Source organism: Ureibacillus thermophilus (genome assembly GCF_004331915.1).
Lineage (GTDB): Bacteria > Bacillota > Bacilli > Bacillales_A > Planococcaceae > Ureibacillus > Ureibacillus thermophilus.
Genome location: NZ_CP036528.1, coordinates 696567 through 754237 on the forward strand (window position 1 = coordinate 696567; position 57671 = coordinate 754237).

The 57671-nt window shown below is 37.3% G+C and carries 50 protein-coding genes, 5 tRNA genes, 1 rRNA gene, 5 pseudogenes and 3 riboswitches (1 of these 64 only partly in view); of the genes and pseudogenes, 47 read left to right on the forward strand and 14 right to left on the reverse strand.

Features of this window, described 5'->3' with window-relative positions; genetic code table 11:
- Positions 1-127 precede the first annotated feature (127 nt).
- The gene (gene istA, locus DKZ56_RS03410; RefSeq protein ID WP_245989626.1) at positions 128-1657 is read left to right on the forward strand and encodes an IS21 family transposase; all 1530 of its coding nucleotides are present in this window, start codon (positions 128-130) and stop codon (positions 1655-1657) included.
- A complete protein-coding gene (istB, locus tag DKZ56_RS03415; protein WP_208651315.1) occupies positions 1650-2399 on the forward strand; it encodes an IS21-like element helper ATPase IstB in 750 nt (249 codons plus the stop codon). The genes istA and istB overlap by 8 nt, the downstream gene beginning before the upstream one ends.
- A gap of 299 nt (positions 2400-2698) precedes the next feature.
- Here istB and DKZ56_RS03420 read toward each other — a convergent pair whose 3' ends face one another.
- The 5 genes from DKZ56_RS03420 to DKZ56_RS03440 form a co-directional block, all read right to left on the reverse strand.
- On the reverse strand, positions 2699-3070 hold the full coding sequence (locus DKZ56_RS03420; protein ID WP_173732495.1) for a hypothetical protein: 372 nt from the start codon (positions 3068-3070) through the stop codon (positions 2699-2701).
- Between the two features lie 667 nt (positions 3071-3737).
- Positions 3738-4703: a tyrosine-type recombinase/integrase gene (locus DKZ56_RS03425; RefSeq protein WP_208651316.1), complete on the reverse strand. Its 966-nt coding sequence runs from the start codon at positions 4701-4703 to the stop codon at positions 3738-3740.
- A 1078-nt stretch (positions 4704-5781) separates the two neighbouring features.
- Positions 5782-6141, reverse strand: a complete 360-nt coding sequence (locus DKZ56_RS15325) for an IS66 family transposase (protein WP_222837135.1) — start codon at positions 6139-6141, stop codon at positions 5782-5784.
- 3 nt (positions 6142-6144) lie between these two features.
- Positions 6145-6498: an IS66 family insertion sequence element accessory protein TnpB gene (gene tnpB / locus DKZ56_RS03435; RefSeq protein ID WP_208649916.1), complete on the reverse strand. Its 354-nt coding sequence runs from the start codon at positions 6496-6498 to the stop codon at positions 6145-6147.
- Positions 6488-6685 carry a hypothetical protein gene (locus DKZ56_RS03440; protein WP_208651317.1) on the reverse strand — a complete coding sequence of 66 codons (198 nt, stop codon included), beginning with the start codon at positions 6683-6685 and terminating at the stop codon, positions 6488-6490. Before DKZ56_RS03440 ends, tnpB begins: the two co-directional genes overlap by 11 nt.
- Positions 6686-6771: 86 nt before the next feature.
- Here DKZ56_RS03440 and DKZ56_RS03445 point away from each other — a divergent pair.
- Positions 6772-7847: pseudogene (locus DKZ56_RS03445) on the forward strand (PQQ-dependent sugar dehydrogenase).
- A gap of 47 nt (positions 7848-7894) precedes the next feature.
- Here the strand turns inward: DKZ56_RS03445 and DKZ56_RS03450 are convergent.
- Both DKZ56_RS03450 and DKZ56_RS03455 read right to left on the reverse strand, forming a co-directional pair.
- Positions 7895-8560, reverse strand: coding sequence for a GNAT family N-acetyltransferase (locus DKZ56_RS03450; protein WP_208651318.1), 666 nt, complete (start codon positions 8558-8560; stop codon positions 7895-7897).
- Positions 8561-8573: 13 nt separating this feature from the next.
- Entirely contained in the window at positions 8574-9428 is an 855-nt protein-coding gene (locus DKZ56_RS03455; RefSeq protein ID WP_208651319.1) for a carbon-nitrogen hydrolase family protein, read from the reverse strand.
- Between the two features lie 135 nt (positions 9429-9563).
- Between DKZ56_RS03455 and DKZ56_RS03460 the strand changes: the two are divergent.
- Positions 9564-10237 (forward strand): annotated as a pseudogene (locus tag DKZ56_RS03460) (SOS response-associated peptidase).
- A gap of 391 nt (positions 10238-10628) precedes the next feature.
- Here DKZ56_RS03460 and cobT read toward each other — a convergent pair.
- Positions 10629-11699 carry a nicotinate-nucleotide--dimethylbenzimidazole phosphoribosyltransferase gene (gene cobT, locus DKZ56_RS03465; RefSeq protein ID WP_208651320.1) on the reverse strand — a complete coding sequence of 357 codons (1071 nt, stop codon included), beginning with the start codon at positions 11697-11699 and terminating at the stop codon, positions 10629-10631.
- Positions 11700-11787: 88 nt separating this feature from the next.
- Positions 11788-11961, reverse strand: a riboswitch (cobalamin riboswitch).
- 146 nt (positions 11962-12107) lie between these two features.
- Here cobT and DKZ56_RS03470 point away from each other — a divergent pair.
- The 4 genes from DKZ56_RS03470 to DKZ56_RS03485 all read left to right on the forward strand — a co-directional run bounded on the left by DKZ56_RS03470 (position 12108) and on the right by DKZ56_RS03485 (position 17645).
- Positions 12108-13844 (forward strand): ABC transporter ATP-binding protein, encoded by a 1737-nt coding sequence (locus DKZ56_RS03470; RefSeq protein WP_208651321.1) that lies wholly within the window; start codon positions 12108-12110, stop codon positions 13842-13844.
- Positions 13837-15654 (forward strand): ABC transporter ATP-binding protein, encoded by a 1818-nt coding sequence (locus DKZ56_RS03475; protein WP_208651322.1) that lies wholly within the window; start codon positions 13837-13839, stop codon positions 15652-15654. The genes DKZ56_RS03470 and DKZ56_RS03475 overlap by 8 nt, the downstream gene beginning before the upstream one ends.
- A 139-nt stretch (positions 15655-15793) precedes the next feature.
- Positions 15794-16507 carry an N-acetylmuramoyl-L-alanine amidase CwlD gene (gene cwlD / locus DKZ56_RS03480; protein ID WP_208651323.1) on the forward strand — a complete coding sequence of 238 codons (714 nt, stop codon included), beginning with the start codon at positions 15794-15796 and terminating at the stop codon, positions 16505-16507.
- Positions 16508-16589: 82 nt separating this feature from the next.
- Positions 16590-17645 (forward strand): Mrp/NBP35 family ATP-binding protein, encoded by a 1056-nt coding sequence (locus DKZ56_RS03485; RefSeq protein WP_208651324.1) that lies wholly within the window; start codon positions 16590-16592, stop codon positions 17643-17645.
- Positions 17646-17886: 241 nt separating this feature from the next.
- Here the strand turns inward: DKZ56_RS03485 and gerD are convergent, their stop codons facing one another.
- On the reverse strand, positions 17887-18501 hold the full coding sequence (gene gerD, locus DKZ56_RS03490; protein WP_208651325.1) for a spore germination lipoprotein GerD: 615 nt from the start codon (positions 18499-18501) through the stop codon (positions 17887-17889).
- Positions 18502-18654: 153 nt separating this feature from the next.
- Here gerD and DKZ56_RS03495 point away from each other — a divergent pair, with 153 nt between their 5' ends.
- On the forward strand, positions 18655-19344 hold the full coding sequence (locus DKZ56_RS03495) for a KinB-signaling pathway activation protein (RefSeq protein WP_208651326.1): 690 nt from the start codon (positions 18655-18657) through the stop codon (positions 19342-19344).
- A 123-nt stretch (positions 19345-19467) separates the two neighbouring features.
- Here DKZ56_RS03495 and DKZ56_RS03500 read toward each other — a convergent pair whose 3' ends face one another.
- Complete coding sequence (locus DKZ56_RS03500; RefSeq protein WP_208651327.1) at positions 19468-20115, reverse strand: hypothetical protein; 648 nt, start codon at positions 20113-20115, stop codon at positions 19468-19470.
- A 518-nt stretch (positions 20116-20633) separates the two neighbouring features.
- Here DKZ56_RS03500 and rrf point away from each other — a divergent pair.
- The 23 genes and pseudogenes from rrf (at position 20634) to DKZ56_RS03610 (ending at position 40527) form a co-directional block, all read left to right on the forward strand.
- Positions 20634-20749, forward strand: a 5S ribosomal RNA gene (gene rrf, locus DKZ56_RS03505).
- A 385-nt stretch (positions 20750-21134) separates the two neighbouring features.
- Entirely contained in the window at positions 21135-21425 is a 291-nt protein-coding gene (locus DKZ56_RS15930) for a transposase (protein ID WP_222837136.1), read from the forward strand.
- Positions 21394-21828, forward strand: a pseudogene (locus DKZ56_RS15700) (ISL3 family transposase); the annotation flags it as partial. The gene DKZ56_RS15930 and the pseudogene DKZ56_RS15700, both read left to right, overlap by 32 nt.
- 212 nt (positions 21829-22040) lie before the next feature.
- A tRNA-Asn gene (locus DKZ56_RS03515) sits at positions 22041-22115 on the forward strand.
- A gap of 382 nt (positions 22116-22497) precedes the next feature.
- Positions 22498-23286 carry an ABC transporter ATP-binding protein gene (locus DKZ56_RS03520; RefSeq protein WP_208651328.1) on the forward strand — a complete coding sequence of 263 codons (789 nt, stop codon included), beginning with the start codon at positions 22498-22500 and terminating at the stop codon, positions 23284-23286.
- On the forward strand, positions 23283-25202 hold the full coding sequence (locus DKZ56_RS03525; RefSeq protein ID WP_208651329.1) for an AMP-binding protein: 1920 nt from the start codon (positions 23283-23285) through the stop codon (positions 25200-25202). Before DKZ56_RS03520 ends, DKZ56_RS03525 begins: the two co-directional genes overlap by 4 nt.
- The gene (locus tag DKZ56_RS03530) at positions 25177-26058 is read left to right on the forward strand and encodes a branched-chain amino acid ABC transporter permease (RefSeq protein WP_208651330.1); all 882 of its coding nucleotides are present in this window, start codon (positions 25177-25179) and stop codon (positions 26056-26058) included. Before DKZ56_RS03525 ends, DKZ56_RS03530 begins: the two co-directional genes overlap by 26 nt.
- Before the next feature lie 3 nt (positions 26059-26061).
- Positions 26062-27123, forward strand: a complete 1062-nt coding sequence (locus DKZ56_RS03535; protein ID WP_208651331.1) for a branched-chain amino acid ABC transporter permease — start codon at positions 26062-26064, stop codon at positions 27121-27123.
- Positions 27124-27170: 47 nt separating this feature from the next.
- On the forward strand, positions 27171-28415 hold the full coding sequence (locus DKZ56_RS03540; RefSeq protein WP_208651332.1) for an ABC transporter substrate-binding protein: 1245 nt from the start codon (positions 27171-27173) through the stop codon (positions 28413-28415).
- A 70-nt stretch (positions 28416-28485) separates the two neighbouring features.
- Entirely contained in the window at positions 28486-29265 is a 780-nt protein-coding gene (locus DKZ56_RS03545) for an ABC transporter ATP-binding protein (protein ID WP_208651333.1), read from the forward strand.
- 392 nt (positions 29266-29657) lie between these two features.
- Positions 29658-29729: transfer RNA gene (locus DKZ56_RS03550), tRNA-Glu, on the forward strand.
- 12 nt (positions 29730-29741) lie between these two features.
- A tRNA-Val gene (locus DKZ56_RS03555) sits at positions 29742-29817 on the forward strand.
- A gap of 11 nt (positions 29818-29828) precedes the next feature.
- Positions 29829-29913 (forward strand) — tRNA-Tyr (locus DKZ56_RS03560).
- A 5-nt stretch (positions 29914-29918) separates the two neighbouring features.
- Positions 29919-29993 (forward strand) — tRNA-Gln (locus DKZ56_RS03565).
- A gap of 332 nt (positions 29994-30325) precedes the next feature.
- Entirely contained in the window at positions 30326-31231 is a 906-nt protein-coding gene (gene rocF, locus DKZ56_RS03570) for an arginase (protein ID WP_208651334.1), read from the forward strand.
- 132 nt (positions 31232-31363) lie between these two features.
- Positions 31364-31927 carry an RNA polymerase sigma factor SigW gene (gene sigW, locus DKZ56_RS03575; RefSeq protein ID WP_208651335.1) on the forward strand — a complete coding sequence of 188 codons (564 nt, stop codon included), beginning with the start codon at positions 31364-31366 and terminating at the stop codon, positions 31925-31927.
- A gap of 12 nt (positions 31928-31939) precedes the next feature.
- The gene (locus DKZ56_RS03580) at positions 31940-32560 is read left to right on the forward strand and encodes an anti-sigma factor family protein (protein WP_208651336.1); all 621 of its coding nucleotides are present in this window, start codon (positions 31940-31942) and stop codon (positions 32558-32560) included.
- A 430-nt stretch (positions 32561-32990) separates the two neighbouring features.
- Entirely contained in the window at positions 32991-33827 is an 837-nt protein-coding gene (cdaA, locus tag DKZ56_RS03585; RefSeq protein WP_208651337.1) for a diadenylate cyclase CdaA, read from the forward strand.
- Positions 33820-34821 carry a CdaR family protein gene (locus DKZ56_RS03590; protein WP_208651338.1) on the forward strand — a complete coding sequence of 334 codons (1002 nt, stop codon included), beginning with the start codon at positions 33820-33822 and terminating at the stop codon, positions 34819-34821. The genes cdaA and DKZ56_RS03590 overlap by 8 nt, the downstream gene beginning before the upstream one ends.
- Positions 34822-34953: 132 nt before the next feature.
- Positions 34954-36306, forward strand: a complete 1353-nt coding sequence (gene glmM, locus DKZ56_RS03595; RefSeq protein WP_208651339.1) for a phosphoglucosamine mutase — start codon at positions 34954-34956, stop codon at positions 36304-36306.
- Between the two features lie 179 nt (positions 36307-36485).
- Positions 36486-37013 carry a type 1 glutamine amidotransferase domain-containing protein gene (locus DKZ56_RS03600; protein ID WP_208651340.1) on the forward strand — a complete coding sequence of 176 codons (528 nt, stop codon included), beginning with the start codon at positions 36486-36488 and terminating at the stop codon, positions 37011-37013.
- An 800-nt stretch (positions 37014-37813) separates the two neighbouring features.
- Entirely contained in the window at positions 37814-39616 is a 1803-nt protein-coding gene (gene glmS, locus DKZ56_RS03605; RefSeq protein ID WP_208651341.1) for a glutamine--fructose-6-phosphate transaminase (isomerizing), read from the forward strand.
- Positions 39617-39972: 356 nt separating this feature from the next.
- Positions 39973-40527: a hypothetical protein gene (locus DKZ56_RS03610; protein WP_208651342.1), complete on the forward strand. Its 555-nt coding sequence runs from the start codon at positions 39973-39975 to the stop codon at positions 40525-40527.
- Between the two features lie 110 nt (positions 40528-40637).
- On the opposite strand, the gene DKZ56_RS03615 is transcribed toward DKZ56_RS03610, so the two are convergent.
- The 4 genes from DKZ56_RS03615 to DKZ56_RS03630 are packed head-to-tail and all read right to left on the reverse strand — an operon-like array spanning position 40638 to position 43989.
- Complete coding sequence (locus tag DKZ56_RS03615; RefSeq protein ID WP_208651343.1) at positions 40638-41162, reverse strand: ATP:cob(I)alamin adenosyltransferase; 525 nt, start codon at positions 41160-41162, stop codon at positions 40638-40640.
- Positions 41163-41179: 17 nt separating this feature from the next.
- On the reverse strand, positions 41180-41968 hold the full coding sequence (locus tag DKZ56_RS03620) for an ABC transporter ATP-binding protein (protein WP_208651344.1): 789 nt from the start codon (positions 41966-41968) through the stop codon (positions 41180-41182).
- A complete protein-coding gene (locus tag DKZ56_RS03625; protein WP_208651345.1) occupies positions 41965-42993 on the reverse strand; it encodes a FecCD family ABC transporter permease in 1029 nt (342 codons plus the stop codon). Before DKZ56_RS03625 ends, DKZ56_RS03620 begins: the two co-directional genes overlap by 4 nt.
- 6 nt (positions 42994-42999) lie before the next feature.
- A complete protein-coding gene (locus DKZ56_RS03630) occupies positions 43000-43989 on the reverse strand; it encodes an ABC transporter substrate-binding protein (RefSeq protein ID WP_208651346.1) in 990 nt (329 codons plus the stop codon).
- 162 nt (positions 43990-44151) lie between these two features.
- A riboswitch (cobalamin riboswitch) is annotated at positions 44152-44337 on the reverse strand.
- 120 nt (positions 44338-44457) lie between these two features.
- On the opposite strand from DKZ56_RS03630, the gene DKZ56_RS03635 reads away from it, so the two are divergent.
- The 15 genes and pseudogenes from DKZ56_RS03635 to DKZ56_RS03700 form a co-directional block, all read left to right on the forward strand.
- Positions 44458-44988 carry a hypothetical protein gene (locus DKZ56_RS03635; protein ID WP_208651347.1) on the forward strand — a complete coding sequence of 177 codons (531 nt, stop codon included), beginning with the start codon at positions 44458-44460 and terminating at the stop codon, positions 44986-44988.
- A 166-nt stretch (positions 44989-45154) separates the two neighbouring features.
- A riboswitch (cobalamin riboswitch) is annotated at positions 45155-45352 on the forward strand.
- Between the two features lie 177 nt (positions 45353-45529).
- A complete protein-coding gene (locus DKZ56_RS03640) occupies positions 45530-47725 on the forward strand; it encodes a ribonucleoside-diphosphate reductase subunit alpha (RefSeq protein WP_425471048.1) in 2196 nt (731 codons plus the stop codon).
- The gene (locus DKZ56_RS03645; protein WP_181733300.1) at positions 47704-48156 is read left to right on the forward strand and encodes a flavodoxin; all 453 of its coding nucleotides are present in this window, start codon (positions 47704-47706) and stop codon (positions 48154-48156) included. The genes DKZ56_RS03640 and DKZ56_RS03645 overlap by 22 nt, the downstream gene beginning before the upstream one ends.
- Positions 48137-49180, forward strand: coding sequence for a ribonucleotide-diphosphate reductase subunit beta (locus DKZ56_RS03650; RefSeq protein ID WP_141603256.1), 1044 nt, complete (start codon positions 48137-48139; stop codon positions 49178-49180). The genes DKZ56_RS03645 and DKZ56_RS03650 overlap by 20 nt, the downstream gene beginning before the upstream one ends.
- A gap of 252 nt (positions 49181-49432) precedes the next feature.
- Entirely contained in the window at positions 49433-49576 is a 144-nt protein-coding gene (locus DKZ56_RS03655) for a hypothetical protein (RefSeq protein WP_208651349.1), read from the forward strand.
- A 291-nt stretch (positions 49577-49867) separates the two neighbouring features.
- Positions 49868-50020 carry a hypothetical protein gene (locus tag DKZ56_RS15480; protein WP_245989590.1) on the forward strand — a complete coding sequence of 51 codons (153 nt, stop codon included), beginning with the start codon at positions 49868-49870 and terminating at the stop codon, positions 50018-50020.
- Positions 49992-50684: pseudogene (locus DKZ56_RS03660) on the forward strand (ABC transporter transmembrane domain-containing protein); the annotation flags it as partial. The gene DKZ56_RS15480 and the pseudogene DKZ56_RS03660, both read left to right, overlap by 29 nt.
- A gap of 119 nt (positions 50685-50803) precedes the next feature.
- Positions 50804-51712, forward strand: coding sequence for a peptidylprolyl isomerase (locus DKZ56_RS03665; RefSeq protein ID WP_245989591.1), 909 nt, complete (start codon positions 50804-50806; stop codon positions 51710-51712).
- Between the two features lie 354 nt (positions 51713-52066).
- Positions 52067-53407: a c-type cytochrome gene (locus tag DKZ56_RS03670; protein WP_208651351.1), complete on the forward strand. Its 1341-nt coding sequence runs from the start codon at positions 52067-52069 to the stop codon at positions 53405-53407.
- Positions 53400-54422: a cytochrome ubiquinol oxidase subunit I gene (locus tag DKZ56_RS03675; RefSeq protein WP_208651352.1), complete on the forward strand. Its 1023-nt coding sequence runs from the start codon at positions 53400-53402 to the stop codon at positions 54420-54422. The genes DKZ56_RS03670 and DKZ56_RS03675 overlap by 8 nt, the downstream gene beginning before the upstream one ends.
- Before the next feature lie 205 nt (positions 54423-54627).
- Positions 54628-54768 (forward strand): hypothetical protein, encoded by a 141-nt coding sequence (locus DKZ56_RS03680; protein WP_222837137.1) that lies wholly within the window; start codon positions 54628-54630, stop codon positions 54766-54768.
- A gap of 244 nt (positions 54769-55012) precedes the next feature.
- Positions 55013-55990, forward strand: a complete 978-nt coding sequence (locus DKZ56_RS03685; RefSeq protein ID WP_208651366.1) for an NAD(P)H-dependent flavin oxidoreductase — start codon at positions 55013-55015, stop codon at positions 55988-55990.
- A 166-nt stretch (positions 55991-56156) separates the two neighbouring features.
- A pseudogene (locus DKZ56_RS03690) lies at positions 56157-56360 on the forward strand (MarR family transcriptional regulator); the annotation flags it as partial.
- A 19-nt stretch (positions 56361-56379) separates the two neighbouring features.
- The gene (gene paiA / locus DKZ56_RS03695) at positions 56380-56901 is read left to right on the forward strand and encodes a spermidine/spermine N(1)-acetyltransferase (RefSeq protein WP_208651367.1); all 522 of its coding nucleotides are present in this window, start codon (positions 56380-56382) and stop codon (positions 56899-56901) included.
- A 130-nt stretch (positions 56902-57031) separates the two neighbouring features.
- Positions 57032-57671, forward strand: the 5' portion of a protein-coding gene (locus tag DKZ56_RS03700; RefSeq protein ID WP_208651368.1) for a response regulator transcription factor. Its footprint extends 44 nt past the window's final position; only the first 640 of its 684 coding nucleotides appear in the window; it begins with the start codon at positions 57032-57034; its stop codon lies off the right edge, out of view.

A 57671-nucleotide genomic window follows, 5' to 3' on the forward strand; every position in this document is an offset into this window, starting at 1 on the left:
TGTAAACGATAAAATAAAATCAACAGATTCCGCTCATTTGGATTGAACACTTTTTCACTATCAAATACACTTCTAATAAACTAGTTTATTAAGTTTATTGGAGGTTGTACTAGTGGAGGAGAAGCTTGTGTTATATATTGAAATCCATCAATTACGTACTAAAAGATTGCGAATTTCACAAATCGCAAGGAAATTGAAAATCTCACGTAATACAGTTTATAAGTATTTAAATATGACATTTGAAGAAGCGGTGGAGGAGTTTGGCACGATTGAGCGAAAGAAAAAGTTAGATCCCTATCGGGATTGGATTGTGACATGGTTACAAGAAAATCCAAGCATGAGTGGAGCACAAATTTTGGACTGGCTTCAAGAAAAGTTTCCTGACTTACAAGTTGGAGAAAGTACAGTTCGTCGGTATGTCAAAGAGATGAGAGAAATTTATCAAATTGAAAAAACGGATGAACCCCGAGAACATGAAGCTGTTGATGAATTACCACCAGGAAAACAAATGCAAGTAGACTGGGGACAAACCATTCAGAAAACAATAGATAATAAGGACATCAAACTTTATTTTATTGCCTTTGTATTATCTCACTCTCGACAAAAGTATATGGAATGGCAAGACCGCCCCTTTACAACCAAAGACACCATTCGTTGTCACGAAAATGCCTTTAGATATTTTGGGGGAATGACTGAAGAAATTGTTTATGATCAAGACAATCTTATTGCGGTAAGCGAAAATGCTGGAGATCTTATCTTAACAAAGAAATTTCAGGCATATGTGAACGAACGTAAATTTCAGATTTACCTATGTCGAAAAGCAGATCCCCAATCGAAAGGAAAAATTGAGAACGTTGTGAAATATATCAAGTATAATTTCGCAGCACATCGTATCTTCTCAACAATCGGAGATTGGAATGAAAAAGCCTGGAATTGGCTAGAACGTACTGGGAACTATAAAGTGCATCAAACAATAAAAAAGAGACCTTACGAAGTGTATCAACTGGAAAAGAAACACTTACGAAAGATCTCCTCACCGCTTTCTTTAACAGAAAGCAACCCTATTGAAATTATAACAAGGAATGTGAATAAGGACAACACGATTCGTTACAAATCGAATCGCTATTCAGTACCTATCGGCACATATACGAAATGCTCTACAGTGAATCTGCAAATCAATAATGAAAAATTAATCATCATAGAACCTACAACTGGTGAAATACTTGCCAAGCACACGATAAGTTTAGAAAAAGGAAAGCTAATTAAAAATACGAATCATGCACGAGATCATACAGAATCGCTTGATATGCTTAAACAAAGAGTGCTTCATTTATTTCCTACTGGAGAAGCATCGAGACAATATATTGATGAAATCTGCCAGAGATATAAGCGCTATCGCCGTGATCAATTACTCATTTTACAAAGGGTTGCCGAAAATGATCCTCATTGGATTCCAATGGCGTTAGAGAAATGTATCCGTGAAAAACTGTATAGTGCAAATGCTTTTCAAGATGTCGTAAATTACTTAAAGCTACAAGAATCTAATCCCATTCTTGAAATACAGGTCAATTCTACTAAACTTGTTTCTTCGATAGCTGTAGAAACAAGGGATTTCAATACATACATTCAAAGAATGGGAGGAAAAACAAATGAATAAAAGTGTTCCAGAAATTCAACAAGCCTTTAAACAATTGAGATTATCCGAAACAGCGGAGGAGCTCCCAGAGCTCCTTCGGAAAGCAGAGCAATCATCTTGGACATATTTAGAGTTCTTAGAACAGATAACTACGTATGAACTAAAAAGACGTGAGGAGAAAAGTATTGAAAGACGAATGAATTGGGCTCGTTTCCCGTTCTATAAACCTTTAAGTATGTTTAATATAGATGAGCAAACAGCCATTACAGAGCGGCAATTAAGGCAATTACGTGAATTTCAATGGTTAGAACAAGCATACAACTTAATATTACTTGGACCACCTGGAGCGGGAAAAACTTTATTATCCGTTGGCCTTGGAATTGAAGCGATTCAAAAAGGCTTTCAAGTGTATTTTGTGACCATGGGGGAATTAATTCAGCTATTAAAAACAGAAGAATATGTCAATAAGTCAAAAACTAAGTTAAAGAGACTGCGTGCATCAGATCTTGTGATAATTGATGATGTCATGTATATGGCAATGGATCAACGAGAAGGCACATTGTTCTTCCAGCTTATTCATCAATTATATGAACGAAGTTCGTTAATTTTAACATCCAATCGAAGCCCAGAACAATGGATAGAACTCGTAGATAATCCAGGGATGATGACTGCAATACTTGACCGTCTGTTACATCGAGTTGAAGTGATTCATATGAACAACGAAAGTTACCGATTAAAACATCAAGAAACAATTTTTTCTTAGCAAAAAGTGTTCATCCGAAATGAGCAAAAATTGTTCATTTGGGGTTGACGTTTACATGAGACTGTTAAAGCAAATTCCACTAATTCATTAATCGAATTAATGATTTGCGAATTTCTTAAATTACTTACAGAAGAAGAAAAAGAAAAATACAATGATTTCTATAAGCACTATATTGAAAAAGAAAAAGATTAACTAATTATCTATTTTTGTAAATTTGGTTAAAAGAAAAGTATTGTTTTCACAAAATCAATGACTATAAATTCTCTATTAACAATTTGAGCTTTGCTGCAACAAATTCTCTATGAATCTTCTTCCTCCAACAACTCAAAATTCTCTTCCAAATCCCCTGTAACACCTCCTCTCTCCATTGCTTCCTGTTTAATACGCTCCAAAGCCTTTGGAATTTCAGCCTTTATTTCAATAAATTTTTGTATCAATTCTTCACCTTCGTATCCTTGGGATACAAGATCTCTTAATATATCTACCGAAAAATCAACTTCTTCAATATCCTCCAAAAAATTCACTGTTTCATTTGGCAAAATCACAATTGCTTTACCTATAAATTCAATAATCACTTCATGTTGAAAATTTAAAGCATCATAAAATTCTTCAGGAATCGTGATTTGTCTTTGCTCGGAAATCTTTACTTTTTTTGCCCCATGTTTAACCATCCTCTTTCTTCCTTTCTAACGAAGAAATTCTTTGATACTTATCATAGCAAGTATTATTTTTCACCTTTCCTTGTGCCTTTTACTACAATTCATTTTTTAATACGGTGTTTAATTCCGTCAATTTTTTATTTACTTTATTGATAAGCAATTGGAAAAGAACTCGACAGTGTGAAGCATCATGCTATCCAGTTGGTGTTGTTATCCCATTATTTTTTATTCCTTGTGATATCTTATGTTATTTCTCATCCCAACATGGACGTATATAGAATTTCATATTTACTGTAAACAGCGACTTGACTTGTACTATTTTTGTTTTTCAAACTCCCTATTACTCTTATTTCAATTTTTATCCTAGTAATATTTTATGACATTCTTTCTTCTCGTAATCCCTTGTGTATCAAAGAATTAGCAAATTATGAGGCTAAAAACGTCTGACGTTCGATTCACCCATTATTGTCATTTTGCCATAACGTCTGACGTTTGACTCATTTGCATTCTTAAAAACGTAAATATTTTAAGGATTTTAAACCCCTAAAGAACGTCTGACGTTCTTTATCCCCAACGTCTGACGTTCAAAATTAAAAATCCTTTATTCTCAATACTTTGAAGGCTATTTTTACGTCATCAAATTATATATGGCCTTAATTATTTCATTTTAATTTGAATATTAATCCGTGATTAATAAAACATTTTTATTTCCTAAATACACCTTTATAACATCAATTCTTTCATGACCAACCTCTTTTGTTACGAATGAAGCAGCTTGCTCAAAACTATATCCCTTTTCCATTTCCTCTTTTATTCGATCTTGAACGTAATTATATCGTAATCCATGAAACGTTAAGGGACTTGATTTTCCTTTATACATTCTTTTTTGTTTTCCTTCTTCTGTAACAAATTTTTCTCTATGATTTTCTAAAAACTTTTCTACCCTATTGATTGCATGGTGTGTTTTTTCATTTGGTCCAACAAATACTTTCTCGCCTCTATTAACTATTTTTAAACGATTTAGTAACATTTGTCTTGCTTCATTGGATAATGGTACTTGTCTCCACTTTCCATTTTTTGCTTCACCACGTACCTGATAAATCCCTGTACGCAATGCTTCTTCTGCTTGAGAACGTTTCATTGCAACAGCCTCTGCCACTCTTAGCCCCATTGTTCTACATAAAATCATGACGTCCCTTGTATCTGCTGCTGTTTTGTTTTCCGAAGCTTTTTCATTTACAAAACTTAATATATTTCTATACTCCTCATCGGTCCAGCCCCGATCCCCTTTTACTGCTGGGGTTTTATCTAATTTAAGTTCATATAATTTTTTTAAATCATCATTATCACTTAATTGATACTTTGCATTCGGAATCATATCGTGTAAATATCGAATGGCAACTAAATCATTCTTAATTGTTTTGGGAGAAACCCCTTCTTCTTGTCTTTTTTTGATGTATGCGACCACATGCTTATCTTGTAAGTTTTTAATATTTTTAAGTTTAAATTCCTTATGAACAAAATCCAAAAAATTTCTGCAACTACTTTTATATCTTGCTCTCGTCTTAAAAGATCCTGTACGGGTATGACGAAATAATTTTTCCATTTGTTCAATTAAAGGAGTTATTTTTATATTATGTTTCATAATTTAAACCCCTTCCTAGAATTTTAGGCATAATACACCCATTGGCCAATTCTTCAATCCTCAACATTTCTTCAAAAAAGAATTGAAATTAAATACGTTGAAATCACGAAATACAAGGAATTGAAGAATTTTGGTCTGGGCTTTCTCTTTGCCGATACTACAACGTAAAAAAATAATTATTTGTAATACTCGGCAAAGAGAAAGCCCAATCTTCTAATCCAATTATTCATTTGTAAATATGAGTGCTATCCGGAACATACCCATTATTGGCTGGGCGAGCATTCGCTCTGTTCCATGCGTACCGCCAATGTAGTAGGCACAACTTTCTTGCAGGAACTTCCTCCTAGTACGCATTCAGCCATATCTTTAAACTGCCTGGCTCTAATGGCAATCGGCTCTTTAACACCTGCCTGCATTGTGGATACGTAATGTGTATCAATCAAAATACAAATAACCACGCCTCAAGTTCAAAGCGTGGTTTAATTCATTAATGTGATCCTTTCTTAACTTACACATTTGCAAAAAATAACCTGTCCTATTTAATATTGGTCTTTTTTAAAAAATCTTTTCATTAGTAAACTAAAATCCATTTTCATACTTATCCTATCCTCCTTCCATTTTTCCTTTTTAGCTATCCATCCTTTTTTACTAAAATTTAATATCAATCCTAAGTTTTTATTAAACAAAAAAGCGATAGTTCACTCTTTTAGGAGTTAAACTATCGCTCTTTTTATAAATATCCATAAAACAACTTTATACCTAGAAACTACATTTTACTAATTCTATTACAAATTATAAACTAAACAATCTAAGGACACAAATCATTATGCCGAATCTCCTTCTATAAAGAAGGTATGACGGCTTTCGCTAAAATAGCGACTAAAACAACAAATTCTCTACAATAAATTATATAATTTTTTTGATTTTTTTCAATTGAGCATTTTGCAAAATTAGATTTTTTGGATAAAAGTATAAAAAATAAAGCACTCGACAAATAGCTACCAGCATGTTATTTTACAAAATATTACAATAATCCTGTTTTTGGGCATACCTGCAGAATTTTTCACATTGAATTTTTTTAAGCGGCTTTCTTCCCTTTATTTTCCTTTGCCATCGCTAGCGCTGAAACAAGTAATACAATAGCGTTCAGGTACTCAGGTTCGTTAAAAAAAGAGTCATCATCAAATAAAGAACATTGTCCATCTGGAGCTTGGTACTTTGATTTTTCTGATTTTGAGCCATAAAGAAGCTTTATTAAATAGCGAACTTGTTGTGACAACGATTCAATTTGTTTCAACAGTTCTTCATTTCTCTTATTGGATTGCGCGAGTTGTTCTTCTAATAATTGAATTAATTTTTCATTCGAATCATTGCTCACATCATTCACCACATTTCCGTACAAATTCAATAATGTCTTGATTATATCACTAGTAATCATTGGTTAAAAGACACCTTTTTTAGATTTTTGTATGGCTTTCGGTTGATGAATTGCGAGTCCTTCAAGTAACCAACGAAGTTGTTGTTGTGTGAGCCGACGAACTTCATTTTCATTTCGTGGCCATTGGAGTTTGCCGTTATCCAATCGTTTATAAAGCATAGCGAAGCCATCTCCATCAAAGTATAAACATTTATAACGATCTTTCCTTCGACCGCAAAACAAGAAGATTGCCTCGCTGTATGGATCGAGTTCGAATGAATCCTGAATTAGCGTTGCTAGACCGTCGATTCCTTTTCGCATATCTGTATGACCGCAAATGATATAGATATTTTTGCATTTTGTAAAATCATGAATCATTTCGATTCAACTCCCTGATAACCGCTTGAAGTAATTGAGGTTTGACACCGGGGTAGAAGGAGATTTTGCAATGGTTGGCTTGAATGACGCATACTGGTCTGAGTGGGCCACGACTTGTTGGGGATGGAGTTGGATCGGATTCGGATTCCAATTTGACTGGCACGATATTAAGTTTTTCTGTTGTCAAAAAAGAACACCTCCTCTATAAATGTTACTTTCATCTTACAGGGATGTGTCATTGATTTGTAGGCGTTGTTTGATTTCGGGCTTACAATGAAAGCGATGAAGGGAATTAAAATGTTAGTCATATTCGTCGGGTTTGTGTTCATATTATCCGCTTGTTCGCCCAAACAACCTCCGAAAGCCGTAGAAACCTTTTCGGGCAATCATCTGGAAGTCATTGCGAGCAATCTTCAAATACCATGGTCCATTGACAAGTCAGGAAACACTTTTTATTTATCGGAGCGAGCCGGAAATGTGGTGAAAATTGAAAACGGGCGGGTGGAAAGGCAGTCCGTCAATTTGGAAAAGCCCTTTTCCAAAGCATCAGAAGCCGGTTTGTTAGGATTTGTCTTAGCCCCCGATTTCCAAGAGTCCAACAAGGCGTTTGCATACTACACTTATAATCATTCAGATGGACAATATAATCGCATCGTTCAGTTAAGGCTGGAAAATGATAAATGGATTGAGGAAGAGGTATTGCTTGACCAAATACCGAGTGGGGCAGTTCACCATGGCGGAAGGTTGAAAATCGGCCCTGATGGTAAACTTTATGCAACAACGGCGATGCATTACAGTCTGATAGTGCTCAAGATGTTAACTCATTAGGTGGAAAAATTCTCAGACTTCACTTTGATGGATCGATTCCATCCGATAATCCTTTTCCTAACTCTTACGTATATAGTTTTGGACATCGAAATCCTCAAGGTTTAACATGGGCACCAGATGGAACGATGTATGCAAGTGAACATGGCAATAGCGCCAATGATGAAATAAACCGTATTGAACCTGGTAAAAACTATGGTTGGCCAGAGATTGAAGGAACTAGAGAAAAAGAAAATATGGTTGCTCCTCTCTTTACATCAGGCTCAGACAATACGTGGGCTCCTTCCGGAATTGCCTATTTTGATAACAAGCTTTACGTTGCCGCTTTAAGGGGTAGTGCTGTATTGGAATTTAACTTAAATACTGGTGCATATAGAAAAATCGTTAATGGACTTGGTAGAATTCGTGATGTCTTAATTGAGGAGAATAACTTGTACTTTATCACCAATAATACAGACGGTCGTGGAAACCCAGAAAGAAATGATGATAAATTATATCGCATTTCGCTATCAGCTATCGATTAAACATGGGGCTGCTCACAGTCATGATTCCTTGAGAACCCCATTATTGTTCAGTTTTTAAATGGATTTTTCCACTCCATTAACACTCCATAATTACAGGATTCTTCATCTTCTAAATAGTTCTCAACAATCGCAATAGGGACACGCCCGCAACTTAACAGAAAAGTGATAACGGGATCTTGTAATGTTCCGTTGATGACCGCCTCTAAATACTCTTCCGCACTCATCTTATCCGCATATTTGCTATAGCCCGGTATTCTTCCACCACCTAAAAGGCGATCTAGTTTCTTTTCGATTACAATATGATACATTGTCTGCATCATGAGTTTACCAAGGCCTAATGAACGAAAGCTTGGACGAACAGAAATATCGACAATATATAAAGTATTTCCATTTGCATCATGATTTGTAATATAACCATTGTCGGTTATTTCTGCCCAAGAATGTTTTGGTTTGGCAGGGTCAAATTGTACACAGAGACTTGTTAAGGAACTAGCTATTTTTCCATCAATTTCAACACAAATAGCACCTTCGGGAAAAATATTAATATGATTTTTTAATTGTTTTTCATTCCACAACAGTTCTTGTGGAAATGGCGGAGGGAAAGATTCAACTTGAAGGTCGATTAGTTGTGTAAAATCTTCTTTTTTATAATTACGAATGACGATAGGAACGGCTTTTTGTCCGATAAAAATAAACTGTTCGCTTCTGTACATGGATTCTCCTCCTCTACCAATCCGTATATAAATCGGTTCTACGATCTTTCCAGGTTGTTACTGAACCATGGTTCCTTACTTCATAGAGAAGATTTAAATCTAAATCAGCGGTAATAATCATATCTTGATTGACTTCTCCTTCTGCTAAAACCCCTCTTGGAGGGAAAGGAATATCATTAGGAGTGATAATAGCTGCTTGACTAAAGTTCGATCTCATAAAGTCAACAGTTGGAAGTGAACCTACAGTTCCTGATAGAACGACATATACTTGATTTTCTATTGCCCGAGCATGACTTGTATATCGAACACGATAATACCCATGTTGGTTATCGGTACAGGAAGGACAAAAAATGATATCGGCTCCTCGCGCTTTCGCTATACGTACAATTTCAGGAAATTCAATATCGTAACAAGTTAAAATCGCAATCTTTCCATATTTGGTGTCAAAAATTTTTAATTCTTCTCCTTTTGCCATATTCCAAGCGCTGATTTCAACTGGCGTGATATGCAGCTTTTCTTGTCGCATAATGCGGCCTTCAGGGTCAAAGAAAAATGCGGTATTTCGTAGTTGATTGTTAACTTCTACTACATGTGTTCCGCCGATAATATGGATATTGTATTTTTTAGCAAATTTAATAAATAAATCTTCATATTGTTCTGTATAACTAGGTAAATCATGGATTGTTTGATTTGAACCATTTTGCTTTTTGAAAGAAAGTAATTGAGTTGTTAAAAATTCTGGAAACACGATAAAATCCGAATCAAATTCCAAAGCGGTTTTGATGTAGTGTTCACATTGCATGGCAAAATCTTCGAATGATTGAATCGTGTGTAAATGATATTGAACTGCAGATACTCTTAATTTCATATGCTTTGCTCCTTTATTACAGTAATTGAAAGTTCGGATATTGCTTCCATACTGTATTTTTATCATACTGTTTTTTTATGATGAAATGAAGTAGAAAATACTTATAATGAAAACTTTAATTTTTTGGGGATGGCTATGTGTGGTCGATTTACGTTGTTTTGCTCGTATCATCAGTTGATTGAAGAATTTGATGTAGCAGAGGCTTTTTCCGAGGAGTTATACAAGGAAAGTTATAATATTGCTCCAAGTCAACAAATTGTAGCAATCATTAATGATGGAGATAAAAATCGTATGGGGTTCTTAAAATAGGGATTCCTTCCTTCGTAGGCAAAAGACGGAAATATCGCATCAAAAATAATCAATGCCCGATCTGAAACTGTCGACGAGAAAGCAAGTTTTTAAAAATCATTTTATGAACGGAGATGTATTATCCCGATGACTCCTTTTACGAATGGAAAAGGGAAGGAAATTCGAAAGTCCCAATGCGAATAAAAAGGAAAGATGACGAAGTATTTGCAGTTGCGGGATTATGGAATACTTGGCGCAGTCAAGAGGGAGAAAAGATTCATACGTGTACGATCTTAACAACGAAGGAAAATGAATTAATGGCCCCAATCCATGACCGAATGCCGGTCATTTTAAATAAGGAACAGCAAAAAGAATGGTTAGACTCTCATTAGGGGTGAAAGAAATTAAAATCGCTGCTTAAACCTTGCCTTTCAGAGTGGTTAACTGCCTATCCAGTATTTAATCTAGTAAATTCTCCGAAAAACAATTCAAAGGAATTAATTGAAAGAGTTTCTTTATGATAATAAAGGAGGCGGGGACATAAACAAAAAATGAAAGGGGGAGTTGAAATAGTTTTGATAAAAAATTGAACTAACGAAAAATTGATTGAAGTGACGGGGCGACTCCTGCGACGAGCCGGGCCCGTGGAAAGCGTCCCCGGAACGGAAATCAATTTTAATAACATATCAAAAAAGAGGCTGGGACAAAACTAGCTTCTAGATAGGAAAAAGGAGAATTTGAGCCAACTCAAATTCTCCTTTTTTCCATTTATCCCCATTGTTTTTGGTATTTTTTATTGAAAAAATGAAAAACAGCCCATGAAATTTCATTCCAAAATTTCATGGGCTGTTTCCATTTTAGAGGGGGTTTTGTCCCAGCCTCTTTTTTTAGATTTGTCCCAACCTCTATCCTTTAAACTGTTTGACTCCCCATGATTTTTAGCATATATTGATGAGATTCTTCTAAAGTAGTCATGGTGTTCATCATAGAACATGCGGCATCAAGAATAGGAAAAGCAAGGGCTGCTCCTGAACCTTCGCCTAATCGCATATTCATATTCAACATAGGCTCTAACCCTAATAACTCGTTTACAATTTTTGCTCCAGGCTCTTCTGACAGATGGGATGGAATAATGTAATCCTTCACTTTCGGTTCTAATTTATAAGCAATAAGTGCAGAAACTGTGGAAATAAAACCGTCCACTACTACAGGAACACGATTTGCTGCAGCACCTAGGACTACGCCTGCCATTCCCCCTAATTCCAAACCGCCAACTTTCGCTAACACATCAATTGGGTCATTTGGATTTGGCGTATTTATGTCAAGAGATCTTCGAATGACGTCAATCTTATGTTGAAGACTATCTACCCCAGCTCCCATACCTGTTACAATAGCCGGGTCACAACCACAGAATGCGGATAGGACAGCACTACTTGGAGTGGTATTACAAATTCCCATTTCTCCAGTTGCTAAAACATGGATACCTTGTTTCACTTGTTCATCGGCAATTTCAATACCTACTTCAATCGCTTGAATCGCTTCTTGTCGTGACATTGCTGGTCCCTTAGCCATATTATCCGTTCCGTATTTCACTTTTTTGACGATGACTCCAGAATCTTTTGGTAAATCTTCTTTAATGCCAATATCTACTGGAACGACTTTTGCACCTGCTGCTTTTGCAATAGCACATACTCCTGTAAACCCTTTAGCAAAGCCAATTGCCTGCATTACCGTTACAAATTGGGGGTTATTTGAAACATTTTCTTCATATACTCCGTGATCCGCAGCTAATGAAATAACCGCTTTATTGGATACATCAAGCTCTAGTTTCTCAGATATTCCAGCAAGTTGTATCGCGATTTGTTCTAATTTTCCTAAACTGCCTGGCGGTTTACAAAGAGCATCTACTCTTTCTCTTGCTTTTTCCATCACTTCTTTATTAAGTTGTTTAATGTTTTGTAATGTCGATTGCAATAGTTCCAATTGAATCTCCTCCATCGATTATTGAAATAAGAAAAGTCTGCAGTTTATTGGCATGCCAAATAAACTACAGACTTTACCATCGTACTGTATGTTTTCAAGTAATTAGGCAGGTCTCCTGGCTTAGGTTCATCGCAAATATAGGCCTTCCCAGTTTCCCAGTGGCATTTTCTATATTGCTCCCCGATACAGTGGTGGGTCCGCTAAAGATTCTCACTTTATTCCCTATTCTCCCTAAATGGGCACCTAATTACGAGGATATTCTTTTTAAAATACTGTATGATGAAAATAAATTCTCGTCAAGATTTTTCGGTTGCCTATTGCATAAAAGGCTTGATGAATGTTGAAATATGGAGGAGCTTAATATCTTGACGATAAAGTATGGAAGCACAGTAGTGAAGGAGTTAAAACATGCATGCAGTGTTAAAGCTTTCAAAATATTTAAAGCCCTATAAGCATTTTGCTGTGTTGGCGCCGATTCTCATGATATTAGAAGTAGCGATGGATTTAGTACAGCCAACCATTATGCAAAAAATCATCGATGATGGAATTGTAATGAATAATACACTCTATATCGTTGGGATGTTTATTGTGATGATTGCATGCGCCATAATCGGTTGGCTTGGAGGGGCAGGCTGCAATTTTTTCAGTTCTAAAGCAGCGGTCAACTTTGCGGCCGATATTCGGGCAGACTTATATGAAACGATTACTTATTTTTCAAACAGCAATAAGGACAAGTTCACGTTAGGAAAGTTGATTACCAATTTAACAAACGATGTTGAAATGCTGCAAAGAGCATTGAATATGCTTTTAAAAGTGTTTGTCCGAGGTCCTTTCATGTTTATTGGGGCCGTCTTGGTCGTATTCTTCACGGCAAGGGATTTATTTCCTATATTATTTTTCGTTGTTCCTGTTTTAATCATCTGTTTATATGTGTTTATTAAATTATCCATTACATTATTCCGAAAAGTGCAAGAAGCGATTGACGGCGTGAATACACGTGTGCAGGAAAATTTGTCAGGCATCCGCGTCATTAAAGCATTTAACCGCATGCGCCACCAAGTGAAGCAATTTACAGGAGTCAATGAAGAATTAACGAAGCGCAATATGACAGCCGACCAAGTCATTGCCGCTTTAATGCCTATTACACAGTTTGTTGTGAATATTGGCATCGTGCTTGCGCTTATGCTTGGTGTGGTAAAGGTGGAGGCAGGTGCCAATGAGATCGGGGTGATTGTGGCGTTCATCAACTATTTAATGATGATTATGAATGGCCTTATGAGTTCCAGTAATGTATTAATTCAGATTGCGCGGGCGATTCCAAGTGCGGAACGGGTTGTGGTTGTATTAGAAGAACAGCCGGACATTACGAATGCAGAAAATCCAGTGAAAAAAGAAATCCTTGGTGATGTGAACTTTGAGCATGTAAGTTTTTCCTACAATAAACAAGTGGAACCGGTGTTGAAAGATATCTCCTTTGAAGCGAAAGCGGGTAGCACTGTCGGAATCATCGGGATGACCGGCAGCGGAAAATCCACATTAATAAAACTGCTAGCGCGCTTAATGGATGTGGATGAAGGAACGATTTATATTGACGGCTTTCCAATTCAGCAATATGACATCGAAACATTAAGAAACGCGATGGCTTTTGCGCCTCAAAAAGCGACATTGTTTTCAACAACCATTGAGGAAAACTTGAAGTATGGAAAAAGTGATGCAACGAAAGAAGAAATTAAAGAGGCACTTGTAGCATCCAATGCCATTGAATTTGTTGAAAAGCTGGATAAAAAAGAGCAGCATGAGTTAACCCAAGGGGCAACGAATTTATCCGGTGGTCAGAAGCAGCGGCTTGCCATGAGCCGGGCATTAATTCGAAAACCAAAAATTTTAGTATTGGATGATACCACTTCAGCAGTGGATAGCATCACAGAAAAGATGATTCAAAAGAATATGAAAGAATTGAAAGGCAGCACGAAGTTCATTGTGTCATCCAAAATTTCATCCATTCAACACGCAAATCTCATTCTTGTTTTAGAAGATGGCCGCATTGTTGCTAAAGGCACTCATGAAGAATTATTAAAAACAAGCGAACATTATAGAGAAATTGTAGCAACTCAAGTTGAAAAGGGAGGTATACTGCATGAATAGATTGCAGGAATCCCTTTCAGGCAAAGGCAGAGGTCCAGGGAGGGGTCCGGGCGCTCCGGCGGCAAAGATAAAAAACCAAAAGGCGACGATTAAACGGATTTGGAGTTATTTAAAGAAACAAAAAATTAGCATTATCAGCGTTATTTTTTTTGTTGTCATTACTTCCATTTTGAATATTCTAGGTCCATTCATGATTGGATATATAATCGACCATCATGTTTTGCCCCTTGATGTAAAAGGGACGGTTCGGATGGGAATATTGCTAGCAGCTATTTTTATTGCATCTTCCCTTTTGACTTGGCTGCAAACCTTTGTCATGATTCGGGCATCATTAAAAACCATCCAACATTTGCGTCTGGAATTGTTTGAAAAACTTCAATCATTGCCGATTTCCTTTTTCGATAAAAAACAGCAAGGTGATTTAATGAGCCGCATGACGAATGATATTGATAATTTGAATTTTGCCCTTTCCCAAAGCGTGATTCAAATTATCTCGTCCATCTTATCTCTTGTAGGAACGGCCGTTGCGATGCTATATTTAAACTGGATTTTAGCCCTTGTGACGCTGCTTATCATTCCGTTAATTGTAACGTCGACAAAACAAATCATCAAACGAAGCAGTGTGAACTATCAAAACCGGCAGCGGGATTTAGGAAATTTAAACGGGTATATTGAAGAAACGATTTCCAATTCGGAAATTGTAACGCTTTTTGGGAAAGAACAAAAAACGATTCAAGACTTTCATGAGGCCAACGAGCGATTGCGTGGTTCAGCTATGCAATCGGAAATGGTATCAGGGCTTTTAGGGCCAACGAATAATTTCATCAACAACCTCGGACAAGGATTGATTGTTGGCGTTGGTGCGATTTTGGCAGTTCATTCCCTTGTGACGGTAGGCGTCATCACGTCATTTGTAACCTATGCTAGACAGTTTTTCCGCCCAATTAACCAACTTTCGAACTTGCTAAATACCTTTCAATCAGCTATTGCTGGAGCTGAACGGGTGTTTGAAGTATTGGATGAACCAATCGAAATCACGGATGCGCCCCATTCTCTTCCTCGCCGCCCGTTGGAAGGAAATGTGGAGTTCCGCAATGTCTATTTCTATTATGAAAAAGATAAGCCGGTATTAAAAAATATTTCATTTAAAGCAAGTGCAGGTGAAATTGTAGCTCTTGTTGGCCCTACGGGTTCAGGAAAAACGACTATTATCCAATTGTTGAGCCGATTTTATAATGTATCAAGCGGTGAAATTTTAATAGATGGTGAAAATATTAAGTCCTATTCCATAGAACATTTACGGGATTCCATCGGCGTCGTTTTGCAAGATACGTATTTATTTTCAGGAACTGTAAGAGAGAATATTAGGTTTGGCAAACTGGATGCAACGGACGAGGAAGTCGAAAAGGCGGCGAAAATTGCCTATGCCCATTCCTTTATTAAATATTTGCCGCAGCAATATGAAACAATGATTGAATCCGGAGGCAAAAATTTAAGCCAGGGGCAAAGACAGCTCATTGCCATTGCGCGGGCAATTTTAAAAAATCCGGACATTTTAATTTTAGATGAAGCAACTTCCAGCGTGGATACGATGACGGAAGTGCATATTCAAAAAGGATTAAATAATTTAATGAAAGGCCGTACAAGCTTTGTTATCGCCCACCGTTTAAAAACGATTGAAAATGCAGACCGCATATTAGTAATTAATGACGGGGAAATCATAGAGCAAGGAAATCATGATTCATTAATGGCATTGAAAGGATTTTATGCTCAATTGCAAAAGCAATCTCTTCAAGGAGAAGAAATTTAGATTTTGCACTGCTCCAAGGATATGGGGCAGTTTTTTTGTTTAGAATTACGTTAAGTTTTTTCGACAGATATTGTACTCATACAAGCCCTTCTTCCAGCGTATAGTAGTGCAAAAGGTTGCAAAAGGCGGTGTAGTAGATTTGAAACGATGGATTGCACTAATTGTGATTTTGCTCTGCTGTTTTTTAGTGGTTATGTATGAGACAAGCGCATCCGACAATCGATTTTTCCTTCCGGAGCCGCTTGGTGGGGTGAAAATCGTTGTGGATGCAGGCCATGGTGGGATTGATGGGGGAGCATCGGCAGAAAATGTAGTAGAAAAAGATATTACACTAGCGATTGCGAAAAAAGTGGAAAGAAAATTAAAACGATTGGGTGCGGAAGTAGTTATGACAAGAACAACGGATGGAGACGTACTTTCAGAACATGCGCCAAGTGAAGAATTTTCCACTTTAAGAGAAAGAAAAAAACAAGACATCTTTTTGAGGGAACAAATTGTAAAAGAAAGCAATCCTGATATTTTCATCACCATCCACGCAAATGCTATTCCAGGAGAAAAATGGAGAGGCGCACAAGTGTTTTACCACAAAGAAGGTCATCCAAACAGCGAGCTGCTTGCAAAATCCATTCAATCTTCTATAAGAGATAACTTACAAAATACAGATCGGGAAGCTTTGGCCATTAAACAAATTTATCTATTGAAAAAAGCAGAGGTTCCAGCAGTACTTGTGGAAACAGGATTTTTGAGCAATCCTGAAGAAAGATCTCTATTATCAGATGAAAAATACCAAGAAAAAATGGCAGATGCAATTGTAAGCGGTATTGAAAAGTATGCAAATTTGGAGATTGAATAAGCAAAGTAAATATAGCTATTAATAGCAATCGGTGTGTTATACTTATACTAGTATTGGAAGCAAATATAGGGGAGTGTTTATCGTGATTAATGAACAACAAGTTCGCGAAATTGTAGGACAACTTGAAGATCCGTTTTTACATAGACCATTAAAAGATACAAACGGTATTGTTAATGTATCAATAAAAGAAGAAAAAAATCATGTAAGCGTTAAAGTAGCAATTGCCAAAACGAATACACCAGAACAATTACAATTGCAGATGAAAATCGTTGAAAAATTAAAAGAAGCCGGTGTTTCCACAGTAGGCATTCGATTTGAAGAATTGCCAGCTGATGTAATTGAAAGTTTCCGTGGAAAAGCGACAGAATCGGAAACTCATGATATTTTATCACCTTTATCCACAGTAAAAGTCATTGCCATTGCATCAGGGAAAGGTGGAGTAGGAAAATCTACCGTATCTGTCAATTTAGCGGTGTCTTTAGCCCGTTTAGGTAAAAAGGTGGGCTTAATTGATGCAGATATTTACGGTTTCAGTGTTCCTGATATGATGGGAATTGAAGAAATGCCGACTGTCAAAAATGAGCGAATTTATCCTGTGGAACGCAAAGGAGTAAAAGTCATTTCCATGGGATTTTTCGTGGAAAATAACGCACCGATTATTTGGCGCGGTCCAATGCTTGGAAAAGTACTAGATCAATTCTTCCGCGATGTCGAGTGGGGAGATATTGACTATTTGCTACTTGATTTGCCGCCTGGAACTGGTGATGTTGCGTTAGATGTTCACCAAGCATTGCCAACTTCAAAAGAAATTATTGTCACAACTCCACATCCAACAGCGGCATTTGTAGCAGCGCGGGCAGGAGCAATGGCTGTTCAAACAAACCATGAAGTGCTTGGCGTCATTGAAAATATGTCTTGGTATGAATCCAAAACTGGCGAGCGGGAATATGTCTTTGGCAAAGGCGGCGGCAAAAAACTTGCGGAAGAATTGCGCACGGATTTATTAGGTCAAATTCCTCTAGGACAACCGGATTGGAATAATGAGGATTTTGCTCCATCTATTTACGAACCAGACCATCCAACAGGCAAAATTTATATGGATATTGCTCAAAAAGTAATTGATAAATTGGAACAATAAAGAAAAGAGCGAAGGGGCTGTCCAGAAAGTGTAAATCTTTCTGGACAGCCCCATTTCGAATAGTAAAATCATATGAAAAATCTTTGCTCCTGCGGTTGTAACATTAAACGCGCTCCTCGTCGTAATTTATCTGCGGCTAAGCGTGTGCGACAGATGCAAAGGGGGCATCTTGAAATGACTTTTCAGACGCGCCCCGTCGCTTTTTTGCTAATGGATAAAACCGCATTTTTTGCGCCATTAGCTACATATCTCCACCATCTGATTGTCCTTGTCCTCCGCTAGAATCTTTTTCCTTTTCGTTTTCCTTTGAACCTCCAGATTCTCCACTCTTCTTAATCAACTCTTGCCATTTTGTTTGGAGTAATGGACTCTCAATTGTTTCCATGACCACTTTTTCAATTTCTTTTCTCAGCTCAGCACTCTTTAAGATGGATTCCAATTCTTTTTTCATATCCGGTTGTCCAAAAAATGTAATTAACTCTTGTTGAAAGGATGCATCTTTCATTAACTGCTTCATAATTTCGGTTTGCTGATCTTTCATGCTTTTTGCCATGGATTCTTTAAATTTTGGATCTTCGAAGGTTTTTCTCCAAAATTCTTGAGCATGTTCTGACATCAGTGAATTATTGATGGCTGTTTCTACTTCATTGTGCTCCAGTACCACCAGCTCCCTAAAACTAGGGTCTTCCAATAATTGTCGAATTGCTTTTTTCCCTTCTTCCGTTTGAATGGCATCAACAACAATCTTCTTCACTTCTTCATAAGAAGGTTGGGCAGTCGTAGCATCGGAACAACTAGCGAGCAACAACAATAGGAATGTTATGGTTAGCAATCGATTAAACAGGGGATTTTTCACCTTTTCTCAGTCCTTTCTATATAAAGGCTCTATTTTTCATTATTGTTCACAATTCCTTTTATAAATATGTACAGGTTTAGAACTTAGATAGCTTTTTTAAAAAACCATTGATAAAATAATGAATGAATTGAAAAAAATAAGGGGAGCATTATCGTGACAATACGAAATTGGTTTAAATTTTTCTTGATGTGTATGCTGATCGGCGGTGTCGTCACAGGAGTGGCAGGCATCATTATTCGTTGGAATTTTTTCAGTGAATACTTATCAAATGGAGAAATAGGAGAGTTTATCGCCGCCTTTCTTTGGATGATAATGTTGGGTTTCACAATGAGCGTCATTTCCCAAGCAGGATTCTTTGCTTACTTAACAATCCACCAAATCGGGGTGGGCGTTTTTAGAACGTTAACTTTATGGAACTGGGTACAAGTCCTATTGATGATTGTTGTGGTAGGAGATTTAATTATTTTCCGTTTTGCTCCAGCTGCTGAAAATGCAAAAGATTGGCTGTTTTATATAGGTTTACTCATATTATTAATTTTTGGGGCTATTGCCACGGCAATTAAGAAGGTACAGTTAACAGGGAAAAAGCATATTTTAATATCAGCCATGTTCTTTATGATTGTAATTACTAGCTTAGAGTGGATTATTCCTCTGATGGGACGCCAAGGCAATATTGATACATATGTCGCTTTGCTGTTGTTCCCGCTAGTAGCCGTAAACGCTTATCAACTGTTAGCTTTACCAAAATACAATAAAAAATCCGATGAAGACCGCAAAAAGTTAGAAGAACGCAAAATAGCCAGAAAACAGGAAAAAACCGCAATGAAAAATGCAGCAAAATAAATCAAAAAGCAATAGAGTTTGATTTAATAAATGCTCTCAAAAAAAAACGAAAAGCTGTCCAGAAGAATGATCTTTCTGGGCAGCTTTTTCTTATTTTACATATGCCGACAACGTATTATGTATTTACGGCATTTTTGTAGATTTAATATTATAGCCAAAAATGTTTTCCTCTAAAGAGATAAATTTATGGGATTGCATAAAAGCAGTAATATTTTTAAAATTCGGTTTGGATTCTTCATGAAGTTGTATGCTGATAATAGCACCTTTCACTTGATTCAATGACTGGCCATCCTGATAAATATGCGATGGTGATAATAAATTAATTTCTTCATTAAACATAGCTCGCTTCAACCCTTCAGAGTATTCATAATCTCTCGTCATAAACCACAGCGGCTTTTGATGAAAATATTTTTCATAAATTCCTACTTCCTTTTTTAAGGTTTCTATGTTATATTCTTCTTTGCCCATTCCACCTAGTAAACCAGTGGGAATGTTTTTCTTTTGAATTAATTCCACTAGTTGAGGTGAACGTTCAATCCAACTTGCATCAAGCATGAAGATAGGATAAGGGGCGTTCAGGGATTCCAACCATTCGGGAAGTCCCTCATGGGTAAAAGAAACTTCGATAATTAATGATTGTCCATAATTTCCTTTTGATATGATAAGTGGTTTGTCGGTCATTCGGAAGACGGAAACAATTGAACTTTTTTGTGGATAAATCAACAAGAAAATTACCATAATAGATAGTACAATGATTATTTTTCGAAACATCAGTCAAACTCCTTTTTAGGCTTTTTGAGAATAAAAAAGATTCCTAAAAAAACTTATGAAAAAGTGTTGACTTTAATGATTGAAAGATGATATTATATAAAAGTCGTCGAAAGACAAAGAAAAATGTCGAATGAACCTTGAAAACTGAACACCAAAACGTTAATGTTTAAATAATCTAATTCGTTAACCCTCGTTGACGGATTAGAGACGGACAAATTTTGAGCTTAATCAAATTTTCTTTTTTGGAGAGTTTGATCCTGGCTCAGGACGAACGCTGGCGGCGTGCCTAATACATGCAAGTCGAGCGGAGCCCTCAATCCGAAAAAACTTGGGATTGAAGGGCTATTCATCGTGCGTACCAGAGGGTGCGCATTTTTTTATTTATCTCACATATTTCGGGCTTACCCTCTAAAATGGAAACAGCCCATGAAATTTTGGAATGAAATTTCATGGGCTGTTTTTCATTTTTTCAATAAAAAATAAGGACCTCTTCTGTTAAAATAAGTTACATATGCGAGTCTGGTGATGATGGCGAAGAGGTCACACCCGTTCCCATACCGAACACGGAAGTTAAGCTCTTCAGCGCCGATGGTAGTTGGGGGCTTCCCCCTGCGAGAGTAGGACGTTGCCAGGCTCAAAAAGTTATTACTGGCAGAAAGTCGGTAGTGGCTTTTTTTAGACTCTATAATATTTGGTGTTGGTGGATACAACCAGCACCATTTTTTTACACAAAAAATGAGACATGTGACGCAACTCTGGTAAAATGTAATCGACCAAAACCACATTTACAAGGAGTGATGTCACAGTCTTACCATCATTCTATACGAAACCTACTCAATATAAAAGACAAAAATATCACATTTGATGAAAATTTTTGTTCTACCGAAACGATTAAAAAAGCTATTATCAACCAAATGTTCACTACCTTCCAAAGCATTTGTGTTTTGATGAGTTTAAATCAGTGAAATCCGCAGCTGGAGCGATGTCCTTTATTTTCTGCGACTCTGAAACGGGGGAGATTGTGGATATCGTGGAGGACAGGAATTACATGTCCTCAAAGAGTATTTCTTACGGTATTCCAAGAAGGCGAGAGATGCGGTAAAAACGATTGTCATCGATATGTACAGCCCTTATATTTCCAAGAAGTTTTCCCTAAAGCGGAAATCATACTCGACAAATTCCATATCCTCCAACTATTTAGCAGAGCTTTAAACAAAACGCGCATCAACGTCATAAATCGGGATAAAAAGAATTACAATAAATTGAAAAAAATACTGGAAGCTCCTTCTGAAAGATCAAACAAAACTTGATTATAAGAACTATACATATCATCGTTGCTTTAAAAAGCATATGTGTGAGGTGGAGATTCTCCACTATCTCATTGATTTAGATTCTGAATTAAAAGCGTCCTATGAGTTATATCAATACGTGCAACATTGCATCAAAATCAAAGACTTTGAGCTCCTAAAGAAAACATTAGAGAATAAACAAAATATCGTTTCCCGCTATATGAAACCCGCCATCAAGACAATCAACAAATACATCAATTACGTTGAGAATACGTTGAAATACGATTATAACAACGGCATTTTAGAGGGGATTCATAACAAAATCAAAGTGATTAAACGCATTTCTTTCGGTTATCTCTGCTTCCACCATTTTAAAAATCGGATTCTGATTACCCAAAATTTAATCACAATGAAAAAAGCTTAGAGGATTCGAAGTTGCTTTAAGCTGTGCGGTTACGTATACCAGGAAAGTCACAAAATTTTTTCACCAACACTATTTGACAAAGAACCTTTTTTTATGCCCCTAACTGATCAAGGAAGCGAGGAAAAAAACTTTCTAATTTTACTACTTGAAAAAAATGAAAATATGGTTATAATATAATTTGTACTCAATCAATATAACTTTATTAAGATCGTTCCGAAGTAGCTCAGTGGTAGAGCAATCGGCTGTTAACCGATTGGTCGTAGGTTCGAATCCTACCTTCGGAGCCATTTTTTTTGCCTTTTTTTATCTCCTATCTTTATACCATCCTCTATAAATGCAATTCTCATAATCCTACCTTATAAACTATCAACCTTTTTTATTCTTCCGTCATTAAACCAAGAATGTTAATAGGGATAGTGATTGTTTTATAATAAAATAATTTTCCCCATAGATATCATCTTTATCAAAAGTTATTTCAGTAAAAACATCATACTAAAATAATTTAGTATTTACCCCCATAATCCTTTTGAATTTGAGAGATATGTATAATAAAAAAACTTAAAAAAATTATAGAATTTTAATCATAAATAATAAAAACAAATAGTATATTATACAAAACATTACTGTCTATTAACTTCGAGTGAGATAAAGAAAGAAGGGGGAAGTTGTTTGGGGCCGATTTTAGAAATAGAAAACGTTTCATTGCATTTTGGAGGAGTGAAAGCTTTAGATCAAGTTTCATTTCACATTAATGAGGGAGAAATATTCTCGCTTATTGGTCCAAACGGGGCGGGAAAAACAAGTATGTTGAATTGTATCAGCGGACTGTATCGGCCGACAAGCGGCTCCATCCGCTATAAAGGAAAAGATATTACGAACATGAAGCCTTATGAACGAACGACATTAGGTATTGCGCGGGCATTCCAAAATATTGCTTTATTTGCGCATATGTCAGTGTTGGACAATATTAAATTGGGAAGACATACATTAATGAAATCCGGCGTGTTTAGCGGCGGAATTTATGTTGGAAAGGCATCAAAGGAAGAAATTGAACATCGCGAAAAAGTGGAAGAAGTGATTGAATTTTTGGAGCTGCAAGATATTCGCCACAAACCGGTGGGAACCCTTCCTTATGGGCTTCAAAAACGGGTTGAAGTAGGACGGGCATTAGCATTGAACCCGGAGCTTATATTATTGGATGAACCGATGGCAGGAATGAACGGCGCGGAAAAGGAAAGAATGTCGCAATTTATATTGGATATGCATGAAGTAATGAATACGACAGTAGTTCTGATTGAACATGATTTAGGGGTAGTTATGAGTCTATCTCATCACATTGCGGTGCTAGACTTCGGTAAACTGATAGGGTTTGGCACGCCAACTGAAGTTCGAGAAAATCCGGATGTGATTAAGGCTTATATCGGAGAGGAAACCGTCTTGGAAGGGGGAAAAGCATGATTAAAGAGGCGACGCTGCCATCTCTATTAATTGAACGCGCCAATCAAGATTTCTCTGGGGTGGCCTTTAGGCAAAAACAATTAGGGATATGGAAAGAAATCACTTGGAATGAATATTTAGAGAATGTGAAAAAACTATCTATTGTTTTACAAAAACATTATAACTTTAAAGCGGGGGAAATCCTTGCAATCATCGGAGAAAATAAGCCTGAGTGGATATATGCCCAACTTGCTGTCCATACCATAGGCGGCATAGCTGTTGGAATCTACCAGGAATCTTTGCCGGAGCAAATTCAATACTATTTGAATGATACAAAGCCGAGAATCGTCATTGTTGAAGATCAGGAGCAAGTCGATAAATTATTGTCGATAGAAAAGGAAATTCCTTTTGTTGAACATATCGTTTACTATGACGTTCGGGGCTTGAGGCATTATCAGCATTCAAAGTTAGCATCCATGAAGGAATTATTAAAAATGGGAGAGGAACTCTTAAAAGAGCATCCTTCTTTCTTTGAAGAAGCGATTCGCTTTTTAAGCGACCAACAAGAAGCGCTTATTGCATATAGTGCAGCCACAAGCGGAGATCCAAAAGCAGCTGTATATACCCATTATCAATTAATTGAAGCTGCCAAAAACTTAATTCAATTGGATGAAATGAAAAAAACGGATGACTATTTTTCCTTTCTCCCACTTTCATGGATTCATGAACAAATAATGAGTATCGTCATTCCAATGTTGACTGGACACACCGTAAATTTCCCGGAACGGCCAGATACGGTGATTGGCGATTTAAGGGAAATTGGGCCCCAAACGATAATAGCTTCTCCAAGAGTGTATCAATCAATTATGTCAAACGTGCAGGTGCGTATAGAGGGAGCAAGCTGGTTCAAAAGAAAAGTCTATTATTTTTTCAAAAAATATGGGGACAAACGGGCAAAGGCAAAATTGGAAAAAACCCGCTTATCTGCCATGGATCGATTCATGTACTTCCTAGGAGATGCCATAGTCTTTAGTGCAATTCGCGATCATTTAGGATTTGCAAGAACGAAAAGAGCCTATGTGGTCGGCGCAGCACTACATCCTGAAGCTCTCTATTTTTATCATAGCATAGGGGTGAATATAAAACAGACTTATGGCGGAACAGAAGTTGCAGGAATGGCCATTGTTCAACGGGATGATGACATTAAAGCAGGCAGTTCTGGTTTAGCACTTCCGAATACAGAAGTAAAAATTGAGGAAGATGGTCTTGTTTATTTAAAAAATAATGCCATCTTTTCTAGATACTTAAAAGAAGAACATCAGAAATTGATTGTGGATGGATGGATTTCTCTCGGGGATAAAGGTTTCCTTGATAAAGATGGTCATTTATTTATCTTAGACCGACAAGAAGATGTTATCTACATGCCAAAAGGAGAAATATATCCTCACAAGATTGAAAATATATTAAAAACTAGTCCATATATTCAAGAAGCGGTTGTGTTTGGAAAAAACCGTCCATTTTTAACGGCATTTATCAATATTGACATGATGACGGTTGGAAGATGGGCAGACAAACAGCGGGTGATATATACAGAATATTCTGATTTATCAGTTAATAATCAAGTGATTGAATTAATCCAGCAGGAAATAATCAGAGTAATGGACGAATTGCCGCCGCAAGAAAGGGTGAAAAAATTCATCTTATTACACAAACCATTATCAGCGGATGCTGGAGAACTTACAAGAACATTAAAAATTAGAAGAAACTATGTGGAAAACACTTATAAAGAATTGATTGATGCGATGTATTCCCGTCATGAAACTATTCAAGTGCGATTATCAGAAAAAGATTCTATGAAGGAAATCCAGCTGCGCATCATTCAATTGGAGCAGAATTTGGAGGTGCCTGAGGATGTTCTTCTTGCAAATGCTTATTAATGGAATAGTTGTTGGCAGCATCTACGGTCTAGTTGCATTAGGATTTGTTTTAATTTACCGGGCAAGTGGAGCGTTAAACTTAGCAAATGGCGAATTTGTATTATTTGGTCCATATATTTGTTTAGTACTGATGACAGCATTGAATGTGCCGTTTCTTGTTGCGTTTATTGGTACGTTAATCATAAGCGCAATCTTGGGATTAGTTGTGGAGCGACTAGTCATTCGGCAATTACAAAATGCACCAACCATCTCGGTTATTATGGCGACTCTTGGATTATCCAGTTTACTCGCAGGTGCTGTTCACATTATTTGGGGTCATACAACAAGAACATTCCCTCCTGTATTTCCTCAGACACCGTTAAATTTAGGAGGCATCATTGTAACGCCCGTCTACTTATGGTCTTTCATTATTGTCATGATTCTATTAATCATCTTTTCATTATTCTTCAAGTTTTCCAAAATCGGACTTGCAATGCGGGCAGTGGCTGATGACCGGCAAGCCGCTTTATCGATGGGGATGAGCGTGAAATTTGTATTGGCGGTAACTTGGATCATCGCCGCAATGGTAGCTGGAATTGGAGGAATATTGCTAGGAAATATTAATGGCGTTAATCCAACCATGTCAGCTATCGGTTTAACCGTTTTGCCTGTCGTAATTCTTGGAGGACTTGATAGTGTCATCGGTGCGATTGTTGGAGGATTTCTCATTGGCATCATTCAAAACTTAGCAGGAGGATATTTAGATCCTCTCGTAGGGGGAGGCTTAAAAGACGTAGTACCATTTATTGTCGTTCTTTTAATTTTAATGTTAAAACCGCATGGATTATTTGGCAGCCGCGGTATTGAGAGGGTGTAATGGATGAGGAATTTGTTTGTAAGAGAATGTGGAAATTACAAAACTTCCTATAAAGAAGATATGAAACTTTTTGGTACAAAGAGCGAATTCATAAAATGGCTCATTCTAATAGTGATCTTGCTGACACTGCCATTTTACGCATCCAACTATTGGGTGGGGATGCTGACTTTGTGCGCCATTTCTGCAATTGGTGCAATCGGATTGAACATTTTAACCGGATTTACCGGCCAGATTTCAATAGGAGTGGGAGCTTTTTTAGGAGTTGGAGGATATACAACAGCCATTCTTACAACCACTTATGGTTTAAGTTTCTGGATATCTCTTCCACTTGCAGGGATTGTTACAGCTGTCGTCGGCGGTTTGTTTGGAATTCCTTCCCTTCGTCTGAAAGGCCTGTATTTAGCTATCGCAACCCTTGCAGCTCAAGTGATTATTACATTTATCATCAGCCGATGGGATAGCGTCACAGGCGGGACAGCAGGCATGGTTTTAAGCCGCCCGACCATTGGAAATTTTACGTTTATGTCTAATTCTTCTTACTATTATTTATCCATCATTATTTTAATTTTAACGGTCCTTTATTCCGTCAACTTATTGAGAACGAGAGTAGGCCGAGCCTTTTTAGCGGTGCGGGATCGGGATATTGCAGCGCAAATTATGGGGATTAATCTGTTTTATTATAAAGTCTTGGCTTTTATCATCAGCTCTTTCTTTGTAGGAATTGCTGGTGCATTGCTAGCACATTACACAATGATTGTAAGCCCTGAGCTTTACAATATCCAAGTTTCCATTCAATATCTCGCCATGGTGCTCATTGGCGGACTAGGAAGTATTCTTGGATCAATTTTAGGAGCAATCTTTATTACGTTATTGCCGGTTGGGCTCACATCTGTTGTTGATTTATTAACTGCTTACATGCCAAATCTTTATCAATTATTCTCAGCTTTTAAGGAATTTGTATTTGGTTTGGCAATTATTCTATTTTTAATTTTTGAGCCAGGGGGATTAGATCATATATGGCAAAACATTAAACATTATTTCAAAGTTTGGCCATTTTCTTACTAAAGTTTATAACCAAATTTAAATATATAAAAAACAAGGGGGATTTCACGTTGAAACACAAAAGTTTATTGGGGATTTTATTAGGGGTGTTCTTACTCCTTCTAGCGGCTTGCGGAGGTGAAGATTCTGCAAGTACAAGCACTTCATCCGACAGCTCATCAAGTTCTAGCGATAGCAGCGGCAAACGCACAGTAGTTGTTGGTGGATTGTATGATATCACCGGAGGCACTGGAGATGTAGGGACTCCATATGCGGAAGGGGAAAAAGCGTATTTTGAGTATTTGGAAATGAAAGGTGGAGTAGAAGGGCTTAACTTAAAATTAGTCGGCAAAGACTATGCTTACCAAATTCCAGAAGCCCAAAAACTTTATCAAGAATTGCGTGACAAAGAAAAGGCTGTCGCGATTTTAGGTTGGGGTACTGGCGACACTGAGGCATTAAGACAACAAGTTGCTGCTGACCAATTGCCGTTCATTTCAGCATCCTACTCTGAAAACTTAAAAAATCTTGATGAGAGTCCATACAACTTTTTAACAGCTGCATCCTATTCCGACCAAGGACGCGCTATTCTGAAATGGATTGTAGAGAATCATGAAGGAGATAACCCTCCTACATTGGCGCTGCTTTACAATGATACAGCTTTCGGCCGTTCTCCAATTGAAGACATCAAAGCCTATGCAAAAGAAGTTGGAGTGGAAGTGGTGGATGAACAAGTAATTGATGTTCAAGCAACAGAAGCGCAATCTCAATTGTTAAATATGGAAAAGAAAAATCCTGATTATGCGATTATCCAACAAACTTGGGGTGCAACTGCGACAATTTTACGAGATGCTAAAACATTAGGCATCGACACGCAATTTATCGGATTAAACTGGGCAGCCGGTGAAGGAATTATTGATATTGTCGGTGCCGATGTGGCAGAAGGGTATATTGGCATTCTTTCACATGCTTTCCCATACGAAGATATGCCAGGCATGGCAGAGATGAAAGAATATTTAGATGCAAAAGGCAAAACAATCGATGACATCAACCAAAAATTCGTGCAAGGATGGGTAGCAGCAAAAATTATGGTAGAAGCCATTAAAATTGCTGCAGAAAAATATCCAGAAGGAGATTTAACCGGCCCACAAATTCGCGAAGGGCTTGAGGCAATTCAAAATCTAGATTTAGGCGGACTTGCTGCTAACGTATCATTTGCTCCAGACAACCATGCAGGTACTGAAAAGACTCGTTTAGGAATTGTGAAAAACGGAAAATGGGAACCAATCACAGATTACTTCAGCTATAGAGACTAATAAAGATGTTGAAAAAGGGACAAACAATCATGTCCCTTTTCTCTTTAATGGTGATGAAAGGGGAGAAAAAATGCTCCAAGTAAGCAATTTAGAAGCGGTATATCAAAAAATGATTCTAGCGTTGCGGGGAATATCGCTGCACGTGAAAGAAGGCCAAATTGTTGCCCTGCTTGGCAGCAATGGAGCAGGGAAATCGACAACATTAAAAGCCATTTCCGGCCTTTTAGGAGCGGAAGATGGACATATTACTGACGGGACCATTGAATTTCAAGGGGAATTAATTCACAATACTTCACCTGACCAATTGGTGAAAAAGGGCATCTTTTTATGTATGGAAGGTCGTCGAATCTTTAAAGATTTAACGGTGGAAGAAAATTTGTATGCAGGCGCCTATACAAGAAAAGATCGTTCCAGCATTAAAAAAGATATAGATAAAATTTACGAATACTTTCCAAAACTAAAAATGCTCGAACATCGAAAAGCAGGCTATTTATCAGGTGGAGAGCAGCAAATGTTGGCCATTGGAAGAGGATTAATGGCAAAGCCAAAATTACTACTCCTGGATGAACCATCACTAGGTATTGCTCCATTGCTTGTGAAAGAAATTTTTGAAAACATCAAGAAAATTAACGAGGAAGAAGGATTGACCATTCTAGTAGTTGAGCAAAATGCGAACATCGCCCTTTCCATTGCTGATTATGGTTATATTATTGAAAATGGAAGAGTTGTAATGAAGGGAGAGGCTTCAGCTTTATTAGAAGATAAAACGATCAGCGAACATTATTTAGGTTCAGGGAAAGATCTGAAAGAAGGAAGAAGCTATCGACAACGCCAACGAGTTGTATGGTAATGATAGCAGCTTTTTGAGAGAACTCTCCCGCCTTATTGATAGTAAAGGGAAGGTCAATCTAAAAGGTGGGAGATGAATCATGGATAGAGTAGTGTTTGCATCAACTTATATGGGCAGCGTATCATTCTTCAAAAGTATGTTTATTTAGTTACACTAGTGTCGCAAAAAAATATCAATAGACATAATAAATCTGAATTTTCTGCAACTATATTTTTTCGATCGGGGATACTTAGATTATGAGCGATTTGACCGTATGACGGATGAAAAATAAAATCTGAAAGTTCCAAACTTATTTATGCGACGTTAGTGTTTTTTAGAAAAAAATTATTTTTTTCTATTGCATAGTTAAAAAAAACATGATAATATTGTTCTTGTCTTGCGGAAAGGCAAATGGCCCCTTGGTCAAGTGGTTAAGACACCGCCCTTTCACGGCGGTAACACGGGTTCGAATCCCGTAGGGGTCATTATTTATTTTAGGAGGATTAGCTCAGCTGGGAGAGCATCTGCCTTACAAGCAGAGGGTCGGCGGTTCGATCCCGTCATCCTCCACCATATGAATTTTTGGAGGGGTAGCGAAGTGGCTAAACGCGACGGACTGTAAATCCGTTCCCTTTGGGTTCGGCGGTTCGAATCCGCCCCCCTCCACCAGTTATTGGGGTATAGCCAAGTGGTAAGGCAACGGATTTTGATTCCGTCATGCCCAGGTTCGAATCCTGGTACCCCAGCCATTGTTAAATGAAAAACTCGGATATGTAACCCTTCAATAAAGTGTTAAATGAATAGTTATAACAAATGAGATCCTTTACTCAGTACGAGTAAAGGATTTTTTTCGATTTTAAAACGATTGGAGTAACGAAAAACGGAGATTACTTTGCACAAACTATTCTCCAGAATCCCTTTTAGATTATATCAATTAAATATTATGCAGCTCTTAAAAATTTTTTTAGCATTTTGTTTATATCGTTTAGCTATATGAAGTGAATATTTATACAGAATTGTGTCGAGTTGAGTCACTATATATACCTAACATAAAATTAAAGTATAACTAGGGGGTGTTATTTTGAATCGAAAAAAAATTTCAATTATTGGGGTACCATCAGATTATGGTCAGCAGCGTCGAGGTGTAGATATGGGGCCTAGTGCAATGAGATATGCCGGGGCAATTGAGAGGTTGGAAAAATTAGGTTATGATGTGGTGGATGAAGGAAATGTATCTGTCCGTAAATTAGAGAAAAGTAAACGAAATGACCATAAATTATTAAATTTAGAGGAAGTATTAGACGTTAGTGAACAATTGGCAAAGAAAGTTGATGAAGTGATTGAACAAGGAAGATTTCCAGTCATTCTTGGAGGAGATCACAGCATTTCCATCGGTTCCATAGCAGGTATAAGAAAACATTATCAAAATTTAGGTGTGATTTGGTTTGATGCACATACAGACATTAATACACCTGAGACAACGCCATCCGGTAATATCCATGGAATGCCTTTAGCGATTAATCTTGGACTCGGGGATGAACGATTAATCAATATTGCGAAAGGTGCGCCTTTCTTAAAATTTGAGAACGTTGTTATTATTGGTGCCCGTTCGATTGATGAAGGGGAAAGAGAGTTAATTAAAAATAAAAAAATTAAAATATTTACAATGCATGAAATAGACCGAATGGGCATGTCTAAAGTAATTGAAGAAACGGTGGCTTATTTAAAGGCTCGCCAAGTGGATGGTGTGCATATTTCTATTGATTTAGATGCACTAGACCCAATCTATACGCCGGGAGTTGGAACGCCAGTACCTGGAGGTATTACGTATCGGGAAAGCCATTTAGCGATGGAAATGTTGGAAGAGGCAAAAATCATTACATCATGCGAATTTGTGGAAGTGAATCCCATTCTTGATGAGCGCAATAAAACTGCTGATACGGCAGTTGCGCTAATGGGTTCGTTGCTCGGAGAAAAATTAGTGTAAAAATCACTATTTATTTCTATATATTAACTATTCTATACTTTATTAGAAATAAAAATTTTTTTAAGAAAAATGAAACTTTTTATGGTATTCGTTCGTACACTATTTAACCTACAAAAGGTGGAGAGTTAATGCATGGATGCGTTAGTGAAAAAGAGAATAAAGCAAGTGCTGAAAGGGGATCAAAATGCGTTTGCAGATATTGTGAGCCTTTACCAGCACAAGTTGTACCAAATTTGCTACCGAATGCTTGGAAATAAACAAGAGGCTGAAGATATCGCCCAAGAGGCTTTTGTTCGAGCCTACATCAATCTGCATACGTTCGATTCTAAGAAAAAGTTTTCGACATGGCTTTATCGAATCGCAACGAACCTTTGTATCGACCGGATTCGTAAAAAGAAGCCGGATTATTATTTAGATGCAGAGGTAGAAGGAACTGATGGATTGAATATGTATTCTCATATTGCTAATGATGAACAGTTACCGGAAGATGCAACTCTTCAAATGGAATTTCAAGAACGCATCCAATATGAAATTAGCAGATTGCCTGAAAAATATCGTACGGTAATTGTATTAAAATATATCGAAGAATGTTCGCTTCAAGAAATCAGCGAAATCCTTGATTTACCACTAGGAACAGTGAAAACTAGAATTCATAGAGGTCGTGAAGCATTAAGAAAGCAGTTAAACGAACTGTAAGGGGGGAATTGCATGAATACGTGTCCACCACAAATTATTGAATTTATGCACGAGTACTTGGATGGAGACATTAGCCGTGAACACGAACAAGAACTTAAGCAGCATTTGAAGACCTGTACGGCATGTCAGGAACATATGCATCAATTAAGTGATGCAGTAGCATTTATAAAAAGTGCGGCACAAGTTACGGCACCTCCACATTTTGAAAAATCAGTGATGAAGCGTCTTCCACGGCCAAAAAGTCGAGTGGGTATACAAAAATGGTTGCGAAGACATCCGTTCTTAGTAGCGGCGGCTATGTTTATTCTATTTATGAGTGCAACGCTGTTTGGAAGCTTTCATGATGATAAATTTTCCGTAACGAAGCAACCGAATTTAATTGTTGAAGGTCAAACTGTGATTGTTCCAAAAGGTGAAGTGGTGAAAGGAGATGTCGTTGTTAAAAATGGAGATATTGTCGTTGAAGGAGAAGTTGACGGCAATGTGATTGTTATAAATGGAGAGTATATGGCATCATCAGCAGTGGTGACTGGACAAATAGAAGAAATTGACCAAATATTTGAGTGGGTATGGTATGAGGTTAAACGAATGTCAAAGGATTTATTTGTCCCATTAAATAAGGAAAATGATTAACATGATGGAAGGGGGCGTCTGAAAAGTTGAGACGTCCCCTTTGCGGCTTTAGCTAGTGCTTCGCCGCAGATAAATTGAAATGAGGAGGCGCTTTTTGTGACCACCGCAGGGAAAGTTTTTAAGAGAATATTCCTATAAGAAGTAAGGCTGTTTCCGAAAGTGTTCGACTTTCTGGACAGCCTCTTCTTTTTTATTTCAGTACAAATCCGTTTTTTCTGCTTTGTGAAAATATAAGAAACATTTATGAAAAAGTTTCGTTATTCTAAAAGGCTGAAAGGATTTGATTATGATATACTTGTTTTGTTAATAGTATGTGAAGGGTGAACTTTTATTAAATTTAGAAATGAACAATATTTGTATACCAAAAGCATAACCTTTAATGTCTATAACTTTTTGTGATTGATTTGGTAAGATAAGTGGGGGATGCCACATGGATATAATTGAGCAATTTACAGATTTGACACCTGTAAATATCATTTTTAGCTTATTAGACGTAATACTCGTATGGTATGTGATATATAAAATATTAACCCTTATCAGGGGGACAAAAGCGGTTCAGTTATTAAAGGGACTATTTGTTATTATTATTGCCCGCATTGCCACTGAAGTGTTCGGTTTGGATACTTTAGGCTGGATGCTGCAAGAAGTTATTGATTGGGGATTTCTGGCTATCATTATTATCTTTACTCCGGAAATCCGTAGAGCCCTTGAGCAAATTGGACGAGGCAGACTTTTTCAACGTTCAGTCAATCAACTAGAAGATGAACAAGCACGATTAACTGAATCCATGAAAAAAGCGGTCAGCTACATGGCTAAAAGACGGATTGGCGCATTAATTTCCATTGAAAAAGAAACAGGTTTAAATGAATATATAGAAACCGGCATCCGACTTGATGCAAACATTTCTTCTGAATTAATTATCAATACATTTATTCCAAACACCCCACTTCATGATGGAGCGATGATTATACAAAAAAACCGTATTGCCGCAGCTGCTTGTTACTTGCCTCTATCTGAAAGCACTTTGATTTCTAAAGAGCTGGGGACAAGGCATAGAGCTGCGCTAGGATTAAGTGAAGTGACAGATGCCATCGTAGTGGTTGTGTCAGAAGAAACCGGCTCGATCAGCATTGCAGTCAATGGAAATTTACATAGAAATCTCTCTTTAGAGAATTTCGAATCGCTGCTGAAAACATTATGGTTTGGCCCCGAAGGTGAATTAGAAGCGTCCTCTAAGTGGACTTGGAGGGGGAAAAAACATGGATAAATTTTTTGATAATATATGGGCGTTAAGAGCAATAGCTTTCATTTTAGCAATCCTCCTTTTCTTTTATGTCAAAGCAGAATTAACGGACAAAACTGAGACAACCACATCCAATAATCATGTTGATATTATTACAGATGTCCCTCTTGAAGCCTATTACGATTCAGAAAATTTCATTGTGACGGGGCTGCCAGAAACGGTGGATGTAACCATTGAAGGCCCAATGCAACTTGTATTGCAAACCAAATTTAAAAAAGACTTTAAAGTATTTGTAGACTTAAATTCATTGTTAATCGGGGAACATCGGGTGACAATCCAGCATGAAAACTTTTCAGATAAATTAAAAGTGACAATTAATCCACAAGTAGTGGATGTTGTCATTGAAGAAAAAGTGACGAAGGAATTTAAAGTAGATCCAGAAATCAATAATCAGTTATTTGCTGATGGCTATGTGTTAAAATCAATGAAGGCTGAACCGAGCAAAGTGGCTGTGACCGGTGCTAAAAGTGTTATTGAAAATATCAGCTATGTAAAAGCTACGGTTTCAGCTGAAAAAGGAATCAATGAATCCTTTACCCAAGAGGCAAATGTGAAAGTTCTGGATAATAATCTGAATAAACTAGACGTGATGATTAACCCAGACAAAGTCAATGTAACTGTGGAAGTGAGTGAATATAGTAAAACAGTACCAATTGTATTAAAGCAAACAGGATCACCACCAGCAGGAGTTACCGTCAATCAATTAGAAACCGATACAAAATCGGTTGAAGTGTTTGGTCCAAAATCAGTCGTTGATTCCATTAAATCGTTAGAATTAGAATTTGACGTATCACAGGTGGAACGTTCAGGAAATTATGATGTGAACTTAAAAGTACCTAAAGGAGCTACTAAATTAGGTACAGAAAAAATTACAGTACGTGTAAATGTAACAAAAACGAATCAATCTGAATCAGGTGTTGACGAAACAACGAATGCAGAGCAAAATAGCCATGAGTAATATTAGCATGGGAATAAAAATGAGTCCTTTCAAAAGTCATCATAAATCTATTCAAAAACATATTTTTACTTGGTTTTGATTCCATCAAAAATAAAAAGTATGGAATGTCAAGTGTTGAAGGAGAGAATAGTTATGGGAAAATATTTTGGAACAGACGGCGTACGTGGAGTTGCAAATACAGAACTTTCGCCGGAACTTGCATTTAAGATTGGACGCGCGGGGGGATATGTTTTAACAAAAAACGCAAAAGAAAGACCAAAAGTCATTGTTGGTAGAGATACGAGAATTTCCGGCCATATGTTGGAAGGAGCATTAGTAGCTGGATTGCTTTCGATTGGTGTAGAGGTAATGAGATTGGGTGTAATTAGCACACCTGGAGTTGCTTATTTAACGCGTGTCATGAATGCAAATGCGGGGGTTATGATATCTGCATCCCACAATCCGGTTCAAGATAACGGAATTAAAATTTTCGGGCCAGATGGTTTTAAATTAACTGATGAACAAGAAGAAGAAATTGAAAAATTGCTTGAATCAGAACAAGATACACTTCCTAGGCCTATTGGTGCTGAATTAGGTTCAGTAAGCGATTATTTTGAAGGCGGCCAAAAATATATTTCGTATTTAAAACAAACAGTGGATGTTGATTTTGAGGGCATTCATGTGGCCCTTGACTGCGCAAACGGAGCAACATCTTCTTTGGCAACCCATTTATTTGCTGATCTAGAGGCGGATATTTCCACAATGGGTGCTTCACCTGACGGATTAAATATTAATGATGGGGTAGGTTCAACCCATCCAGAAAAGCTAGCGCAATTTGTTTTAGAACGGGAAGCGGATGTAGGATTGGCTTTTGACGGCGATGGAGACCGCTTAATTGCTGTCGATGAAAAAGGAAATATTATTGATGGCGACCAAATCATGTTTATCATCGGCAAATATTTAAACAGCAGAGGGCTTTTAAAGAAAAATACCGTTGTTTCAACTGTTATGAGCAACATGGGATTCTATAAAGCGCTAGAAGAAAACGGAATGACGAGCGTACAAACGCCGGTTGGAGACCGGTATGTCGTTGAGGAAATGAGAAAAAATGATTACAACTTAGGCGGCGAACAATCCGGCCACATCGTTTTCCTTGACTACAATACAACGGGTGACGGTATGCTGACAGCGATTCAATTAGTGAGCATTATGAAATTGACTGGAAAACCGTTATCCGAACTAGCATCAGAAATGAAAGTGTATCCTCAGCGCTTAGTCAATGTTCGGGTAGCAGATAAACATAAAGTAAAAGAAAATCCAAAAGTACAAGAGGCCATTAAAGAAGTGGAAAACGTACTTGGCACGAATGGCCGTGTGTTAGTTCGCCCTTCTGGTACGGAACCATTAGTCCGAGTAATGGTAGAGGCGCCGACAGAAGAAGAATGTGAAAGCTACGCAAACCGCATCGCAGAAGTGGTTAAAAAAGAATTAGGTTTAGCTGAATAAGGAGTGAGACTGTGCAGATATTCATGTAGGTGGATATTCTGCACAGTTTTTTTCTGAAGGAAAATATTCACAAACGGCAAGCTCCTCCATTTCCCTGAACGAATTCCACAGGAGTTGATTATTTGAATCCGGAATAGGCAATAGTAAAAATGTGAAATCTCAAAGGGAGTGGTGATTATATGGCAAAAGTTGCAACGCTAATTACCGATTTGTTTGAAGATGTCGAATTTACAAGTCCTAAAGAAGCTTTAGAAAATGCTGGTCATACCATTGTGACCATTGATAAAGAAGGCAACAAAACAGTAAAAGGAAAAAGGGGAGCCAAAGTAGATATTGATTATGGCATTGAAGAAGTAAATCCGGATGATTTTGATGCTTTGTTCATCCCCGGCGGATTTTCACCGGACCTTTTGCGAGATGATGACCGCATCGTAGATTTTGTAAAAGCATTTATGAAAGCCAATAAATTTGTATTTGCCATTTGCCACGGGCCGCAGCTTTTAATTTCCGCAAGAGAATTGGAAGGACGTGACGTGACAGGCTATAAATCCATTCGAGTGGATTTAGAAAATGCCGGTGCCAAATTCCATGATGAACCGGTTGTAGTTTGCAGAAATCAATTAGTCACAAGCAGAACACCAGATGATTTGCCTGAATTTAATAGGGAAATCGTCAATTTATTAAAAGAGAAAGAGTTTCAGGAATAATAATGTTCTAATACTTTTTTGAGGCTGGGACATAAACAAAAAATGAAAGGGGCAGTTGAAAGAGTTTTGATAAACAATTGAACTAACGAAAAATTGATTGAAGTGACGGGGCAAGTTTCTGTCGCGCACGCTTAGTCGCAAAGCGGAGCAAGCTCAAGGAAGTAAATTCAAAGCTTTCCTGCGACGAGCCCTCTCGAGACCACGAGGAGCAAAGGAATGACTCAGAGGAGAGTCTAGCCGGGCCCGCGGAAAGCGTCCCCGGAACGGAAATCAATTTTAATAATTTTTAGATTTGTCCCAACCTCAGTTGATCCATAGAAAATTTAGTAATGATTTTTGTAAATCGTTGACGGATAGCAGCATATTCTGTATTATGAAGGGTGTTTGATTTTTTTTTAAACACACTTCTAATATTTTACAAAAATTGCACAGCGCGACAAAGGAGGGTAGTGACGCGCTATATAAAACCAGTGGAAAATAATTATAGCGCCCGGACTAAGGAAATCGGACGTTCAATCCTTAGTTGACGAGGAGGAGGTTTATCGAGTTTTCGGCGGGTACCTCCCGACCGCATTGCCCGGTCGTAATTTCGTTCTTAAAACATAAAAGCGATTTTATGGACAAAGGAACGAAAAGGCAATACGAAAAAATATTAATAAAGCGGTATCAATCCTACATCTCTTTTTTGAATGGATTGAATTAATCAGAATTCAACGGCAAAAAAGAGGCAAATGTAGGGAAGTTTTTTATTGTCTTTTTCAAAATCTATAAAGATATCGCTTGCAATTGGAGGAATATCTATGTGTGGAATTGTCGGATTTAATGGCAGTTTAGATGCCAAAGAAATCTTAATTAGAGGACTAGAAAAATTAGAATACCGCGGCTATGATTCAGCAGGGATTGCTCTTTTAAATGAAAATGGCGTTACAGTTTTTAAAGATAAAGGCAGAATAGCTCACTTGCGTGAAATCGTGGATGATCAAGTTGAGGGAACTATCGGCATTGGCCATACGCGTTGGGCGACTCACGGTGAACCAAATCAAGTCAATGCTCATCCCCATCAAAGCGCATCTGGCAGATTTACGATTGTTCACAACGGGGTTATCGAAAACTATTACTTGCTTCAAAGAGAATATTTAAAAGATGTTCCAATGAAATCTGATACGGATACAGAAGTAATTGTTCAGCTTGTTGAATTATTTGTTAATGAAGGATTGTCCACAGAAGAAGCTTTCCGTAAAGCAATCTCACTATTACATGGTTCTTATGCCATTGCCCTTTTAGATAAAGAAGATTTGGATACAATTTATGTGGCGAAAAACAGATCTCCTTTACTTATCGGCGTGGGAGAAGGATTTAACGTTGTTGCTTCCGATGCATTAGCGATGCTGCAAGTGACAAATCAATTTATTGAAATCCATGATGAAGAAATTGTGCTTGTGCATAAAGACAAAGTAGAAATTTCTACTTTAGATGGCCAAAAAATTGAACGCAATCCATATACAGTCGAGCTTGATGCAAGCGATGCCGAAAAAGGAACATATCCTCATTACATGCTGAAAGAAATGGATGAACAACCTGGTGTCGTTCGAAAAATTATTCAACAATACACGAATGATGCTGGCGAATTGATCGTTGATGAAGCAATATTAACGGCATTGAAAAATGCAGATCGACTCTATATTATTGCAGCGGGCACGAGCTATCATGCAGGGCTTGTTGGGAAACAATATTTTGAAAAACTTGCATGTATTCCAGTGGAAGTGCACATTTCAAGCGAATTCGGTTATAACATTCCTTTGCTTTCTGAAAAACCGCTGTTCATCTTCATTTCCCAATCAGGGGAAACAGCTGACAGCAGACAAGTGCTTGTGAAAGTGAAAAAAATGGGCCATCCAACTTTGACGATTACAAACGTAGCAGGCTCTACTCTTTCCCGTGAAGCGGATTACACATTGCTTCTTCATGCTGGCCCTGAAATTGCAGTTGCGTCAACAAAAGCTTATATTGCACAGCTTGCAGTGCTTGCTATTGCCGCTTATGTTACTGGAAAAAGCAAAGGAAATCAGATTGATTTCGATTTAAAAACAGAACTTGCCATCGCTGCAAATGCAATTCAGTCTATTGTCGATTCTAAAGAGGAATTGCATAAAATCTCAAAAGAGTATTTAGAAACTACGCGAAATGCCTTCTTTATCGGACGCAATATCGATTATTATGTAAGTTTGGAAGGCGCTCTAAAACTAAAAGAAATTTCATATATCCAAGCGGAAGGTTTTGCCGGCGGGGAGTTGAAGCATGGAACAATTGCGTTGATTGAAAAAGGAACGCCTGTCTTTGCCCTTGTTACGCAAGAGCCAGTGGCATTAAACATCCGCGGCAACGTAAAAGAAGTGGTAACCCGTGGAGCCAATGCATGCGTGATTTCCATGGAAGGTCTAGATGAGCACGATGACCGCCTTGTCATTCCGAAAGTTCATCAATTGCTAACGCCGATGGTTTCTGTCGTGCCACTCCAATTTATTAGCTACTATGCAGCTCTTGACCGCGGCTGCGATGTCGACAAACCACGAAACTTAGCAAAATCCGTAACCGTAGAATAAATAAAGTAATCAAAAAAGGGGGCGTCTGAAAAGTTGAGACGTCCCCTTTGCGGCTTTAGCTAGTGCTTCGCCGCAGATAAATTGCGACAAGGAGGCGCGTTTTGTGTCCACCGCAGGGAAAGTTTTTAAGAGGATATTACTATAAGAAGTAAGGCTGTTCAGAAAGTGTTCGACTTTCTGGACAGCCTCGTTTTTTATTTTAAAATTATTTCATCTACTGAATAATTTTCAACTTATATTCACATAGTTTTCCTGAGAATAGAGTGAAAAATTTTTAGTACGAACATTTTTTCAGAGGTTTTTCATATTGCTTATTTACACTTCTATTAAAAATCAATATGAACAGGAGAAGATGTATGAAATATTTGAAATTATTGATGGCACTAACATTCTTTTTTACACTGATTTCTACGTCTAGTTACATTGCATTTGCCGATGATGATTTTGGGAAGCATCATGAGCATTACGAATGGGAGTATGGCAAAAAAGAACATATAGACGATCGCTATGAAGATGCAGGAGAAATGATTGGCTGGGGAACCGTTATCACATTTGCAGTGGCTGGGTTAATATTTCCAATGAGAAGATTAACAAAACCGATGATTACGACATTTCCGTCAATTAAGCAATTTTATATATCGATCACGAAATTTTTAGGTAAATACCACATACTGATTGGAATTGCCACTCTCATTTTAGGTATCAGTCACGGAATTCTCATGTACCTTCATGAAGGAAGATTAGAAGATGAAGGGGTAAGTGGGTTAGTATCAATAATTGTATTTACAATAGCTGGTGTTATTGGGTTGATGTTATTTAAAAATAAAAAGGTTAAAAGCTTACGAACAACACATATGACGTTAATCGCTTTTTCAATAGTTATTGGTCTTTTCCATATTTTCATTTCCTAAAAATGTGAATTTAGTTGAGATCTCATTTGATTCGACAAGATTAACAATAAGTCGCAACTAAAAAAGCCTTGATACAGCCCAATTCTTGCTGTAACAAGGCTTCTTCTTTATTAAGATAAAGTATAGGATTTAGTATCAAAAGGAATTTCCTTCACATCGTTCAGCTTGTTAACGTAAAGAGCCATAGCATGGGCAACGTTTGATAGAAGGCCGATAAATTTGAATAATAAATCGCTAACCGGGTTTTCTTTATGTACATGATACAAGGCGCGGTAAACAAGCTTTGCATCATTTCTCACACGATGCAAATGTAGTGCTGCCAGACATCCTTGTGGTATGACGAAATGTTTCATTGCTTCGCCCACTTGTCCGCTATAATAGTCGTACCGTGAGCTTAACCATTCAACATCTTCTTCCGTGATAGCCAGGTTGCCCCGAACAGAACCATTGGCGTGATACGTTAATTGCTGCAGGCGAATAAGATCATCTTTTATAATTTGTTCATGCTCTTTGGTTAAATAGGGAATCACCATGCCAATGCTGACAGTTAAAGCATCTGAAAGCACTTCATAATCCACTTTGCAGCTTTTTTCTTTCATATAGCTATAACAAATATAACGTAAATCTTTTTTCATTGAATTTTACTCCTTCACTATGTTAATACATCAACAGGCATCATCTGTTTTTTCTTCGTTAAAGGTTCTTGATAAATGATGGATTTCACCTGAAATGTTTTGGCAATATTTTCAGTATTTAACGCGTCAGAAGGGGCATTATAAGCCACAAACTTTCCATTTTTTAAAAAAATACATTGGTCACAAATGCGGGTAGCTAAATTGATATCATGAATGGCTGCTATGACCGTTTTTCCTTCCTGTACGAGAGAATGAAGAATGTCCGTTACAATGACTTGATAGTAAATATCTAAGTCAGAAGTCGGTTCATCTAATAGTAAAATATCTGTTTCTTGAGCAATGGCTTTTGCTAAATAGACAAGCTGCCGTTCTCCTCCAGATAAAGAAGGGACAAATCGATGTTTCAAATGGCTGATGCCGACTTGCTCCAACGCTTTTTTGACGGCCAGCTGATCGGCTTTCATCCAGCGGGAAAACCGTTTTTTGTGTGGATAACGCCCCATTTCGACCACTTGTTGCACAGTAAAATTCGTTTCTAATGTGGTCGTTTGGGGCATATAGGTGATGCGTTTGGCGATTTCCAAAGGTTTCAGCTGTCGAAGGGACCGATTAAAAATTTTAATGTCTCCGCTATCAATCCGATTAATGCCGGCCAAACATTTTAATAAGGTAGATTTTCCCGTTCCATTCGGTCCAATGAGGGCAATAAACTTCCCTTTTTCAACAGTGAAGGAAAGGTTATTAAAAATGGTTCGGGCATTCCGATGAAAGGTTAAAGATTGAATTTCAAGAGCCGCTTCATTCATAAAAGTCCCTCCATTTTTTTCTGGCGCAATATTAAGAAAATAAAATATGGAGCGCCTAAGAATGCAGTAATGATCCCAATTTGAATTTCAGCTGGGCGAATAACGAGGCGCGCGATTAAGTCAGCCAATGTTAAAAATAATGCACCACCTATCAGACTGGTTGGTATCAAATAACGATGGGTTGGCCCAATCAACAAGCGAATCATATGAGGAACAATTAAGCCGACAAATCCAATGGCGCCAGTCAAAGAGACGCAAACCCCTGTTAATAAAGAAGCGCTAATTAATAAAATGGTGCGTGTCCGTTGCACATGGATGCCCAAGTTTTTCGCTTCCTCTTCCCCAAGCAATAAAATATCCAACTGCTTGCGGTAGCTGAATATGAGAATATTGCAAAGGATAAAAGGGAGGATTAACAGCTTTACATCATCCCAATCCCGTCCATTTAAATTGCCCATAAGCCAGTATAGAATTTGCTGCAATTGGCCGTAGCTCGCGTATGTAATAATAAGAGAACTGCAAGCGGAAATGAACGAACTGATGGCGACCCCTGTTAAAAGAAGAGTTAACATGGATGTTTTGCCGTTTGATGTAGAAATGATATAGACAAGAAGCAAAGTGAGGAGAGCCCCTAAAAAACCAAAGACAGGAACAAAAAAGGTACTGATATGGGATAATCCAAAATAAATAGCAATGACTCCTCCTAAAGAGCCTCCTGATGAGATGCCAATGATGCCCGGTTCTGCCATCGGATTGCGGAATAAGCTTTGCATGACCACCCCACACACAGCTAAACTGGCACCAACAATGCTTGCTACAATGACACGTGGCAAGCGAATATAAAGCAAAATCTGTTCAAAGGTAGAGTCCGTTTCAAAATAGAAAAAAGGAAGTTTCGCCAAAAAAACTTGAACGGTTTCAAAAAAGGGAATCGTCACGCCACCGAAACTCGTGGCGATGACGATACTGAATAGAAATAATATAAAACTGGCGATAAAAAAGACGGGCATTTTCAGTTGCTTCATCTTTTGTTACTCCTTAGATAAAATCGCAGCCATTTCTTCTGCTCCTTCGATTACATAGTGGGAGGCAGTGGTTACATTGGCGCTGTCTAGCACATAAATCTTATTGTTTTTAATAGCTGGCACGTCTTTTAGTGCAGGGTCTTTTTTCCATTCTGTTACGAAAGCCGGCTCCCCATTGTTTGTAGTAGACCCCCAGGCAGTTGTAAAAATCACATCTGGTTTTAATTGAACCAATACCTCTTTTGAAATTTCCGGGTAGTCAGGGTAGGATTCGCCTACAATCCCCGCTTCCGATACAACATTAATTCCGCCGGCTAATTTAATCATTTCACCGATTGTGGTATTGTCTGTCACACTGGAGGAGTATTCCGTGTAATAAAGAACGCGGGGTTTATTTTCTTTTTTGTCCGCTTTTTCTTTTAATGCATCGATTCGTTTTTGAATATCCGAGATTAAGTTATTCGCTTTTTCTTGTTCTCCGACAATTTTCCCCAGCGTTTCAACGGTTTTTAAAATACCTTCAAAGGAAGTGTCATCGATGACTTGGAATGTTGTAATTCCGGCATTTTCTAATTGATTCAATACATCTGGATTAACGTAAGAAGGAATAATCACTAAATCTGGCTTTAATGCTAAAATTTGCTCGGCTGTTACGGTTTCAAATTTCGTTTCAATTGAATCGGTTTTGCCTGCAACATTGGAAATCGCTGGATCACTAGAAATCGCTGTGACGCCTACAAGATTTTCAGAAGGTACTAAATCCACCAGCAATTCATCGACAGCTAAAGCAGTCGAAACAATACGTTTCGGTTTTTCCGAAATGGTAATTTCCTTACCACGGCCATCTGTCACCGTCAGCGGATAAGCCGATTGTTTAGCTTGTTCGGATGGTTGATTTGTCGAATTTTCATCATCATTATTGGCAGTATCGGTATTACAAGCTGTTAAAAATAATAAAAGCAATATGGGTAGTAGCAATTTGGTGAATTGATTCATCACAAATCTCCTTTTCTATAAAATTTTTTATATGTTTAGTGTGGCCACACATTAAACCAAAATAAAAAGCCTATATCCCAAGTGGGAATACAGGCGTGAAAGCGTTAAAAAGCACAAAAAAGCATAACTTGCTTGCACCCGTTCTTTTCCCACCCGAAAAGACGTTTGCAAAGTGTTTAAGCAGGCTTCCTGACTCGGACTTCCTCTTACTCCTAACCCTTCCCGAATGTAACATTCAGTGGTTACTGTTAGTTTCATCCATCCTCACAGTAGCGGGGGCTGTACTAGATTTTCACTAGTTTTCCTTTTACCTCTTCCAAGAAGAGCACTTAAACACCCTCGATATGAAATTAACTATAATCTAGCATAAATCATTTAATAAATGCAATAGTATAACAAAACTTTACATGATTGCACCACATCGGATATACTAATCAGCAGTTTTTCTTTTTGGGAGGGAAGATATCTATGGCAAAAGACTGGCGTTATATTAGTTATCCGTTTATGCGGGAGAAAAGTTGCTTGGTAGATTATGAAATTATGACAGACAGCTTAACGACAAAAATAGGAGATTGCATAAGTGTAAGCAAAAATGAACATAAGTTTGAAGAAATCACTCAAATTTTAAGAAAAATCCAACCGTTAGCTTATCATGCAAATGGATCTGTAAGAGGTCGTTTAGCGATTACAGAAGAAGATTTAATGTGGCTGGAATCTGTATATGATGATTTTGTCGAACGAGCAGGCGAGACAAATAAGCAATTCGTTTTGCCACAAGGTTCTGAGTTGGCGACGCGATTGCATATTTGTCGAAGTGAAGCGAAAAAGAGCTATCGTGCTTTACACAAAGTAAGCGAAGAGAGAGAAGTGCCGGAAATTTTGTTTCAGTTTTTAGGACTTTTAGCGAATGTATTTTTTGTAATGGCAATTGAAGCGAATAAATTAACTAAAACCGAAGAAATCCCTTTTATCAGCAAATCTTATGGAAAAACTAAATAAATAGTTTATAGATAGCCCAAATTTATATATATGGCAAGTTAGTTAAGAGAATACTAGATGAAAACGATTTGTAAATATTTTAGATTTACTTTTTAAGATTGTAAGCATGAATTTTATATGATAACATACACTATATATTGTGTAGTTTAAAATTTAATAACACAAAATGTTGAGTATAAAGTTATGGTGGTAATTTTTAATACCTTAATAGGGAATCCAGTGAGAATCTGGAGCTGCCCCCGCAACTGTAAGTGTGGACGAATTAGCAAACCACTGTATCGATTTACTGAAAGGTGACGATACGGGAAGGGCTATAGTAGGAGGATACACGAGCCAGGAGACCTGCCATACTTTGTAGTTTCTATTCTTCGGGGTGTGAGAAGGAGAAACGATAGGAAAAGATATATTTTACATATGTTTTATTTCTGTCGTATTCTTCCTTTTTCCGTCTATTCCCCGAGAATGACGGATTTTTTATTTTTAGGGAGGAATTAAGGTGACAAGAAATCAAAGTATTGAACAGGAAACACTTTCTGAATTCATCGATCGTATTTTTAATGATTTCAAGTTGGCATCAGACCAATACAAAGAGAAGATTCGAAAAGCAGGAGTAACCAATCCATTCGATGAGAGAGATGCAGATATTTTAATTAAGTATGCTCTTGAAAATATTGATGAAGCAAATACAGAATGGACCTATATTGCAGCAAGAATTTTTTTACAAAATCTTTATTATAAAGCAGCAAGAAACAGAGGATATGAATTTAATCATAATCGTACTTATGGATCGTTTTATGATTTGATTCGGATATTGACCGAAAAAGGAATCTATTCCGAAAAGTTATTAATGAAATATACAAAACAAGACATTGAGTATTTTGAATCAGTTATTGAACCTAAACAGGATTTGTTATTTACATATCCAGCTATTCTATCTTTGGCAACCCGTTATTTAGCAAAGGATTATGAGAAAAATGTTTATGAATTGCCACAAGAACGCTGGATGATTATTGCGATGTACCTTATGCAAGACGAAGATAAATCCATGAGAAATGAGTATGTAAAAGAAGCGTATTGGGCTTTAAGCAATCTGTATATGACTGTTGCGACCCCAACACTTGCAAATTCCGGAAAAACACATGGGCAGTTATCTAGCTGCTTTATTGATACTGTAAATGATAGCTTACAAGGAATCTATGATAGTAATAGCGATGTTGCCCAGCTTTCTAAAAATGGAGGCGGTATCGGTGTTTATATGGGGAAAATTCGTGCAAGAGGTAGTTCCATCAAAGGATACAAGGGCATGTCAAGTGGTGTTATACCATGGATTAAGCAATTAAATAATACAGCAGTCAGTGTTGATCAGCTTGGTACAAGAAAAGGCGTTATTAGTGTGTATTTAGATGTATGGCATCGTGATATAGAAGATTTCCTTGATTTGAAACTCAATAATGGTGATGAACGGTTGCGTGCGTATGACATATATACAGGAGTATGTATACCCGATTATTTTATGGAACAGGTAGAAAAACGGGGAGATTGGTATTTATTTGATCCATATGAAGTGAAACAAGTGATGGGTTACTCGCTAGAAGACTTCTATGATGAAAAGAAGGGCGATGGACAGTGGCGTAAAAAGTATCAAGAATGTATTCAAGCCAATCTTTCTTCCAAAAAAAGAATTCCAGCAATAGATATTATGAAGCGAATCATGAGATCCCAATTAGAAACTGGCGCACCGTTTATGTTTTATCGTGATGAAGTCAACCGCCAAAATGCCAATTCCCATCAAGGTATGATCTACTGTTCAAATTTATGTACGGAAATTGCGCAAAATCAATCTCCAACAGAATTTATTGAAGAATATATCGAAAACGAAAATATAATTGTAAAAAAATATAAAGCTGGTGATTTTGTTGTTTGCAATTTGAGTTCTATCAATTTAGGCCGTGCTGTACCTGATAATGTTTTAGAACGTTTGATTAAAATTCAAGTTCGCATGTTAGATAATGTAATTGATATTAATACGCTGCCAATTAAACAACCAGAAATCACGAATAAAAAATACCGGGCCATTGGACTTGGAACATTTGGTTGGCATCATCTATTAGCTTTGAAGAATATTGAATGGGAATCAGAAGAAGCAGTACAATATGCAGATGAACTTTATGAAAAAATAGCTTATTACACGATTCGAAGCAGTATGGAGTTAAGCAAAGAAAAGGGCAGTTATCCATTATTTGAAGGAAGTAAATGGAGTTCTGGTGAGTATTTTATTTATAAAGGTTATACAGACGAACGATGGATGCAACTTCAAAAAGATGTTAAAAAATATGGAATTCGAAATGGATATTTAATGGCCATTGCACCTAATGCGACAACTTCGATTATTGCAGGTTCCACCGCTAGTATTGATCCTATCTTTAAACCTTTTTATATTGAGGAGAAAAAGGATTACCGAATTCCGACAACTGCACCTGATTTAAATCATAAAACGTATAATATTTATCGCCGTTCAGCTTATATTGTGGACCAAAGATGGTCAATCAAACAAAATGCTGCTCGTCAAAAACATATCGATCAAAGCATTTCATTTAATATTTATGTTCCAAACACGATAAAGGCATCAGTGCTTTTAGATCTGCATTTTCAAGCATGGAAATCAGGTTTAAAAACAACCTATTATGTTCGCTCTACATCGAATGAAGTAGAAGAATGTGTGTGGTGTCAAAGTTGAAGGCTTTAATAGCTTATTTATCTTATAGTGGAAATACAAAAGAAGTTGCAGAAATTATTGAGGAAGTATTAAAAGAAAAGAAATTTCAAGTGGATATGCATCGAATCGGAGTCAATTTGCCAATCAATCTTAAAATGTACGATTTAATATTTATTGGTACTTTTACTTGGGCAAAGGGTGCATTACCTATTGAAGTTAAGGATTTTGTATGGGAAATAGGCTATAAACCAAAAAATATTGCAGTATTTGGTACTGGTGATACTCAGTTTGGGGGCGATGAATTATTTTGCTTAGCGGCTGTGAAATTAGCAAGATTCTACAATAGTCGTTGGGAACCTTTAAAAATTGAACAATCTCCTAGAGGAAGTCAAGAAAAAATCGTAAAAAAATGGATAGAAGGGATTGTTAAAGATGTCACCAAACTTGCTTGAAAAGGTAAAAACATTAGATCCAATGAATCCAAATCGAGCAACTGCACTGTTTGGAGGAAAATCGAGTGGTATTTTAAATTGGAATAATATTAAGTATCCGCATTGGTATAAAACATATAAACGCTTGTTAAGTAATTTCTGGAAGTCTGATGAAGTGAATATGTCGAATGATGTGAAGGAATTTCCAATGTTATCAACGGAGGAACAAGATACGTTTTTAAAAGTAATTAGCCTTTTAGCGACATTAGATTCATCGCAAACAAGGACCATTCTACTCACATCCTTATATGCCACAGATCCATCAGTACAATCTATTTTAGCTGTCATTGCACAACAAGAAGCAGTGCATAATGAAAGCTATTCTTATATATTATCTTCCGTAGTATCGTTAGATAAACAAAATGAAGCTTTTGAAATTGGTAGAAGTGATCCGATTTTACTTAAACGTAATCAAAATATAATGGAGATATATAATCAATTTGTCGAGAAGCCATCTTTAGAAAATATATTAAAAACATTAGTATATTCCACAATACTTGAAGGATTATTCTTCTATTCAGGTTTTGCTTTCTTCTATAATTTAGCGCGCCAAAACAAAATGGTTGGAACATCTACAATGATTAGTTACATTAACCGAGATGAATTAGAACACGGTCGTTTTATTTGTGAATTAGTTCGGGCAACATTGGGAGAAAATCCTGAGCTAAATACAAAACATTTTACTGATTGGGTTTATGAACAATTTAGAAATTCTGTAGAATTGGAAGTGGAATGGTCTCACTATGTGTTAAATGGTGTAGAAGGCATTGATTTAGATGAAATGGAAGGTTTTATTAAATATAGAGCGAATAAAATGTTACGAATGATAGGATTAAGTGAAATATACGCAATGCATATTAATAATCCAATGAAATGGATTCGTGCATATGTAGATAATTTTGATGAAACAAAAACGGATTTCTTTGAACAAAGAAATCGTCAATATACGAAGATTAGTGATTTGAATGGTTTTGATGAACTCTAAAAATTATTAATATTAAAAATCCAAATCTCTGAAGGGTGTACTAATATTTTTAGCAGCCCTTCTTTTTTTGTTGAGATAAGTTTGAGTATATATGCCTATCATTTTTTATACTAGTATGTTCAAAAATGTTAGAGTTGTTGAAATAAACTTTGGTGCTCTGATTTCTAGATTGAAATTTTATGTATAAATCCAATAGTAAATTTCCATAATTAAATCAGGATTTTAAAAATTGTTAAAAGGTAGGGATTATTTTTGGGAGAAAGTAAATATGCAGAATTAAATGAAGAACAACTCAAGGAAATAAAACGACTAGAGGAAAAATTAAATGTAACACTAATTGCATATGAAAATTCAATATTAGAAAGTCAAAATCAATTTGATATCACAGCGAATTAAATTGAATGGATATTGTTATTGACAAGTAGAAAATACACATATTTGGTGAAGGTCTCTAATTTAAAGAAAAAGGTTCGATTGAAAATGAAGAATATCCATAGGCCTTCACCTATCCCTTCACTTGAGATTTTCAGTATTCAGGAAGAACCATCCCCTATCAGCAAAGCATCCGTGAATTCTGCCTTCCTTGTCTCCATTATGGTTTTCTCTTTATACACGCCCACATAGCAGATATCCCCGTATGATTCAAAATCTATCGATATTAGTCAAAATGAAATGATAGAGAAAAGCATGCATGAAATCGAAATTTTAGATGACAGAGAATTTGATGATTTATATAATCAATTGGATGTTGCTCATCAAATGATTGTGGACGGAACTATTCGCGAATACGTGGACTGTGTCAGCAGCGCCTGCGAAAGCAAAATTCCATGCAATCAATGACCGATTATATGAGAATGCCTGGAAGTCGCAATTTTTATCCAGCTTGATGATGCCGATTATGCAGTTTATCGGAAATTTTGGCTATGTAGCTGTGTGTATTGTTGGTGCTTACCTTGTTACAACTGATGCCATCACCATTGAAACGATTGTGGCGTTTATAATTTATATTCGTCTATTTACTCAGAAACCCAATTTGCTCAAGTGGGAACAAATTTACAATCGGCGCAAGCGGCCAGTGAGCGGGTATTTGAATTTTTGGAAGAAAAAGAATTGGATGCGGAACATCCGAAACTTGCAAAAGTGGAGCATGTTAAAGGGGAGATAGAATTTAAAAATGTGCAATTTGGATACCGCCAATGGACAAAAACAATGATTAACGATTGCCCGTGTAATGATAAAAAATGCGCCGTTATTGATTTTAGATGAAGCAACGAGTTCTGTGGATACACGGACAGAACTACAAATTCAGCGCGCTATGGAACAATTGGAAACAGGAAAAACGTCCTTTATTATTGCCCATCGTCTTTCAACTATTAAAAATGCGGATTTAATTTTAGTCATGAAAGATGGAGAAATTGTGGAGAAAGGAACCCATCAAGAACTTCTTGATAAAAATAGATTCTACGAAGAATTGTATAAAAGCCAGTTTGAACAAGTATCGTAACTGTTTCAAACTAAAATATGGTATAATTAGTAAGCGAGTTTTTGACGTACACTTGACATAAAACGGTTTTTGCATTGTTTCTGCAAGTGAAACGATAAAATATTGAGCGGAGGATTTAAATGAACAAAATGAATATGCCAAAAATGATGAAGATGATTACTATTCCGTTAGCTTTAAGTGCCATGCTAGTAGGATGTTCAAACGGAGATGATGAATCAGTAGCAACGGTGAATGGAGAAAAAATCACAAAAGCGGAATTAAACGAAGCTCTCACGGAACAATATGGACAAGAAGTATTAAATAATTTAATTGCCAATAAAATTGTGGAGTTAGAAGCGAAAAAACAAAAAGTTTCCGTAACGAAAGACGAAATTGAAGCGGAGTATAAAGACTATGTGGACCAATACGGAGGGGAAGAAAGTTTCAAACAATTGCTTTCTTCTTATAATATGGATGTAGAGGATGTAAAGAAAGATATTAAAAATTATTTACTAACAAAAAAAGTAATGGAAGACTATGTTGACATTAAAGACGACGAATTGAAATCCTACTTTGAAGAAAATAAGGATTCCTATAATCAAGCAGAACAAGTTGAAGCAAGCCATATTCTAGTGGACGATGAAAAAACAGCTAAAGAAGTCATTAAAAAATTAAATGATGGAGAAGATTTTGCTAAACTTGCAAAAGAATATTCCACTGATACAGGTACAAAAGACAAAGGTGGCTACTTAGGCTACTTTGGCAGAGGCGAAATGGTTGAAGCCTTTGAAAATGCTGCATTCTCCATGAAAGTAGGTTCCATTTCCAGAGAGCCAGTCAAAACTGATTTTGGTTACCATATCATAAAAGTGACAGACAAAAAAGAAGTAAAAGAAGCCAAATTTGAAGATGTGAAAGACAAAGTATATCAAGATTTATTAGAACAAAAAGTAAACGAACAATATACAAAATGGCTATCCGAAAAAATGGATGAATATAAAATTGAAAACAAATTATCAGGCGATAATAAAGATAAAAAGGATAAATAATTAAAGGGGGCTGTTCAGAAAGTGTTCGACTTTCTGAACAGCCTTACTTCTTATAATAATATTCTCTTAAAAACTTTGCTCCTGCAGTGGTCACAAAACGCGCCTCCTCGTCGCAATTTATCTGCGGCAAAAACTCTAGCTAAAGCCGCAAAGGGGGCGTCTTGAAATGACTTTTCAGAAGCCGCCCTTTTTTTGCCATTAAAAAACGGCCGTCTTATTTTGGAATAATTTATGGCAGAGATGAAAAGGATTTGTAAAATATCCCCCACTTCCCAAATGTTTTACAGTTACTTTAATGTTTTTTCACAACTGTCTTATAAGATGATGGTGAAAAAATGAGAAGGGGGAATAGTAATGAATTTTCCATCAGTGGATTATTCATGGCTCGGAAACGGGACGGTCATTGCGATTATCGCCATTGTCCACGTCATTATCAGCCATGGTGTAGCCATTGGAACATCCGTTTTGACCGTATCTTTGGAACATCGAGCGTTTAAGACGAACAATCAAAAACTAGATGGGTTGGCCAAAAACATTGCGAAATGGATTTTAATCATCACTACAACAGTAGGAGCGATGACCGGTGTGGGAATCTGGTTTTCGACAACGGTCATTCAGCCGGATTCGATTGGTTCTTTATTGCGAATCTTTTTCTGGGCTTGGGTAACAGAATGGGTTTGCTTTATCACCGAAGTCATTCTATTAATCATTTACTATTACACATGGGACCGTTGGCAAGATCCTGAGAAGAAAAGAAAACATATATATATAGGAGTTGGCTTAAGTATTGCTTCATGGCTGACAATGGCCATTATCACAGGCGTGTTGGCAGCAAAATTGACACCCGGGAAATGGATTGAGACATTCTCATTCTGGAATGCCTTCTTTAACCCAACGTATTTGCCTTCTTTAGGATTCCGAATGTTCTTAGCTATCTTATTGGCGATTGTACTTGTTTCATTATTCATACGTCTATTCGTAAAAGACCTTTCACTGAGGGAAGAATCCTTTAAAGTATTCGGTTTTTGGGGTGCGATTTCTTTGCCAATGACCTTCGTTTTAGGGCTTTGGTATTTATGGTCCATTCCAGATCAAGCCTACAATATGATTGTTTTGGCAACAGGAATGACCGAAAGTACATTTAAAATCATCAATGGTCTTGCATTATTGATTTTACTGGTTTTTTCTGTTTGGCTTATCCGAAGCCCGAAAAAAGTGCCCATTATCCTTTCTATAGCAGTGTTTGGTGCGTCCATCGGATTTATCGGAGAATTTGAGGTGGTAAGGGAATACATTCGAAAACCTTTCATCATTTATGATTACATGTACGCAAACGGACTTCTCGCCCAAGATCGGGAAAAAATGAATGAAGAGGGCTTTTTAGCCAATGCGACTTGGGCAAAAGAAAAGGAAATTACGGAAGAAAACAAAGTGGAGGCCGGAAGAGAAGTTTTTGTAGGCCAATGTATTGCTTGCCATACCATCGATGGTTGGAGAACAAAAAGGGCGTTAGGAAAGCGTTTAGCCGGATGGGATGAAGAAGCATTGAAAAGCTATATACCAACCATGCATACGGTGCGGGTTGCCATGCCTCCTTTCATGGGAACTGAAGAAGAATTGGATGCCTTAGCAGCCTATTTGAAATCAGAAATTGACCGCGTAAATAATGAAAAGGAGGTAAGTCAAAATGAATAATTTGCCGATTTCTCCTGATAATGCGTTACCAATTCCGGCACCTCTGGGTTTAATGGAATTATTAATCATCTTAACCTTTATCATTCATATTCTATTTGTAAATTTTACGGTTTCACTTGTAACGGGAGCAGTGGGATTAGAGATTGCCGGGAAAATTAAAAAAAGTGCTTTCTTGGATAAGATGGCAAAAAGTTGTTCTTTCCACGCATCCATTCATAAAAGCATCGCTGTTGTAATGGGGGTAGCTCCACTGCTCATTATCAGCGTGATTTATACTCAATATTTTTATTCCAGCACCATTTTAATCGGGAAAATATGGATCAGTGTCATTCCTTTATTAATCATTGCATTTCTTTTGTTATATCTTTATAAATTCACATGGGATAAGTGGCAAAATAAAAAAGCGCTGCATATTCTTGTAGGATTTGCAGCAATGTTGATATTGTTATATATCCCGCTTATTTTCATCGTGAATATTACTTCGATGCTGTATCCAGACAAGTGGGGCGAGGTTCAAGGATTTTTCCCTAGCTTATTGTATTATCCGCAAATTTGGCAAAGATATTTGCATTTCATCCTTGCCAGTCTTGCTACAGGCGGCTTTTATGTATTCCTGTTTTACGCATACAAAAGCCGAAAAAAAGGCGGTTTGGAAGATTATGAACAAAGCCTGAAATTATTTGGTGCCAAAGTGAGCTTATGGATTACAGTAGTGCAATTAATTGCAGGATTCATCCTGTTATTCGCCTTTAAACCGGAAGTCAGAATGTTGTTCATGGGTGAAGATTTGTTATTAACTACTTTATTAATGCTTTCAATCGTTTTAACCATTATTTTATGCGTCTTTTTATTCCTTGCGGGATATAAAGATTCTTTCAAATCCTTTGTTTTATCGGCGGCTGTGTTCGTGTTAATTGTGGGCATTATGGGATGGATCCGTCATGAAGTAAGAGAAACTTATTTATCCCCTTATTTTGATGAATTCCCAAGAACAGAGCAATCGATGGAAAAATAATATGAATTGCAAGCGGCAGTTTAGATGAAGCAGAAGCTTACTAAACTGCCTTTTATGTGCGCCCGGCATGTACATGAACGATAGGGTGTAAGTCCCGAACCCCGAAGACAGAAGTCAGCAGAGGTCATCGTATTAGTTGGTTTAGAACTACTAAGAAGGACCGAACAATTAAGAGAGAATAGCCCTTGGCATTCAGTGGGTCATGATGAACACAGAAAACGCAGTACCTCACTTGAGGAAGGAAGCGGTGAATCCCGTGGGGGACCTCTTGGAGGGTGGAGTGACCACTGGCATAAAGAGAACAGCTATTCACGGAAGTTATAAAAACTTGCGTCAATTATCTTAATTGAACCGCCGTATACGGAACCGTACGTACGGTGGTGTGAGAGGACGGGAGTTAACCGCTCCCTCCTACTCGATTTGTAAGAATATCGATGAAAGGAAGTATTTGAATTTATAAAATATTCGAATTTATAAAAAATAATTGCATAATTTACCAAATAAGATTATAAATATTAATATATTCTTATTTTTGTAGCATCAATTCTCGTATAATCTTTTTAATTGTCATAAAACAAGGAGGGGTTTGGATGGGAAATGTTCCTAAAGTGTTGCAAAATTTGCGTCTTCCCGTGATTGGGGCACCGATGTTTATTATTAGTACACCAAAGCTAGTGATTGCCCAGTGTAAAGCAGGAATTGTGGGTTCTATGCCGGCATTGAATGCAAGACCATCTAGTCAATTGGATGAATGGCTTGCGGAAATTACGGAAGAACTCGCCAGCTACAATGCCAAAAATCCGGATAAGCCTGCTGCACCTTTTGCCATTAATCAAATCGTTCATAAAACGAATGACCGTTTAGAAAAGGATATGGAACTTTGCGTTAAGTATAAAGTTCCTATTATTATTACGTCCCTTGGTGCACGGGAAGAGGTATATGAGGCTGCCCATAGTTATGGCGGTTTTGTATTCCATGATGTCATTAATAATACCTTTGCCAAAAAAGCCATTCAAAAAGGGGCAGATGGACTGGTGGCAGTGGCGGCAGGAGCTGGTGGACATGCTGGAACCCAAAGCCCGTTTGCTCTTGTACAAGAAATTCGGGAATGGTTTGATGGTCCATTAGCTTTATCGGGAGCGATTGCACGCGGACACTCTATTTTAGCTGCACAAACAATCGGAGCCGACTTTGCATATATTGGTTCTCCATTCATTGCAACCCATGAAGCCCGGGCGGCGGAGGAATACAAGCAAATGATTGTGGATAGTTCTGCAGAAGATATTGTTTACAGCAATCTTTTTACAGGCGTACATGGGAACTATTTGAAAGGCTCCATCATTAACGCCGGCTTGGACCCGAATAATTTGAAAGAAAGCGACCCTTCAGCCATGAACTTTAAAGAAGCCGGCAAAAAAGCCTGGAAAGACATTTGGGGAAGCGGCCAAGGAATTGGGGTTATCAAAGAAATTACTTCTACAGAGCAGCTGGTGGATCGATTATACGAAGAATATCATCAAGCCTATGAGGAGTTAATTCAAAAGAGAGCCGTATATGCGAATCAATAAAATATGCAGCACTTCCTAATGGTAGACAGATTCTCGCATCTGTTTAACATAGGAAGTTTTTTGTTTGCATTTATATTTGGTGCGGAAGCTGCTTCTTTTAGTGCGTTTACAACCTTATTTCGTGCGGATGAAGTTTCCATTAGTGCGTTTACAACTTAATTTGGTGCGAATTAAAAAATTATACCCAACTGAAAAGGGAAAAAACATTTATCCATTGCTTAAAAGAGAACACGACTATTCCAATGCCGTGGCTTTAAAAGGACTTTCTGAAACAGAAGTGGAATCATTATTCCATCTTTTGCAGCGAGTAAGAAAAAATGTAGAAAAAGATTGGGAATACGTCAAAAAAGGGAATAAACGAAATTATTAGCGGCAAGGAGAGATTTTGTATGGCCATTGAAATAAAAAGATGCACCCTTGAAGATATCAAAACATTGCAAAAGGTCGGCAGGGAAACCTTTTATGAATCTTTTAAAGACCAAAACTCCCCTGAAAATATGAAAGCCTATTTGGAAAAAGCTTTCAATTTGGAACAGCTTGAAAAGGAACTAGCCAATAAGCACTCACAATTTTATTTTGTAATCGTTGATAAGGAAGTGGTGGGGTATTTGAAGGTCAATGTTGATGATGCACAAACGGAAAAGATGGGCAAAGAATACCTGGAAATTGAACGCATTTATATTCGACAAACCTTTCAAAAATATGGACTCGGCAAATGTTTGTTTAATAAAGCTGTTGAAATTGCAAAGGCATTAAATAAGAAAAAAATTTGGCTTGGGGTTTGGGAAAAGAATGAAAATGCCATTGGTTTCTATGAGAAAATGGGATTTGTTAAAACTGGCTCCCATGTCTTTTATTTGGGCGATGAGGAGCAAACGGATTACATTATGGTTAAAACATTGGAAGGTTGATGCGGAGCAAAGAAATAGTTTTGGGAGAACCCTCGTATTTTGGCTGTTTTCCAAATGCGGGGGTTTTTTATTTTCAGAAGGATACAAAAAGGATAAATTTGTATGTTACCTTGGTATTGGAGGGATGGAGATGGCTTTCAATCTGCTTTTAGTAGAAGATGACGAGGAAATACGAGAAATTATAACAGATTATTTCACCGAAAAAAGCAACGGGACGTTTATCGTAAATGCAGCGAAAGATGGAGAGGAAGGTTTACAAAAATTGTATAGCGACGATTATGATTTGGTGCTTCTTGATGTGATGCTGCCGGAGTTGGATGGATTTACCCTTTGCCGGGAACTTCGAAAGTCGAGCGATGTTCCCATTATCTTTCTAACGGCAAGGGAAGCGGAGAATGACCGTTTATTCGGCTACCAGCTAGGATGCGACGACTATGTCACAAAGCCCTTTTCGTTGGCTGAACTGTATGCCAAAACCAATGCTTTATTGAAGCGAGCAAAGGGAATGGTGCGGCATGAAATTATGAAGGCGGGAAGCATTACATTAGATCCTTACCGATATACGGTGTTTGTCAATGATGAAGAGGTAATGCTTGCACCAAAAGAATTTGCCATTTTAAAAATTTTGATGGACCATCCTGGTAAAGTCGTTAGCAGGGAGACGTTGCTTGTCCGGATTTGGGGATATGATTTTGAAGGCAATGAACGGGTAGTGGACAACCATGTAAAAAAATTACGAAAAGCTTTAGGCAGTGCTTCATCCCAAATCA

Bases quoted from the DNA above. Each gene is read 5' to 3' on its own strand.
- istB (WP_208651315.1), top strand. From the start codon at position 1,650: ATGAATAAAAGTGTTCCAGAAATTCAACAAGCCTTTAAACAATTGAGA.
- DKZ56_RS03420 (WP_173732495.1), bottom strand. From the start codon at position 3,070: ATGGTTAAACATGGGGCAAAAAAAGTAAAGATTTCCGAGCAAAGACAA.
- DKZ56_RS03425 (WP_208651316.1), bottom strand. From the start codon at position 4,703: ATGAAACATAATATAAAAATAACTCCTTTAATTGAACAAATGGAAAAA.
- DKZ56_RS15325 (WP_222837135.1), bottom strand. From the start codon at position 6,141: ATGATTACTAGTGATATAATCAAGACATTATTGAATTTGTACGGAAAT.
- tnpB (WP_208649916.1), bottom strand. From the start codon at position 6,498: ATGATTCATGATTTTACAAAATGCAAAAATATCTATATCATTTGCGGT.
- DKZ56_RS03450 (WP_208651318.1), bottom strand. From the start codon at position 8,560: ATGTACAGAAGCGAACAGTTTATTTTTATCGGACAAAAAGCCGTTCCT.
- DKZ56_RS03455 (WP_208651319.1), bottom strand. From the start codon at position 9,428: ATGAAATTAAGAGTATCTGCAGTTCAATATCATTTACACACGATTCAA.
- DKZ56_RS03470 (WP_208651321.1), top strand. From the start codon at position 12,108: ATGCATGCAGTGTTAAAGCTTTCAAAATATTTAAAGCCCTATAAGCAT.
- DKZ56_RS03475 (WP_208651322.1), top strand. From the start codon at position 13,837: ATGAATAGATTGCAGGAATCCCTTTCAGGCAAAGGCAGAGGTCCAGGG.
- DKZ56_RS03500 (WP_208651327.1), bottom strand. From the start codon at position 20,115: ATGTTTCGAAAAATAATCATTGTACTATCTATTATGGTAATTTTCTTG.
- DKZ56_RS03525 (WP_208651329.1), top strand. From the start codon at position 23,283: ATGATTAAAGAGGCGACGCTGCCATCTCTATTAATTGAACGCGCCAAT.
- DKZ56_RS03530 (WP_208651330.1), top strand. From the start codon at position 25,177: ATGTTCTTCTTGCAAATGCTTATTAATGGAATAGTTGTTGGCAGCATC.
- DKZ56_RS03535 (WP_208651331.1), top strand. From the start codon at position 26,062: ATGAGGAATTTGTTTGTAAGAGAATGTGGAAATTACAAAACTTCCTAT.
- DKZ56_RS03545 (WP_208651333.1), top strand. From the start codon at position 28,486: ATGCTCCAAGTAAGCAATTTAGAAGCGGTATATCAAAAAATGATTCTA.
- sigW (WP_208651335.1), top strand. From the start codon at position 31,364: ATGGATGCGTTAGTGAAAAAGAGAATAAAGCAAGTGCTGAAAGGGGAT.
- DKZ56_RS03580 (WP_208651336.1), top strand. From the start codon at position 31,940: ATGAATACGTGTCCACCACAAATTATTGAATTTATGCACGAGTACTTG.
- cdaA (WP_208651337.1), top strand. From the start codon at position 32,991: ATGGATATAATTGAGCAATTTACAGATTTGACACCTGTAAATATCATT.
- DKZ56_RS03590 (WP_208651338.1), top strand. From the start codon at position 33,820: ATGGATAAATTTTTTGATAATATATGGGCGTTAAGAGCAATAGCTTTC.
- glmM (WP_208651339.1), top strand. From the start codon at position 34,954: ATGGGAAAATATTTTGGAACAGACGGCGTACGTGGAGTTGCAAATACA.
- DKZ56_RS03600 (WP_208651340.1), top strand. From the start codon at position 36,486: ATGGCAAAAGTTGCAACGCTAATTACCGATTTGTTTGAAGATGTCGAA.
- glmS (WP_208651341.1), top strand. From the start codon at position 37,814: ATGTGTGGAATTGTCGGATTTAATGGCAGTTTAGATGCCAAAGAAATC.
- DKZ56_RS03610 (WP_208651342.1), top strand. From the start codon at position 39,973: ATGAAATATTTGAAATTATTGATGGCACTAACATTCTTTTTTACACTG.
- DKZ56_RS03615 (WP_208651343.1), bottom strand. From the start codon at position 41,162: ATGAAAAAAGATTTACGTTATATTTGTTATAGCTATATGAAAGAAAAA.
- DKZ56_RS03620 (WP_208651344.1), bottom strand. From the start codon at position 41,968: ATGAATGAAGCGGCTCTTGAAATTCAATCTTTAACCTTTCATCGGAAT.
- DKZ56_RS03625 (WP_208651345.1), bottom strand. From the start codon at position 42,993: ATGAAGCAACTGAAAATGCCCGTCTTTTTTATCGCCAGTTTTATATTA.
- DKZ56_RS03630 (WP_208651346.1), bottom strand. From the start codon at position 43,989: ATGAATCAATTCACCAAATTGCTACTACCCATATTGCTTTTATTATTT.
- DKZ56_RS03635 (WP_208651347.1), top strand. From the start codon at position 44,458: ATGGCAAAAGACTGGCGTTATATTAGTTATCCGTTTATGCGGGAGAAA.
- DKZ56_RS03645 (WP_181733300.1), top strand. From the start codon at position 47,704: ATGTGTGTGGTGTCAAAGTTGAAGGCTTTAATAGCTTATTTATCTTAT.
- DKZ56_RS03650 (WP_141603256.1), top strand. From the start codon at position 48,137: ATGTCACCAAACTTGCTTGAAAAGGTAAAAACATTAGATCCAATGAAT.
- DKZ56_RS15480 (WP_245989590.1), top strand. From the start codon at position 49,868: ATGCATGAAATCGAAATTTTAGATGACAGAGAATTTGATGATTTATAT.
- DKZ56_RS03665 (WP_245989591.1), top strand. From the start codon at position 50,804: ATGAACAAAATGAATATGCCAAAAATGATGAAGATGATTACTATTCCG.
- DKZ56_RS03670 (WP_208651351.1), top strand. From the start codon at position 52,067: ATGAATTTTCCATCAGTGGATTATTCATGGCTCGGAAACGGGACGGTC.
- DKZ56_RS03675 (WP_208651352.1), top strand. From the start codon at position 53,400: ATGAATAATTTGCCGATTTCTCCTGATAATGCGTTACCAATTCCGGCA.
- DKZ56_RS03680 (WP_222837137.1), top strand. From the start codon at position 54,628: ATGAACACAGAAAACGCAGTACCTCACTTGAGGAAGGAAGCGGTGAAT.
- DKZ56_RS03685 (WP_208651366.1), top strand. From the start codon at position 55,013: ATGGGAAATGTTCCTAAAGTGTTGCAAAATTTGCGTCTTCCCGTGATT.
- paiA (WP_208651367.1), top strand. From the start codon at position 56,380: ATGGCCATTGAAATAAAAAGATGCACCCTTGAAGATATCAAAACATTG.